Origin of the sequence: Sphingopyxis sp., from assembly GCF_050725615.1 — a bacterium.
In the GTDB taxonomy this organism is placed as follows: Bacteria; Pseudomonadota; Alphaproteobacteria; order Sphingomonadales; family Sphingomonadaceae; genus Sphingopyxis.
Window position 1 is genome coordinate 1 of sequence record NZ_JBOHHU010000018.1, and the last position, 55,837, is coordinate 55,837.

Genomic DNA, 55,837 nt, shown 5'->3' on the forward strand with positions numbered 1-55,837 from the left:
CCCCAAGGTCGCGCTGTTATCGCGGACCGAGGTGACGAGGCGGTCGAGCGCGTCGCGGACCTTGGCGCCATTGGCATGGACCATCGCCGAGCTCTGCGCGATGCGGTCGCTTTGGTCGTCGAGCAACGCCACCAGATGCGTCGCATCGTGCAGCGCGTCGGTGATCGTCTCGAACTGCGCCTCGGCGCGGCTCGATTGCTCGACGCCCGACTGGATTTCGGTGACCAGCCCGCCGGCCTCGGCAGCAAGGCTGCCGATCGAACGGCGGATCTCGTCGGTCGCGCTGCGCGTGTTCTGCGCCAGCTTCTTCACCTCGGCGGCGACGACGGCAAAGGTGCGTCCGGCGTCGCCGGCGCGTTCGGCCTCGATGGCCGCGTTTAATGCCAGCATGTTGGTGGTCTTGGCGATCTGTTCGATCGACTGGCTGACCTGCTGCACCTGCGCCATCACGGCGGCGAAATTGGTGACATGCGTGCCGAGCCGCGCGACGAGATCGATCACCGAGCGGAATTCGCTGACCGCCGCATTGACCCGCTCGGCGCCGGTATCGAGCTGCTCGCAGGCGCGCGCCGACAGCAATTTGGCCTCGTCGGTCGAATCGGCGATCTGGCGCTGGTCGGCCTCCAGGCTGACGACAAACTCCTCGAGCCGTCCCAGTTCGGCGATCTGCCGGTCCATCTGGTCGGTCGAGCGCTTGATCCGCCCCGCCGCCTCGCTGCACCCGACGGCAAGCTCGCCGCAGTCGCCCGCGACCGACTGGTCGAGGATCGGAGCCGCCGGATTTATGGACTCGAATTTCATTGCGCCACCCACTTTGGATTAATCCGCAGGTGATGACCGATAATGGTTAACGGGGGGTCAATGGGTGGCCTCGGCACACCGCTTTCCGTTTACGTAAAGTGATTGCGCCGCACGCCGCGACCGTTTACGCTTTGCCCATGCTGTTCGGCTTCCTCGAAGAACTCCGCACCGCGGGCATTCCCGTGAGCATGAAGGAGCATCTGCTGCTGCTGGAGGCGCTCGACCGCGAGGCGATCGACCGCAGCCCCGAGCAATTCTATTATCTCAGCCGCGCGATCTATGTGAAGGACGAGGGCCTGCTCGACCGCTTCGACCAGGTGTTCAACAAGGTCTTCAAAGGCCTGCTCACCGATTATGGCCAGAATCCCGTCGACGTCCCCGCCGACTGGCTGCGCGCGGTCGCCGAGAAATTCCTGACGCCCGAGGAAATGGCCGCGATCGAATCGCTCGGCGACTGGGACAAGATCATGGAGACGCTGAAGGAGCGGCTCGAGGAACAGCAGAAGCGCCACGAGGGCGGCAACAAGTGGATCGGCACCGGCGGCACCTCGCCCTTCGGCAATTCGGGTTATAATCCCGAGGGCGTGCGCATCGGCGGCGAGAGCAAGCACAAGCGCGCGCTGAAAGTCTGGGAAAAGCGCGAGTTCGCCAATCTCGACAACACCAAGGAACTCGGCACCCGCAACATCAAGATCGCGCTCCGCCGCCTGCGCAAATTCGCGCGCGAGGGCGCCGCCGACGAACTCGACATTCCGGGCACGATCGACGGCACCGCGCGGCAAGGCTGGCTCGATATCCAGATGCGCCCCGAGCGCCGCAATGCGGTCAAGCTGCTGCTGTTCCTCGATGTCGGCGGGTCGATGGATCCGTTCATCAAGCTGTGCGAGGAATTGTTCAGCGCCGCGACGACCGAGTTCAAGAATCTCGAATTCTTCTATTTCCACAATTGCCCGTATGAAGGCGTGTGGAAGGACAATAAGCGCCGCTGGTCCGAACGCCATCAGATGTGGGATATCCTGCACAAATATGGCCATGATTACAAAGTGATATTTGTCGGCGACGCGTCGATGAGCGCCTATGAAATTACCCATCCGGGCGGCAGCGTCGAACATTTCAACGAGGAATCGGGCGCGGTCTGGCTCCAGCGCATCACCCATGTCTATCCCGCTGCCGTATGGCTGAACCCGGTGCCCGAACAGCATTGGGGCTACACCCAGTCGGTCAAGCTGATCAAACAGCTGATGAACGACCGCATGTACCCGCTGACGCTCGAAGGCCTCGACAAGGCGACGCGCGAGTTGACGCGAAAGCATTGACGGCGGCGCAGCGCACGCTAGCAACCTCGATCAGACTTTTCGCCTTTCCCTAACCCCGTTCGTGCTGAGCTTGTCGAAGCGCCGTCCTTCTTCTCAACGCCAGAAGAAAGAACGGTCCTTCGACAAGCTCAGGTCGAACGACACCAGGGTTGGCTCACTAGAAAGATTCGGTCGATGTTCGACCTTCCCCTGCTCACCATCCTGCTGCTCACCGGCTTCATCAACCTGATCGGCGCGCTGGCCTATGCCGCGCGCATCGCCGGCGTCCGCACCCGCCGGATCGCGATGTCCTTCGCGCTGTTCAACATCCTCGTGCTTTTCTCGCGCACCTCGAACAGCTTCCTCGGCCCCTTCCTCGCCAAGCGGATCGAGACGCGCATCCACGACGGCAGCGGCGTCTCGCTCTTCATCGACATGCAGTTCGTGCTCGCCGCCGCCAGTGTCGCGACGCTGATCGGCATATTGCTCGTTCCCACCGGCCAGCGCATGTTCGCCGCGGCGATCGGTTGGTACCAGAACAACCGTTCGACCACGAAGCTCGCGATCAAAGCCGTCAGCCCGACCGGGCTGCGCACGCTCCGCCAGTCGCTGACCATGCCCAGCCTGTCGCACCTCAAGAGCTGGAAAATGCCCAAAGGCATCGGCTGGGGCGTGCTGATCGCCAACTGCCTCGCCCAATCCCTGCTCGCCGTTGGCGTCGTCGCGTCGCTCTACGCCGGCTATCTCGCCCCCGAATTCCGCGTCACCGCCTCGCAGCTCTCGGCGCTCATCAACGGTTTCGCGACGATCCTGCTATTCGCCTTCATCGACCCTCAGCTCTCGGTGATGACCGACGACGCGGTCGAAGGGAAGGTCGACGAGGCCGATTTCCGCCGCGCGATCACCTTCATCTCGCTGAGCCGGCTTGCCGGCACGGTGTTGGCACAAGCGCTACTGCTCCCCGCCGCGATGCTGATCGCCTGGGTCGCGGTGCATGTCTGAGCCCGCGTGGGGCCAAGTGGGGGCGCACAGCCGCTTCCACGCGGTCCGCGCCCGGCTCGAGGCGATGGCGGTCGAGCCGGGGCCGCGCGGCTGGTTCCTCGAATTCTTCGTCTTCGGTTTCAAGCAGGGCTGGGCGTGCCTGTTCGGCGGGCTGATGCTCGCCCTCTTGCTCGGTACCCATTTCTTCTGGCCCGAGGGCGCCGCGATCCATCGCTATGACGCGATCACCATCGGCGCGGTGCTGATCCAGCTCGCCATGCTCGCCTTCCGGCTCGAAACGCCAAGGGAGGCGCTCGTCATCCTGATCTTCCACATCGTCGGCACGGTGATGGAATTGTTCAAGACCGCCGCGGGCTCCTGGCAATATCCCGAGGCGAGCCTACTCCACATCGGCGCCGTGCCGCTCTTCTCGGGCTTCATGTATGCCGCGGTCGGCAGCTATATCGCCCGCGTCTGGCGCATCTTCGACTTCCGCTACACCGGCTATCCGCCGATCTGGGCGACCTATGCGCTGGCAGCGGCGATCTATGTCAATTTCTTCGCGCACCACTGGCTCTACGACATCCGCTGGTTCCTGTTCGCGGCGACCGCCCTGCTCTTCTGGCGTTGCCAGGTCTGGTTCCGTCCGCTGCACGTCCATCGCCGCATGCCCCTGCTCGTCGGCTGGGGCATGGTCGCGCTGTTCATCTGGTTCGCCGAGAATATCGGCACCTTCGCCCGCGCGTGGAGCTATCCCAATCAGGACGATGTGTGGGAAATGGTCGGCATCGAAAAGCTCGGCAGCTGGTACCTGCTGATGATCATTTCATTTGTGCTGGTCAGCCTGGTGCAGCGGCCGAAGGCGCCGGACGTCGGCGAAGACGAAGCCGCGTCCCGCCTCTATCCCGAATCGCTATGGGCGGTGGCGATCGAAGACGATGTGCTGACCGTCACCGACGACAAGGGTGTGAGGCGAGCAATTGCCTTGTCCGCCCTATCGAGCATCGTCATCGCAACCGATGACAGTGGCCCTTGGGGCGCCGACGTCTGGTGGCTATTCTATGACCCGGACGGCCAACTGGGTCCGGCCTATCCCCAAGGCGCGACGGGCGAGCGCTTCCTTCTGGATCGTCTCACCCAACTGCCCGGCTTCGATCATGCCGCTATGATCGCCGCCATGGGGTCGACCGACGTTGCGACTTTCACCGTCTGGCGAGAATAGAGCAGCTCAATCGAACGGGCGATCGATCGACGGCGGCGGGTTGCTGAACCATTGTGGCCCGCTGTCGGTCATATGGAAACAATCCTCGAGCCGGATCCCGAACTCGCCCGGAATATAGATGCCCGGCTCGTTCGAGAAGCACATGCCGGGCGCCAGCGGGGTCGTTTCGCCGTGCACCAGATTGACCGGCTCGTGCCCGTCGAGCCCGATGCCATGGCCGGTGCGATGCGAGGTCCCGGGCAGCTTGTAGCCGGGGCCCCAGCCGAGCCCCTGATAATAGGCGCGCACCGCGTCATCGACCTGGCCCGCCGGCGTGCCGAGCTTCGCGGCGGCGAAGGCGACGTCCTGCCCCTTGCGCATCTGGTCCCACACCTGTCGTTGCCGCGCACTCGCCTTGCCGTAGACGAAGCTGCGCGAGATGTCGGACTGATAGCCGTGGACCGTGGTGCCGCAGTCCATCAGCACGACTTCGCCGTCGCGCACCGCCTGCGGCTTGCCCGAGCCATGCGGATAGGCGCTCGCCTCGCCGAGCAGGATCAGCTCGAATCCGTTCTGTCCGCCGAGCGCCTGTGTAGCCGCCGCCATGATCGCGCCGATGTCCGCCGGCGTCATTCCCGCCTCGATCCGCGGCGCGGTGTGGCGATAGGCAGCGATGGTGATGTCGGCGGCAATCTGCATCAGCGCGATTTCGGCGGCCGACTTGTGCATCCGGCACCCGCGCACGACCGGCGCGCCATTGACGACGGTCGCCTCTGGCATCGCCTTTTCCAGCCCGTCGACCGCGAAATAGCGCACCGTTTCCTCGACGCCGATCCGGCCCTTGGCCAGCCCGCGCTTGCCGAGCCAGGCGGCGACGGCGGCGAGCGGGTTCTCGTCTTCGTTCCAGGTCAGCACCTCGGCCTCGATCCCGAGCGACTCGCGTACCGACGGTTCCTCGAAGAAGGGGGTGACGATCGCGACCTCGCCCTCGCGGGTCAGCACCGCAGCGGTCAGCCGCTCGCTGCGCCACCATTGGACCCCGGTGAAATAGATGAGGCTCGACCCCGGCTCGATCAGCAGCGCGCCGATGTCGTTGGCGACCATCAGCTCCTTGGCCTTGGCGATCCGCGCGAGGCGTTCGTCCTTGCCGATCGGCACCGCCTTGGCCGCGAGGTTGGGCAGGCCCGCCGTATCGGCGGCGAAGGTCGGGACGGGCAACGCCGTCGCCAGTCCCGTCAGCGCCGCCGTTCCCAGAAAATGCCGCCGATGCATCGTCATCCCCCCTTATTGATAGATCAGCAGGTCCGCGATCTCCGCACGCCACGCCGCCTCGTCGGGCAACGCCAGCGCATCGAGGTCGCCCGCCTCGGCTCCCGCATCGTCGACCCATTCGCGCAGGCCCGGCCCGCCGTTGATCACGTCGATCGCGAGCACATCGTCGGTATATTCATATTTGAAGTCGGTGCCGCGCCAGAGCGGATAGTCCGGATAGAGCGAGCGGATCGCCTTGAACCCCAGCGCCTGCACGCGCCAGGGCCGGAACGCCGCATGGTCGTACCACGCGCCCTCCGCATGGATGAACACCCCGCTGTTCAGCGTCCCCCTATGCTTGTGAAAGGTCGGCTCAAACCAGATATCGCGGAGCCGGCACCCCGCGAGCCATTGGGGCGCCAGCCGTTGCATCTCGGCGATCACCGCCTTGGCGTCGATATCGGGCGCGCCGAACAGCTCGAGCGGACGCGTCGTGCCCCTGCCCTCGCTCAAGGTCGCACCCTCGACCATCACCGTGCCGGCGTAGGCGCGCGCCATGTTGAGGTTCGCGGCATTGGGGCTGGGGTTGATCCAGACGCGCGTCGTCGGCCATCCAAAGCCCGGGCCCTCGGGCTGCCACCCGTCCATTTCGATCACCCGATAATCGACGTCGAGCCCGAAGTGACGGATGAACCAGCGCCCCATCTCGCCCATCGTCAGCCCGTGCCGCATCGCCATCGGCCCGGCGCCGACGAAGCTTTCCCAGCCTGCTTGCAGCAAGGTCCCTTCGACCGGACGCCCAGCGGGATTGGGCCGGTCGAGCACCCACACCGCCTTGCCATGCGCCGCAGCCGCTTCGAGGATATAGAGCAGGGTCGTCACATAGGTGTAGATGCGGCACCCCAGATCCTGCAGGTCGACCAGCATCACGTCGAAGGTGTGCATCGACTGTCCCGACGGCCGCCGCACCTCGCCATACAGGCTGAACACCGGCATGCCGTAGACCGGGTCGGTGAAGTCGGGCGACTCCATCATGTTGTCCTGCAGATCGCCGCGCACCCCGTGCTGCGGCCCGAACACCGCAGTGACATTGATCCCGGCGGCGACCAGCGCGTCGAGGCTGTGGACGAGGTCGGCGGTGACCGAAGCGGGATGCGCGAGCAACGCGACGCGCTGGCCTTCGAGCGGTTTGCGAAGCGCGGGGTCGGCGAGCAGGCGGTCGATACCGAAAAGGACTGTCATGGGCTTTCGGGTGCCCCAAGCGTCAGCGCAAAGCAATCGGGATGATGGAAGTCGGGCTTGCCGGGCGGATGCCGCAGCGCCCAGTAGGATTTGGTGCCGTCACTTTCTTCGATGACAGCGGAAAGAGCGGCGATAAACGACGCACTGGCCCACTCTGTCGAAAGCTCAACGGTCGTCTCCAACGCGAAATGCGAAGCGCTGCAATCGAGCAAGATATCCGGCGCCAAGACATCGAAATCCCCCGCACCATCACGATAGCCTGAAAATCGATACGCCGCCCATTGGCTCGACGGACAAAAATTGAACTCCAGATATCCCGGCTCGCCAGGTCGCCTGAGAAAGAGTTCGCAGCAAGTTGTTTCCCAGAGCCCGTCGGCTCGCTCGGGGCCCGCCGGGTCGGGAAGCGCCAGATCATTCTCGGGCACTTCGATATGATAGCGCAGCCACAGAGATCCATCCGGCGACATCTCGAATTGAACCTCGACACTCTCGACCGCGCGCGCAGGCGTGTCAGGGTGCGCAATCAGCATCAGACCGGCAGCGGGCTCTGGCCAATCGGGAACAGGGTCGAGCGGCATCACATTCTCCTCTTTGCCGCGAATTAGAACCAAGGACGACGCGCGCACAAGCTTCGGACCAGCCGATTGATCGGGAACGAACCGAGTTGGGTTTACCCGTTTCCCATGCTAAGCGCCCGCCCGCTATGACCAGTTACAAATCCGATCTGCTCCGCGTGCTCGATGCCCGTGGCTATATCCACCAGACCACCGATGCGGAAGGGCTCGACGCCCTCGCCGCGCAGCAGATCATTCCCGCCTATATCGGCTTCGACGCCACGGCGCCGTCGCTGCATGTCGGCAGCCTCGTCCAGATTATGATGCTGCGCCGCCTGCAACAGGCGGGGCACAAGCCGATCGTGCTGATGGGCGGCGGGACGACGCGCATCGGCGACCCCACCGGGCGCGACGAGAGCCGCAAGATGCTGTCGGACGAGACGATCGCCGCGAACATCGCCTCGATCTTCAGCATCTTCCAGCAGTTTCTGACCTTCGGCGACGGCCCGACCGACGCGGTGATGGTCGACAACCAGGACTGGCTCGGCAAGCTCGGCTACATCGAACTGCTGCAGGAAGTCGGCACCCACTTCACGATCAACCGCATGATGACCTTCGATTCGGTCAAGCTGCGGCTCGAGCGCGAACAGCCGATGACCTTCCTCGAATTCAACTACATGATCCTGCAGGGTTACGACTTCCGCCACTTGTCGAAGGCGATGGGCGTGCGGTTGCAGATGGGCGGGTCCGACCAGTGGGGCAATATCGTCAACGGCATGGAGCTTGGCCGCCGCATGGACGGCGCCGACCTGTTCGGGCTGACGACTCCGCTGCTGACCACCGCCGCGGGCACCAAGATGGGCAAGACCGCCGCCGGCGCGGTGTGGCTCAATCCCGCACAACTGTCCCATTTTGACTATTGGCAGTTCTGGCGCAACACCGACGACCGCGACGTGGGCAAGTTCCTGCGGCTGTTCACCGACCTGCCGATCGACGAGATCGCGCGCCTCGAACAGCTCGAGGGCGCCGAGATCAACGACGCAAAGAAAATCCTCGCCGATGCCGCGACCGCGATGTGCCGCGGCGCAGAGGCGGCGCGGACCGCATCCGAAACTGCCGCGCAAACCTTTGAAAAGGGGCAGATTGGCGGCGACTTGCCGCAGGTTTCGGCGCCCGCCGAAGGCATTCGTATCCTCGACGCGCTGCGCGAGCTCGGCTTCGCGGCGTCGAACAAGGAAGCGCGGCGCAAGCTCGAAGAGGGCGCGGTGAAGGTCGATGGCGCGGTGATCCGCGACCCCAATCATGTCATCCTGCCCGCCGCCGAGCCGGTTCCGGTCAGCCTCGGCGCGAAGAAACACGGCCTCGTCACGGGCTGACACCTTGCCGCCGCGTTTACCTCTTCTTAGCGGAATCTGTCCGATGCTCCCGGCCTGACCAGCAAAGGCATCATCATGCGGAAGATCGACACCAGCAAGGCCCATTATGTCGGGCTCGACCAGCGCCTCGCGGCGCGCAGCGACGTCTATTGTCGCCTGCCGATCATCCTGCCCGACGGTGGTCAGGAAATGTGTACCTGCGTCAATATCAGCGCCGACGGCCTGCTGATGCGCTATGAGCGCGGGCTGGAAATCGGCGACCTGGTGGTGTTCCGCATGCCGATCATCGGCCGCATCGCGGCGCGGGTGATCTGGTCGCTTGCCGGAAAAACCGGGCTGCAGTTTGAAAAGATGATCGCAGTCGAGGATTATCTCCCGATGATCCGCGCCATGGGCGCACGCGGCGACGCCGCCTAAGCGAGACTATCAGAGCGACATCTTCTCCCCTCCCGCAAGCGGGAGGGGTCGGGGGAGGGCATGTCAATCGAGCGCGGGGAGGGGTTGAAACACGCCCTCCCCTAGCCCCTCCCGCAAGCGGGAGGGGGACCTTACCCGCTGCGCAGCAGCGGCACCGCCGCGTCGCGCTCGAACAGATAGAGACAGAGCCGCACCGCATCGCCGCGGACGCCTTCGATCCCGCCGTCGCGCTCGACGAACATCCGCGCGTCATCATGCGCCACCGGTAGCAGGCGCACCAGCTGCTCGGGGCTGGCTATGCGATAATCGGCGTCGCCCGACTGCTTGAGCCCGAGCAGTTCGCCGCCACCGCGCAGTTCCAGATCCTTTTCGGCGATGACGAAGCCATCGTTGGTGTCGCGCATCAGCGCCAGTCGCTCGCGCGCGGTCTCCGACAGATTTTGCGAGCGCAGCAGCAGGCACACCGATTTTGCGGCGCCGCGCCCGACGCGACCGCGTAGCTGGTGGAGCTGCGCCAGCCCGAAATTCTCGGCATGTTCGACGACCATCAGGCTGGCGGCGGGAACATCGACCCCGACCTCGATCACCGTCGTCGCGACGAGCACGCCGATCTCGCCCGCCTGGAAGCGCGCCATCACCGCATCCTTGTCGGGTCCCTTCATCCGGCCATGCACCAGCCCGACGCGATCGTCGCCAAGCCGCAGGCGCAGCAGCGCGGCACGCTCCTCGGCCGCCGCCAATTCGCTCGTCTCGCTTTCGGCGACAAGCGGGCACACCCAATAAGCCTGCGCCCCGCCCGCCAGATGCCGTTCAAGTCCGCCCACCACCTCGTCGAGCCGGTCGATCGAGACGACGCGCGTGTCGACCGGCGTGCGACCCGGCGGCATTTCGTCGATCCGCGACACGTCCATCTCGCCGTGATTGGCGAGCAGCAAGGTGCGCGGGATCGGGGTCGCGGTCATCACCAGCAGATGCGGCGGCCGCGCCGCCTTACCGGTCAGCATCAATCGCTGCGCGACGCCGAAGCGATGCTGTTCATCGACGACGACGAGCGCGAGGTCGCGATAGGTCACCGCCTCCTGGAATATCGCATGGGTGCCGACGAGAATGTCGATGCTGCCGTCGGCGAGCCCCATCAAGGTCGATTCGCGCACCCGCCCCTTGTCGCGCCCGGTCAGGATCGCGAGGTTCACCGGCAGCCCCGCGAGCATCGCCTGCAACGTCGCGAAATGCTGGCGCGCCAATATCTCGGTCGGCGCGAGCAGCGCCGTCTGCGTCCCCGCCTCGACCGCCGCCAGCATCGCGCGCAGCGCCACCAGCGTCTTGCCCGACCCGACATCGCCCTGCAGCATCCGCAGCATCGGCGTGTCGCGGCCCATGTCGGCGGCGATCTCGCGCCCCACCCTCTCCTGTGCGCCGGTCAGGCCGAAGGGCAGGCGCAGCGCCCCGGTCAGCCGCCCGTCGCCGACGATCGCCCGCCCCTTGCGGTTGCGCAGCCCCTGCCGGATCAGCATCAGCGCGACCTGGCTCGCGAAAATCTCGTCATAGGCGAGCCTGTCGCGCGCCGGGGCGTCATGCGGGCTGGCGTGCGCACGGGTCAGCGCCTCGCGCCAGTCGGGCCATTGGCGCAGCGCCAGCAACGGCCCGTCGATCCATTCGGCAAGGTCGGGACGCCGTTCGAGCGCGATCTCGACCAACTGGCTGAGCCGGGCGTTGGTCAGCCCCTCGCTCAGCGGATAGACCGCCTCGCTCGTCGCGATCGCCTCGGCACTGTCGGGCTCCGCGACATGGTCGGGATGGACGATCTGGCGCATGTCGCCATAGGCATCGAGCCGCCCCGACACCTGCCGCGCCTCGCCCAGCGGGAAGAGCTTTTTGGCGAGCCCTGCGGTGCGCCCGAAATAGACGAGCCGGACATGGTCGCCCGCGCTGTCGAACGCCTCGACCCCGAACGGCGCGCGCGGGCTGCGGCCCGAGCGATACTCCTGCGCGGTCAGCGTGACGATGATCTGCTGCCCGACCTGCGCCTGATCGAGCCGGTCGACCGGATAGCGCTGGACCAGCCCGGTCGGCAGGTGGAACAGGACATCGACGACGCGTTCGAGCCCCAGCCGCGTCAGCGGCTTGGCAAGCTGCGGCCCGACGCCCTTGAGGTCGGTCAGCGCGGCAAAGAGCGGATTGAGTATCTCGGGTCGCATGGCTAGTGCATCCCGTCTATCGCTTGCTTGCCCCGTGCGCCACTCCCGGTGTCATGGGCTATCGGGATTCGCGCCATGTCCGCCACCGACCGTCTCAAACGCCTGAAATTCCGCGCCTGGCATCGCGGCACGCGCGAGGCCGACTATATGATCGGTGGTTTTTTCGACCGCTATGCCGCCGAATGGGGCGACGACGACATCGCCTGGTACGAACTGGTGGTCGAAGAGGATGATGTCGACATCATGGCCTGGGCGCTCGGCACCGGCCATCCCCCCGCGCATCTTGACCGTCCCGACATGATCGCCGCAATGCGCCGGCTGGACTATATCCCCCTGCCATGACGCGAAGCGCCGCCGACATTTTCGCCGCCATCGCGTCGGCATCGGCACCGCTGACGCTGGCACGCGCCGCGGACGGTTTCCTGCCGCTGCTGCTCGCCGACCTCGCGCGAGCGAGCGACAAGAGGCTGGTCTATGTCGCGACCGACGATGCGGCGATGCAGGCGATCGCCGACGCCGCGCCCTTCTTCGCGCCCGACCTTGTGGTCCATCGTTTTCCGGCGTGGGACTGCCTGCCCTATGATCGCGCCGGCCCGTCGATGCGGGTCAGCGCCGACCGGCTCGCGACGCTCTCGGCGTTGCAACAGCCCGCCCGGCGCGGCGAACTGATCCTGACCACCGTCGCCGCGATCACCCAGCGCACGCTGACCCCCTTCCGCATCCGCCAGCTCGCGACAACGCTGGCCGCCGGACAAAGGATCGACCGCGATGCGCTCGCCGAGCTGCTCGTCGCCAATGGTTTCAGCCGCGTCGATACCGTCGCCGACCAGGGCGAATTCGCGGTGCGCGGCGGCATCCTCGACCTGTTTCCCGCCGGCGAGGACAACGGGTTGCGCGTCGATTTCTTCGGCGACGAGATCGAAAGCATCCGCCGCTTCGATCCCGCCGACCAGCGCAGCCTCGGTCCCGCCAAGGCGCTGCAACTGCTCCCCGCGTCCGAAACCCTGCTCGACGAGGCCACGATCAAGCGCTTCCGCTCCGCCTATCGCGACCTGTTCGGCGCGCAGGCGACCGGCGACCCGCTCTATCAGGCGGTGAGCGACGGCCGGCGGCAGGCGGGCATGGACCATTGGTTGCCGCTGTTCGAGGAACGGCTGGCGACCCTGTTCGACCATATCGACCCCGCGACCCCCGTGCTGCGCGGTCACCGCACCGAAGCCACCGCCGAAACGCGCTTCGCCGCCATCACCGATTATCATGCCAACCGTGTCGCCGCCGAGCAGGAATCGCCCGGCAGCTATCGTCCGCTGGCGGCTGAAACGCTCTATCTGACCGAGGCGGATTGGGCCGGGGCCGCCGTCAGCCGCCCGATCCATATCGTCACGCCCTTCGATGTCCCGCCGTCGGCGACGATCATCGACCTCGAAACTTTCGCCGCGCGCGACTTCACGCCCGAGCGCGCCGCCGATCTCAACGTCTATCACAAGGTCGCCGATCATCTGTCCGACGAGCGCCGCAAGGGGCGCCGGACGATCATCGCCAGCTATTCGGTCGGCGCGCGTGACCGCCTGTCGGGGCTGCTCCGCGATCATGGCGTGACCTCGCTCGCCCCCGCCGACGGCTGGCAGGAGGCGCTCGGCACCGCCTCGGCCGAGACCGGCGGGGCCACCGCTATGGTCGTGCTGCCGCTCGACCATGGCTTCGCCAGCGACGCGATCAGCCTGCTCACCGAACAGGACATCCTCGGCGAGCGGCTCGTCCGGCGGCAGAAGCGCCGCAAGAGCGCCGATGCCTTCCTCGCCGAACTCGCGACGCTCAGCGTCGGCGACCTCGTCGTCCATCTCGACCATGGCATCGGGCGCTACGAGGGGCTGACCTCGATCCCGGTCGGCAACAGCCCGCACGATTGCGTCGCGCTCACTTACTCGGGCGGCGACAAGCTTTACGTGCCGGTCGAAAATCTCGACGTCCTGTCGCGCTACGGCGGCGAGAGCGACGGCGTCGGCCTCGACAAGCTCGGCGGCGAGGCCTGGCAGCGCCGCAAGGCGCGGATGAAGGAGCGCATCCGCGAGATCGCGGGCGAATTGCTGGCCACGGCGGCGCAGCGTGCGCTGCGCTCGGCCGAGCTGCTCGCACAGGACGCCGCCTACCCCGCCTTCGCCGACCGCTTTCCCTATCAGGAAACCGACGACCAGGATCGCGCGATCGGCGACGTGCTCGCCGACATGGCGTCGGGGCGCCCGATGGACCGCCTCGTCTGCGGCGACGTCGGTTTCGGCAAGACCGAGGTCGCGCTGCGCGCCGCCTTCGTCGCGGCGATGGCCGGGGTCCAGGTCGCGCTCGTCTGTCCGACCACACTTCTGGCGCGCCAGCATTTCACCAACTTTGTCGAGCGTTTCAAAGGCTTTCCGATCGAGATCGGCCGCCTGTCGCGCCTCGTCCCTGCAGGCGAGGCGCAGAGGACGCGCGACGGCCTGTCGAACGGGCAGATCGACATCGTCGTCGGCACCCACGCCGTCATCGCCAAGGCGGTCGAATTCAAGAACCTCGGGCTCGTCATCGTCGACGAGGAACAGCGCTTCGGCGTGGTCCACAAGGAGCGGCTGAAGCAGCTCAAGACCGACGTCCATGTGCTGACGCTGACCGCGACTCCGATTCCGCGCACGCTGCAGATGGCGATGTCGGGGCTGCGCGAACTCAGCGTGATCCAGACCCCGCCGGTCGATCGCCTCGCCGTGCGCACCTATTTCGCGCCCTGGGATCCGGTCGTCATTCGCGAGGCGCTGCTGCGCGAACATGACCGCGGCGGGCAAAGCTTCTTCGTCACCCCGCGCATCAAAGACCTGCCCGACATCGAGGAATTCCTACGCACACGCGTGCCCGAGATCAAATATGTCGTCGCGCACGGCCAGATGGCGCCGGGCGAGGTCGAGGAGCGCATGAGCGCCTTTTACGACCGCAAATATGACGTGCTGGTATCGACCACGATCGTCGAGAGCGGTCTCGACATTCCGAGTGCCAATACCCTGATCGTCCACCGCGCCGACCGCTTCGGCCTCGCCCAGCTATACCAGCTGCGCGGGCGCGTCGGACGGTCGAAGACGCGGGCCTATGCCTATCTCACCACGCCCGACACCGGCGGGATCACCGACACCGCCGAAAAGCGGCTCAAGCTGCTCGGCGACCTCGATACGCTGGGCGCGGGCTTCCAGCTCGCGAGCCACGACCTCGACATCCGCGGCGCGGGCAACCTCGTCGGCGACGAGCAGTCGGGGCATATCCGCGAAGTCGGCTTCGAACTGTACCAGTCGATGCTGGAGGAGGCGATTTTGGTCGCCAAGGCCGAGGGCGCCGGAAAGCTGCCACCGCGCGAAGCCTTGTCGCCGACGATCACCGTCGATGCGCCGATCCTGATTCCCGAGGATTATGTCCCCGACCTGCCGCTGCGCATGGCGCTGTACCGCCGCCTTAACGACGCGCAGGATCGCCCCGCGCTCGACGCCTTCGCGGCCGAGATGATCGACCGGTTCGGGCCGTTGCCGCCCGAGACCGCGAACCTCGTCCAGCTGATGGAGATCAAGGCGAACGCAAAGCTTGCCGGCATCGCCAAGCTCGACGTCGGCACCAAGGGCGCGCTGGTCAGCTTCCATGGCGACCAGTTCGCCAATGTCCCCGGGCTGATCGCCTATGTCGAACGGCTGAAGGGCCGTGCGCGCATCCGCCCCGACAACAAATTGTCGATCAGCGGCGATTGGGTGAGCACCGGCGCGCGCCTCAACGGCGCGCTGCAATTGTCGAAGGGATTGGGGAAGCTGGCGAGGCAGGCGGGCTAAGCCTCCAGCAGCGCCAACAACTCCTCCCCAGGCACCGGCCCCGACTTCAAAAATCCCTGCCAGGTCGCGACCCCGAGTTCGCCGAGCCGCGCGAGTTGCTCTTCCTTCTCGATGCCCTCGGCCACGACCAGCAGGCCCAGCGCGCGCGCCAGATCGACGATCGCGCGCACCACGATGCGGTCGCGGTCGCTGCCGTCGATGGTGCGGGTAAAGCCGCTGTCAATCTTCAGATAGTCGATCGGCAGCCGCGCCAGCAGCGACAGGCTGGAATAGCCGGTCCCGAAATCGTCAATCGCGATCGCACAGCCCAGAGCGCGGATCTGCGCCAGCTGCTCGGCGGCGCTCGCGGGATCGCTGAGCATCGCCTGTTCGGTGAGTTCGAGCGTCAGCCGGTCGGGATCGACGCCGGCCTTTTTTGCCATCGCCGCGAAGCGATCGGCAAAATCGGGATCGCCGAGGTCGGCGGCGGTGATGTTGAGCGACACGCGCAGCTTCGCCAGCGCCTTTGGCCAGGCCGCCATTTCGGCAAGCGCGATCCGGTGCGCCTGTTCGGTCAGCTCGCATTCCATCCGCGCCGCGCGCGCGGCGGTGACCAGCGCGCCCGCGCCGAGCAGGCCGAGTTCGGGGTGCTGCCAGCGCAGCAACGCCTCGACCCCGGTCATTTCGCCGGTCGCGACATCATATTGCGGCTGATAGAAGATGACGACCTCGTCGTGCGACAGCGCCGCTTTGACCATGACGCCGTCGCGCGCCGACGCCGGGCGCGCGAGCTGGTCGCTGGCGGTGCGCAATTGCTCGGCCACCGATTCCGCGCGCAGGATCTGCGCGGCGGCGATGCGGATCGCGAGCCGCCCGTTAGGATCGCCGACCATCGGTTCGGCGAGCGCGACGTGCAGCGCGCGCTCCTGCGCCCGGAGCGCGCCGAGCGACAGCGCGGCGGCGGGAACGATCAGGAAGCGCGGACCGTCGAGCCGGTCGACGTGCGAGCCCTGACCAAATTCGTCGCCGGCGAAATTTTCGAGCCGCCGCCCGATCTCTTCGAGCACCGCATCGCCCGCCGCTGTGCCCGCCGCATTATTGATCCGCGCCAGCTGGTCGACCTGGACGAGGATGACGCCGACATCAGCATCGTGCCGCAAATGCAGCGATTCGAGGTGCCCGACGGCGGCGGCGAAGGTGTCAACTGCGCGATTCATCGGCGTTCCCATAGCAGGCATTGCTTGCCAATCCCCTGCCTTTTGCAGCAATATCGACCGCGATGGCCGATCCGCCGCCCTCGACCCTTGCCCCCCTCACCGATGGTCACGGCCGCCGGATCGATTATCTGCGCCTGTCGGTGACTGACCGCTGTGATCTGCGCTGCCGCTATTGCATGGCCGAGGATATGATTTTCCTGCCCAAATCGGCGGTGCTCAGCATCGAGGAAATGGCCGAACTCGCCGAGCGCTTCGTCGCGCGCGGCATCCGCCGCATCCGCCTGACCGGCGGCGAGCCGCTGGTGCGACGCGGGATCGATACGCTCGCGATGCGGCTCGGCGCGCTGATCGGGCGCGGGCTCGACGAGTTGACGCTCACGACCAACGCGATGCGGCTCGCCGATCATGCGCCGATGCTCGCCGACGCGGGGGTGCGGCGGATCAACGTCAGCCTCGACACGCTCGATCCCGCCGCGTTCCGCCACATCACCCGCGTCGGCGACCTTGGCGTCGCGCTCGACGGCATCGCCGCCGCGCGCGCCGCCGGGCTGGCGGTCAAGATCAACATGGTCGCGCTCGCCGGGCTCAACGAAGACCAGTTGCTGCCGATGCTCGATTATTGCGCGGCGAACGGCTGCGACCTGACGCTCATCGAAACCATGCCGCTCGGCGAGGTCGCGGAAGATCGCAGCGACCACTATATTCCGCTCCATGCCTTTGTCGCACCGCTGCGCAGCGCGCGCGCCATCTACCCCATCGACAAAAGAACCGGGGGGCCGGCGCGCTATTTCGCGGTCGAAGACAGCCCGGTGACGCTCGGGCTGATCACCCCGCTCAGCGACAATTTCTGCACGACCTGCAACCGCATCCGCCTGACGGTCGAGGGGCGCATCTATATGTGCCTGGGACAGGAGGATCATGTCGATCTGCGCACCGCCCTGCGCGACGGCGGCCGCGATGCAGTCGATGGCTTGATTGACAGCGCATTGGCTGGCAAACCCCGCGCCCATGACTTTCATATCGAACGAAAGTCCAAACCGGCGGTCGCGCGTCATATGAGTGCAACGGGCGGCTGAAACGTCGCCCACCAGGGGGACCAACATGCATCGCAAGATCGCGCTCGTCGCGTCGAACGCGCCCGCCGGGCTGGAAGCCGAGGCCGAACTCCGGCCGCTCTACGATTTTGTCGATCTGAACGACGCCGACCTGCTGATCGTGCTCGGTGGCGACGGTTTCCTGCTCCACATGCTGCACCAATTGCTCGACCAGCGCCGGTCGATGCCGGTGTTCGGCATGAACCGCGGCACCATCGGCTTCCTGATGAACGAATTTCGCGTCGAAGGGCTGCTCGACCGGCTCGCCGCCGCGCGCCCCTATCTGATCCACCCGCTGTCGGGCGACATCACGACGATCAGCGGCGAGCGGCACATCTTGCCCGCGATCAACGAAATCTCGCTGCTCCGCGAAACGCGCCAGGCGGCGAAGCTCGAGGTGATGATCAACGAAAAGACGATGCTCGAGGAACTGGCGTGCGACGGGGTGCTGGTATCGACCCCGGCGGGATCGACCGCGTATAACCTCAGCGCCAACGGCCCGATCCTGCCGCTCGAATCGCAAATGCTGGCGCTGACCCCCATCAGCCCCTTCCGCCCGCGCCGCTGGCGCGGCGCGCTCGTCCCCGAATCGACGAGCATCCGCTTCAACGTCCGCGAGGCCGCCAAACGCCCCGTCAGCGCGGTCGCCGACCAGCGCGAAATCCGCGACGTAAAGACGGTTTTGGTGACCACCGACCGCAGCCGTCCGCTGACTTTGCTGTTCGATCCCGACCAGGGCCTCGACGAACGCATCGCGATGGAACAATTTATCGTTTGAGGTCTTGCCAAATGCCGCGCGCGGCGGCAAAGGGGCCGCCTTGTCCGGCTCGCCGGCGTGTTCCTCGGTAGCTCAGCGGTAGAGCAGTCGACTGTTAATCGACCGGTCGTAGGTTCGAATCCTACCCGGGGAGCCACATCTTTAAATCTGCAGTTTTCTCTGATATTTCAGAGCCTCAATGGCGAAGTTCGAACTTCCTCCACGGAGGGAGCGGTCGGGTAATATGCCCGTAAACGTCTAAAACCACTTTGCGATTTTTTCGAAAATGGTTCGAATCCGAACAGGACGCTTCGACATTCTTCGAAAGAATATTGCTTCCGGCCGCCATTTGAAATGCGGAAGCGCGTAAAATGATTGCGAACGGAGCCCATTATCAACCGTGGATACGAGGTGGCCGGTAGCACAGGTTGATCCGCATCCCTGTCCGAACGTTTGTTTGCGGCAATGATCAAGAGACAAATGTTGCACGCATTTGCGAGCAGATCGCGTGCCTCGCAATCGGACAGCAACCGACCATAATGGGGGGTTCCCGGAACGCCTTGGTCTCTTCGACCAAGTTTGCTGAGAACATCCACGGCTCGAACCCTCGAAACGCATCTACGTCCCGGAGTCGCTTGACGCCTTTCCGCTTTCTCTCGCGCTTGGCCACACAGCCCACTCCGACCGCCGGCGCCATAGGATGGAACGGTGACGTTTTGGTCTCGCGCGTGACGAAGGCGGTCAGTAGCCTCCTCTGGCCGATTGCGGACCGTCTGCTTCGGCTCGACAACCGGAGCAACCGGAGCAACCGGACATTTGATCAGCCTGGCGCGACCAGATCGAGCGCGACATCGACGATCATGTCTTCCTGCCCGCCGACCATCTTGCGACGGCCGAGTTCGACGAGAATGGCGCGCGTGTCGAGGCCGTGGTCGGCCGCTGCCTTTTCGGCATGCCGCAGGAAGCTGGAGTAGACCCCGGCATAGCCGAGCGTCAGCGTCTCGCGGTCGACGCGTACCGGGCGGTCCTGCAGCGGCCGCACCAACTCCTCGGCGGCGTCCATCAGCGCGAACAGATCGCAACCATGGTTCCAGCCGTGGACGTCCGCCGCGGCGATAAAGACTTCGAGCGGGGCATTGCCCGCGCCCGCCCCCATTCCCGCGAGACTCGCGTCAACGCGGACCGCGCCGTTCTGCACCGCGACGATGCTGTTCGCGACGCCGAGGCTGAGATTGTGATGCGCATGGACGCCGCGCTGCGTCTCGGGCTTCAGCACCCGGTCATAGGCCTGCAGCCGCGCGGCATATTGATCCATCGTCAGCGCGCCGCCGCTGTCGGTGACATAGACGCAGTGCGCGCCATATTCCTCCATCAGCTTCGCCTGACCTGCGAGCGCGTCGGGCTCGGACATATGGCTCATCATCAGGAAGCCTGAGACATCCATGCCGATACCCCGCGCGAACTCGATATGCTGTTTGGAGACATCGGCCTCGGTGCAATGCGTGGCGATGCGCACCGAACGCACCCCCATCTCATAGGCGTGGCGGAGATCATGGATGGTGCCGATGCCGGGGAGCAGCAGCGTCGTCAGCACGCTATGCTCGAGCACCTCGGCGACCGCACCGATCCAGTCCCAGTCGGTATGAGCGCCGAACCCATAGTTGAAGCTCGATCCCTGGAGGCCGTCGCCGTGCGCGACCTCGATCGCGTCGACCTTCGCCTTGTCGAGCGCGCGCGCGATCGCCTTCACATGGTCGAGGCCATATTGGTGACGGATCGCGTGCATGCCGTCGCGCAGCGTGACGTCCTGGATATAGAGCTTGCTCGTGGCAGGGTCGAAGCTCATGCGGCCATCTCCTGTTTCATGCGCAGCGCGATCTTCTCGGCGGTCTTGAGCGCCGCCGAGGTCATGATGTCGAGATTGCCGGCATAGGCTGGCAGATAATGCGCCGCCCCCTCGACCTCGAGGAAGACGCTGACCTTGAGCCCAGTGAAGCTACCGCCCATTTCGGGGATATGCAGCGGGGCGTTGCCGCCGATGCTCTCGAACTGCACCGCCTGCTTGAGCCGGTAGCCGGGGACATAGCTCTGCACCTCGGCGACCATATCCTCGACGCTCTGCGCGATCGCGGCGCGGTCGCCGTCGTCGCAGAGGCAATAGACGGTGTCGCGCATGATCAGCGGCGGTTCGGCGGGGTTGAGAATGATGATCGCCTTGCCGCGCGTTGCGCCGCCGACATCAACGATCGCCTGGCTCGTCGTCTCGGTAAACTCGTCGATGTTCGCCCGCGTGCCGGGGCCGGCGCTCTTCGAGGCGATCGAGGCGACGATCTCGCCATAATGCACCTTGGCGACGCGGTTCACCGCAGCGACGATCGGGATCGTCGCCTGCCCGCCGCAGGTCACCATATTGACGTTACCGGCATCGAGATGCGCGTCGCCGTTGACCGGCGGGATCGTGTAGGGGCCGATCGCCGCCGGGGTCAGGTCGACGACGCGCTTGCCATAACCGATCAGCACTTCGCTATGCCGCTGGTGCGCGCCCGCCGAGGTCGCGTCGAAGACGATCGCGATATCCGCAAAGCCCGGCATAGCGATCAGGCCATCGAGCCCATCGGCAGTGATCGGCACGCCGAGCCGTTCGGCGCGCTTCAGCCCGTCGCTGTCGGGATCGATCCCGACGAAGGCGCCCATCTCCAGCACGTCCGACAGGCGTATGATCTTGATCATCAGGTCGGTGCCGATGTTGCCCGACCCGATAATCGCCACCTTGGTTTTTGCCATCGTCTTAGTCCTGACAGGTGAAGCTGCAGGCGCCGATGCCGGCAATGCGCGCCTCGACATGATCGCCGGGCGTCAGCGCGACCATCGGTCCGAGCGCCCCTGCAAGCAGGATATCGCCCGCCTTCAGCGGCTCGCCGCGCTCGGCAAGCGTCCGTGCGAGCCACGCCGCGGCGTTGAGCGGATTGCCGAGCGCCGCCGCGCCGACGCCCGTCGAGGCGACCGCGCCGTTCACATGCATCTCCATCGCCGCGCCTTCGAGGTCGAGCCCCGCGAGCGGCAGCCCTCCATCGGCCAGCACGAAGAAGGCCGACGAGCCATTATCGGCCACCGTATCGGCGAAGCTGATCTTCCAGTCCGCAATGCGGCTGTCGACGATTTCGATCGCGGCATGGACGCTGGCAACCGCCGTCGCGACCTGTTCGGCGGTCGTGTCGGCATCGGGAAGGTCGCTGCCTAGGATGAAGGCGATCTCCGCCTCCGCCTTCGGCTGGATCGCCCGCGCCGGATCGAGCCGCCCGCCGTCGGCCACCCGCATATCGTCAAACAGCACGCCGAAATCGGGCTGGTCGACGCCGAGCTGCTGCTGCACCGCCTTCGCGGTCAGCCCCGCCTTGCGGCCGACGATGCAGCGGCCCTGGGCTTCCCAGAAACGCGTGTTGATCGTCTGAACCGCATAGGCGCCTTCGGCGTCGGTCGGGTCGAGCGCATCGCGGAGCGGCGCGACCGCGCCCCCCGCATACGCATCGCGCAGACGGCGCGCGACGGCTTCGTGGGTCACGGTCATCATGCTTTGCCCGGATGGACGGTGCCGCAATGGCCGCAAGTGCGCAGATCCTCTCTGGCGTAAAAGGCCTCGAACAACGGCGGCAGGTCGCGCACGATGCTCTGGAGCTGGACCTCGACGCGGTGGACGATATGGCCGCAATCGTCGCAATACCATTGGAAGGCGTCGATCACGCCGTCGGGCCGCTTGCGTTCAATGACAAGGCCGACGCTGCCCGCGACCGGGCGCTGTGGCGAATGCGGCACGCGCGGCGGCAACAGGAAGATGTCGCCCTCGCGGATCGGCATGTCCTTCGGCCCCTCGTCGGTCCACAGCCGCAGGTTCATGTCGCCCTCGATCTGGTAGAAAAACTCCTCGAGCGGATCGACATGATAGTCGGTGCGCTGGTTGGGGCCGCCGACGACGGTGACGATAAAATCCGCATCCTCCCAGATTTGCGTGTTGCCGACCGGGGGTTTCAGGACGTCGCGGTGCGCCTCGATCCATTCGCGGAAATTGAAGGGCAGTCCATAGGTCAGCATGGTTTCATCCTTTCGAGCCACGCGGGATGAAGGCGGTCGCCTTGATCTCGATCAGCAGATGCGGGTGCGGAAGCTGGTGGACCGCGACGGTCGTCCGCGCGGGGCCCGCTTCGTCGAAATATTCGGCGTAGACAGCGTTATAACCGCCGAAGTCGTTCATGTTGACGAGGAAGCTCGTCACGTCGACGACATCGGCAAGCGAGCCGCCCGCGTCAGCAAGGATCGCACCGATATTCTCGATCACCGCGCGCGTCTGCTCGGTGATGTCGAGGCTGACGGTGCCATATTCGTCGGCCGTGGCGCCCGCGAAGCTGTTGTCGGCGCGTCGCGAGCTGGTGCCCGAGACGAAAACGAAATCACCCGCGCAGCGATAGTGCGGAAAGCGGCCGCGCGGGCGTGCCTTACCCGGGATCACCCTGCCCTCGCCCTTGCTCATGCCACGCCTCCTGCAATCGTGAAGCCGACGCGGCCGAGATGCCCCGCGTCGAGCGACACGGTGCGCGCATCGCCGATCGCTGCCGCAGCGGTCGCACCGCCGAGCATCACCGTCCAGCCCGGCTGAAGCACCAGCCCCGCCGCGCCCGCGAGCCGCGCCGCGGCGACAAGCGAACGGATCGGATCGCCGAGGATCGCCGCGCTGCTCCCCGTCTCGGCGACCGCATCGTCGACGCGCATCGTCATCGACACATCCGATACATCGGTTTCGGCGGCAAGCCAGGGACCAACGACAAAGGCCGAAGAAGACGCATTGTCGGCGATCACGTCGCCGAGCGCGAAGCGGAAATTTTCGTAGCGGCTGTCGATGATCTCGAGTGCCGCGGCGACCGCATCGACCGCGGCAAGCGCTTCCTCGCGCGTCACCTCGCCCGCCAGCGGCGCCTTCAGCCGCACCGCCACCTCGGGCTCGACGCGCGGATGGATGAAGCGCGCGCGGTCGATCGCACCGCCGTTGGTGACGACCATGTCGGAGGTCAGCCGGCCCCAGATCTGGTCCTTGAGCCCCATCTGAACCATCTTGGCCTCGCTGGTGAAGCCCATCTTGACGCCGACGAGCGCCGCACCGCGCGCGAGCCGGTGATCGATCGCGGCGCGCTGGATTTCATAGGCGTCGGCAAGCGGCAAATCGCCCGCCTCGCCGGTGATTTGTGGGATCGCTTTTGCCTCGCTGGCGGCAGTGTCGAGCCTTGCGGCGATGGCGGCAATGTCGGCCATATGATCCTCTTACAGCTTCACGCAGATATTGGTCGGTTCGGAATAGAAGCCCAGCGAATGTTCGCCGCCCTCGCGCCCGATGCCCGACAGCTTCATGCCGCCAAAGGGTGTGCGCAGGTCGCGCAGGAACCATTCGTTGACCCAGACGATGCCGGTTTCCATCTGCGCCGCGACGCGGTGCGCGCGACCGACGTCGCGCGTCCATATCGCGGCGGCGAGACCATAGTCGGTGTCGTTGGCAAGCTCGACCGCTTCCTCGTCGCTGTCGAAGGGCGCGATGTGGCAGACGGGGCCGAAAATCTCCTCGCGCACGCAGCGCGCATCCTGCCCGAGCCCGGTGAGGATCGTCGGCTGAACGAACGCCCCGCCTGCGAGCGCGCCGTCGAGGTCAGGCACCCCGCCGCCGGTGACGACCGTCGCGCCCTCGTCGCGTGCGAGCGCATAATAGGAGAGCACCTTCTCGCGGTGCCCGTGCGAGATCAGCGGCCCTATGTCGGCGCCCGACCAGGGATCACCGACAGTGAGCGCCTTCGCCCGTTCTGCGAGCGCGGCAACGAAACGGTCGAAGATCGGCCGCTCGACATAAATGCGCTCGGTGCACAGGCACACCTGCCCGCAGTTCGAAAAGACCGAGCGCACGGTCCCCGCAATCGCCTCGTCGAAATCACAGTCGGCAAAGACGAGCGCGGCATTCTTGCCGCCGAGTTCGAACGACACGGGTTTCACCCCCGCCGCCGCGACGCGCATGATCGCACCGCCGGTCGCGGACTCGCCGGTGAAGGTGATCGCGTCGATGTCGGGGTTAGCGGTCAGCCATTCACCGGTGGAATCGGCGCCGAAACCATGGACGAGGTTGAAAACCCCCGGCGGTACGCCCGCCGCGTCCATGACCTCGGCGAGCAAAGTCGCGGTCGAGGGGGTTTCCTCACTCGGCTTCACCACTACGACATTGCCGCACGCAAGCGCGGGTGCGACCTTCCACGTCATCAAGAGCAGCGGCAGGTTCCATGGCGAGACAATCGCGACGACGCCCAAGGGCCGCGCGATCGCATAGTTGATCGCGCTACGCCCATCGGGAAGGTCGGTGCGAAAACTCGGCATCGCGCGCGCTTCGGCGATCGCGGCGAAGGCACGGAAATTGGCGGCACCGCGCGGAATGTCGATCGTCCGCGCCTGATGCAGCGACTTGCCGGTATCGGCGATCTCGGCGGCGGCGAATTCGTCGAAGCGCGCCTCGATCCCCTCGGCGATACGGACGAGCAGCTTGCAACGCTCGGCCTGCGACATCTTGCCCCACGGCCCCTTGAGCGCAGCACGCCCCGCGACGACGGCACGATCGACAAGGTCGCGGCTCGCCTGCGACACACGCCCCGCGACGCTCCCATCGACGGGGTTCACATTGTCGAACCAGCGCTCGCCTTCGACGAAAGCGCCGTCCACATAATTCAGGACCGGACGGTCGGCGAACGGATAGGCAGTGCCGGTCATGCCGCACCCCCGACACGGACATAGCCGGCGGCATTACTGTGCGCCGCACCCGCCTTGCCGACATGCCCCGCCATCTGGAGCAGCGACAGGATGGTGTCGTTGAACTGCACCGGCGCTTCGAGGAAGGCCGAATGGCCCGCGTCATTGATCTCGACGAGGAAGGAGCCCGGCACCTCGGCCTGCACCAACCGCACCGCCTCGATCGGGAAGATGATGTCCTCGACTCCGCTGAGAAAGAGGATCGGGAAACCCTTGCCGCCAAGATCGGCGGCGGCGCGCGCCTCGAAGCTGCCGGTCAGGCTGTGACGGTCGGCGGCGTTGAAGCTTGCGATCTGGCGATAGAGCGCGCCGAGTTCGGACGGTGCGCCGGCGCCGAGGACGCGTTCGATCTGACCGAGCGTCGCCGTCTTCGCACGCGCCGCGTCCATGATCGCTTTCACTTCCGCACTTTCGATGATCCCGTGCAGGCTGTCGCAGATCGCGAGCGCGGCAACGCGGTCGGGCGCGCGGTGCGCGAAACCGATGCAGGTGCCCGCCCCCATCGATTGGCCGACGAGCGCGACCTTCGTTTCGCCGAGATGGTCCAGCAACGCGGTCAGATCGTCGACGAAGGCATCGCGTCCGCGCCCGTCGAGGTCACGCGACAGGCCGAAGCCGCGATGGTCGAAGCTGATCACGCGGTTCGAACGCGACAGCGCATCAATTTGCCGATACCATATCGCATGGTTGCCGCCGATGCCATGCGCGAGCACGACGGCGGGCCCTTCTCCATGCGCCTGCCAATAGATTTCGGCACCTGCGGTCGCCAGCACTCCGCTTTCCATCACGATACTCCCATCAATTTGCTCAGCCGCACGACATAATCGCCGAACGCCGGATCCTCGCGCGTCGTGCTGGGATCGCGCGGGCGCGGCAGGTCGATGCGGACATCCTCGATAATCGTCCCCGGCCGCTCGGACATCACGAGCACGCGGTCGGACAGCAGCACCGCCTCCGATATGCTGTGCGTGACGAGCAGCACGGTCTTGCGGTCGCGCTGCCAGATGCGCAGCAATTCCATGTTGAGCCGGTCGCGGGTCAGCGCGTCGAGCGCCCCGAAGGGTTCGTCCATCAACAGCACCTGCGGCCCACGCGCCAGCGCCTGCCCGATCGCGACACGGTGGCGCATCCCGCCTGAAAGCTGGCTGGGATAGCTCGCCTCGAAACCCGTCAGGCCGAGCGTTTCGACGAGCGCGGCAATCGCCGCTTCGTCGGGCCGCTGCGTCTGCGGGTCAAGGTCGACCCCGAGCAGCAGATTGTCGCGCACATTGAGCCACGGCAGCAGGTTCGACGTCTGGAAGACAAAGCCCATCTCCGGCGAAGGTGCGGTCACATCGGCACCGCCAAAGCGGACATGTCCCTGTTCGAAGGGAACGAGCCCCGCGATCAGGCGCAGGAGCGTGCTTTTCCCGCAACCCGAGGGGCCGAGGATCGAAACGAACTCCGCCGCGCCGACTTCGGCACTGATATCTTGCAAGACCTGGCGGCCGTCGAACCGCTTGCCCGCGCCGGAAAGAGAGATCACCGATTTCATGCCGCGCGCCACCAGATGAAGCGCTCCCAATAGGCCACGCCGTAAAAGAGAAGGAGTGACAGCAAAGTCACCGCGATCAGCGCCGCGAAGGTCAGCGTCGTGTGTCCCGATCCCGATGCGGTCAGGATCAGGTTGCCAAGCCCGTCGTTCGACCCGACGAACTCGCCGACCACCGCGCCGATCACCGCGAGCGGCATCGCGACTTTGCAGCCGTCGAGGAAGCTCGGCAGCGCGGCGGGGACGCGGAGGCGCCAGAAGCTCTGCATCGGCGTCGCCCGCAGCGCGCGAAAATGCTCCTCGAGATGCGCGGGTGTGCTCGCGAGCCCGCCGAGCGTCGCGATGATGATCGGGAAGAAGGCGAAGAGGAACGCCATGATCAGCTTCGACGCCAGCCCATAGCCGCACCAGACGACGATCAACGGCGCAAGCCCGATCTTCGGAATGCTCTGCAGCGCGACGAAGAGCGGATAGACGGTGCGCTTCGCGGTGCGCGAGAAATAGATCAGCGCGGCAATCGGCACGCCGAGCGCCACGGCAATGATGAAGCCCCAGAAAACCTCGGTCAACGTGACGAGGCTCTGCGACAGGATCGGTCCGCGCGATTGCCACAGTTCGTCGAGGATCGCGCTCGGTGGCGGCAGCAAATAGGACTGCACCCCCGACCAGCGGACGCCATATTCCCATGCAAGTCCCAGAGCCAGAAAGAAGCCCGCGCTGATCGCGGTGTCGCGATTGAACAAGCTGCTCATGCATCACCGTCCTTTTCCAGCAGCGCCTGAATGCGCGCCGGTGGCGGCACGAGGAAGCGGTCGAGATGCCAGCGATCGAAGGTGTCGAGGTCCTTCCCGTCCCACACCGAGGGCTCATAGGGATGCTCGGCGGTGATCTGCGTCATGTCGGTGTAGAATTCGACATTATTGCCGTCGGGGTCGCGAAAGACGAGAAAGCTGTTCGCCCCCGGCCCGTGCTTGCCGATGCCGCGGTCGATGGGGATACCGCGCGCGACGAGCATCGCCGCGACCTTCTCCATCTCGCCGATCGTTTCGAGGCGGTAGGAGAAATGCTCGACCGCGGGATAATGACCCTCGGGGATCGCGCTGTGTCCCGGCGGAAGCTGGAGCAGCGCGAGGTCGTGATGGTCCTCACCCGCGCGCAGGAAGACCATATGATGGTCGATCCAGTCGGACACCGTGAGCCCGACCACCTCGGTGTAGAAGGCAAGGCTGCGGTCGATGTCGCGCACCTTGAGCACGAGGTGGCCGAGCCGCGTCGGGCGTGGACGGTAGGCAGCGGGATCGGTCATGGCTGATTCCCCATCGGAACAAAGGCGTTGGTAAAGAGCTGCGGGGCCTGGTCGAAACCCTGGAGCTGACCGCTCGCCTGCAGATAGGTGACGGTGCGCTCGACCTTTTCGGGTTTCAGGCGATGCGATCCGCCCTCGGCCACCATCAGTGCCGCGGTCTCGCGGATCTGGCGCTCGGTCACCGCTTCGTCGAGCAAGGGATAGGCCTTGCGGATGATCGCGAGCGCCGCCTTCGGGTCGCGCGCGGCGTCGGCATAGCCGCGATAGGCGGCTTTCAGAAAACCGCGCACCAGTTCGGGGTCCTTCTCGATCAGCGCGTCCTGCGTCGCGAAACCGCTGCCGTAAACGTCGAGCCCGAAATCGGCGTAGCCGATGCGCCCGATCGTCACGCCCTTTGCCTTTGCTGCCTTGTCGAACAGAGCGAGCGAATTGCCGAGCCAGCATTCGGCGGCGTCGATCCGTCCCTCGACGAGCGACGAGACGACGATCGCGGGGTCGAGCTGGATCTGCTCGACGCGCGCGGGGTCGACGCCATTGGCCTTGAGCCAGGCCGGGAGCAAAGCCTGGATCATCGAGCTTTGCCCGGCGCCGAAACGCAGCCCTGCTAGATCGGCGGGCTTTTCGACCCGGTGGCGCTCTTTGACGAAGCAAGCACCGGCGGGAAGCCGCATGTTGATGCCGCCGATCATCCGCACCTTGCCGCCCTTCGAGCGGTTGAGCGCGACCGACAGCGGGTCGATATAGGCAAATTCGAACATGCCTTGATCGAGTTCGTTCGCGGTACGCATCCCGCCGAAACCGCGCACCGGTTCGACATCGATACCGGCATCGGCAAAATAGCCCTTGTCGATCGCGACGAAGATGCCGGCCATGCTGCCCTGCGGCAGCCACGCCATGTTGAACCGCACGGTGCGGGCATTCTCGGCCTGCACAGCGCGCGGTGCATTGCCACCAAACGCGCTCCACAAGGTGAGCGCGGCGATCGCCGCCACCACCAGCAACGGGACGGCAAGCGAGCGGCGATGAAAGGCGACCATCGCTCAGCCCCTCGGCAGGTGCGGCGCAGAGACGGGGTTCACAAGGTTGCCGACTCCCTCGACCCAGGCCGACATAACGTCGCCGTCCTTCAGGAATATGCCGCGGCCCATGCCGACCCCGGCGGGAGTGCCCGACGCGATCAGGTCGCCCGCCTTGAGTTCGAGGATCGTCGAGAGATAGGCGATCTGTTCGTAGATGTTGAAGATCATCTCGGACGTGTTGCCGTCCTGCATCGCCTCGCCATTGACCTTCAGCCCCAGGCGGATGTCGTGCGGATCGCCAAGGCAGTCGCGCGGCACAAAGACCGGACCCAACGGCGTGAAGCTGTCGAAGCTCTTGCCGCGGAACCAGTCGTGCGAGAAGGGAAAGTCGGTTCGCCGCGTGCGGTCGCGCGCCGACACGTCGTTGACGACGGTATAGCCCGCGATCAGGTCCTGCGCCGTATCCACCGCGACATTCTTGCCCGGCTTGCCGAGGACCACGCCCAACTCGACTTCCCAGTCGGGACGCGACACCTGCGGCGGCACGACAACGGCGTCACCGGGGCCGACGACGCTTTCGATGGTCTTGAGGAAGATATAGGGTTCGCTGTCGGCCTTTGCCGCGAGCTTGGTCTGCATTTCCTCGGCATGTTCGATGAAGTTCGAGGCGGCGCCGAAGATGCGGCGCGGCTCGAACGGCGCCATGAGCTTTGGCGCGACGATCGCGCCCGATGCGTTCCCCAGTCCGCGCGCAAGGGAGAACAGCCCTTCGCGCCGTGCATCCCAGTCGCGGATGATCGCGCTGACGTCACCGACAACAGCCGCATGGCCGAGCGCCGCAGCGGCGTCGTATAGGTCGTGGAAGGCATCGCCCACCTGGATCGTCGGGCGCGGGCCTTCGGGGGTGGCGCGGGTGGCAAGTGCAAACCAGGTCATGCGTCGATCTTTCTTTCCGGTGGAACGGGCGAGCGCCGGCGCGGCACAGCCGAGCGCCAAGGCGCCTCCGATCTGCGTAAGCGCGGCGCGGCGATCCAATATGCGTTGCGCATAAGGCGGGCCGATTTTCTTATAGGAGCGGGTCGTGCGGGCACCGGGCATGATCTCACCCGAACGCCCGGATCAGCATCCGAACCGCGACGACGGTCAGGAACAGGCCGAACATCAGGCTGAGCTTGCGCTTCGACAGCGCATGCGCGATCCGTGCGCCCCACGGCGCGGTGAGGTAAGACACGGGCGCGATGATGGTGAAGCCGATCAGATTGACATAGCCAAGGCTGCCCGGCGGCAGGTCTTCGACATTCCAGCCGGCGACGATGAAGGCGACGGTCGCAGGCGCGCTGATCAAAAGCCCGAACAGCGCCGCAGTGCCAACCGCACGATGGATCGGAAAGTTGAAGAGCGTCATCACCGGGACGCTGAGCGTGCCGCCGCCGATCCCCATCATGCTGGAAATGCCGCCGATCGAAAAGGGGATCACTTGCCCCGCCGCGCCGCCAGGGATGGCCTCGGCAATATGCTTGCCTTCGAGCGGCAGCAGCATCTTGATCGCGACGAGCAGCGCGACGCCCCCGAACACCGCCGACAGCACGTCGCCCGATACCCGGCTCGCCAGGATCACCCCGGCGATCGCGCCCAGGAAAATCGCGACGCCCCAGCGGCGGAGCTGCGCATGATCGACCGCCCCCTTCGCTTCATGCGCACGCGACGAGGAGATGGCGGTGGGGATGATCGTCGCCAGCGAGGTGGCGACGGTCACGTGCATCCGCACGTCGGCCTCGACGCCGAGCGCCGACAGAACAAGGTCGAGCACCGGCACGATCACAATGCCGCCGCCGACGCCGAGCATGCCGGCGATCACGCCGCCCGCAGCGCCGGTCAACAGCATCATCGCCGCAAGCGTCAGCATATCTCCGTTCAGCACGTCCGGCATCGGCCTCTCCCCAAGGTTCTCCCTTCCTTGTGGAACGCGCGACATATGTCGTCAAAGATAGAAACATAGGACTTATATAATCAAAAATATATATCTGGTTCAACCTGGCTTCTATATCGATTTCTAGATACAAAACCCGGTAAACGATATTATCCTATATATGACGAACGCCGTAGCGCGGTCGGCATGACACAAGTAGGCATCGCCGGTTTCGGCACCATCGGCCGCGTCGTCGCGCGCCATATCGAAGCAAGCGGATTGCCGCTCACGCTGGCCGCCGTGTCCGCGGGCGACCGCGGGCGCGCCACAGCCGCAATGACGGCCTTGCGACGACCGGTGCCGATCGTCGACACCGCCGAACTCGTCGCCCTGTCCGACGTCGTCGTCGACAGCGCGCCAACTGCGGCGTTCCGCGACATCGCCACCGCGACGCTCGGTGCGGGCAAGGCGCTCATCACGGTCAGCGGCGCAGCATTGATGCAATGGCCCGAGGCGACCGAAATCGCGCGCGCGCATGGCGGGCGCATCGTCCTCGCCACCGGCGCGCTGCTCGGGCTCGATGCCGTGCGCGCCGCCGCGGTCGGCACGATCCATTCGGTGACGATGACGACCCGCAAGCCGGTGAAGTCGCTGGTCAAGGCCGAGCATGTCGTGCGCAACAACATCGACCTCACCGGCCTGACCGAACCGCTCAAGATCTTCGAGGGCAGCGCCCTCGAAGGCGCGATCGCCTTTCCTGCCAACGTCAATGTCGCCGCCGCGCTCGGCATGGCGGGTATCGGCCCGGCGCGGACGCAGCTCGAAATCTGGGCCGACCCGGCGCTCGAACGCAATACCCACCGCATCGTCGTCGATTCCGACAGCGCGCGCTTCGAGCTCGCGATCGAGAACATCCCAACGGTCGAGAATCCCGGCACCGGCCGGATCACCGCGCAGAGCATCATCGCGGCGCTGAACGACCTCGTCAGCCCGATCCGCATCGGCACCTGATTTTCCCGCAACCAGAAAGGCCCGACTTATGACCACCCGCCTGCGCCATGTGGCGATCGCTTCCGCCGACCCCGACAATTCGGTCGGCTTTTTCACCGACGTCCTCGGCTGGACCGTCGCCGGCAAGATCGATAGCCGCAACGCGCGCGGTTATTATGTGACCGACGGCCACATCAATATCGCGCTGCTCTGTTTCAAGAACCGTCCCGCCGCAGGGATGGAATTCCCCGAGGGCTATACCGGGCTGCACCACATCGGCTTTCAGTGCGACGACATCAACGCGGTCGTCGAGCGCTTCGAAAACTCGGGCTATGCACCGCGCCACGACGTCAACCTGGCGCAGGGGCTGGGCAAGAATCCCGCAAAGGATAACGCCGAATACAAGATGGCGGGACCCGAGAATGTGATGATCGACGTGTCCGAACGTGGCTGGGCCGGCACCGACAGCTTCAAAGGCATGCCGCCGGCGGCCTGATCTGGCATCAACGGACCAGAAAAGACCGCCGGAGCATCGCTCCGGCGGTCTTTTCTTGATTATCCCTGATACGTGATCAGAGGTTGAGGAAGGTCCGCGAATTTCCGCTGAGAATCTTCGCCTTTTGCGCCCTCGACAGGCCATCATGCTCACGCACGAGCGCGCCGATGTCCTGCTCCCCGAGCGGAAAGGGGTGGTCCGAGCCGAGCAGGATGCGATCCTCGCCCATCACGTCGATCAGCAGGCTGAGCGCGCGTGGATCGAACACCGCCGAATCGACGAAGAAACGGTCGACATAGGTCGAGGGCGGATTGGGGCAGTCGACCCTTACGATATCGCGATATTTCCACGCATTTTCGACGCGGCCGAGCAGGAAGGCGAAGCTGCCGCCGCCGTGGCCGAAACAGATGCGCAGGTTCCTGGGTAGGCGGTCGAACGCCCCCGACAGGATCAGCGAGAGGATCGAGAGTTGCGTCTCGGCCGGCATCGCGACGAGCCAGGGGAGCATATATTTGGGCATGCGTTCGCGCGCCATCATGTCCCACGGGTGGACGAGTACCGCCGCGCCGACTTCGGCGCAGTGGGTGAGAAAGGTCAAGATCCCTTCGTCGTCGAGATTGCGCAGCCCCATATGGTTGCCGATCTGGACGCCGAGATGACCAGCCTCCATCGCGCGGCTGACCTCGCGGCACGACAGGTCGATATCCTGCAACGGCACCTGTGCAAGCGCCTTCATCCGCTCGGGCGCATGGCCGCAAAATTCGAGCGCCGCATCGTTGAAGCGCTGCGCGCATTCGAGCGCCTGCTCCGCCGGACGGCTGTAACCGAACATGATCGGCGTTGCGCAGATGATCTGCAGATCGATCCCCTGCTCGTCGAGCGCCTCGACGCGCCGCGCGGGATCCCAGAGAATATCGTCGACCGGGCGAAACTCCTTCGCGCCCTGCATGATGAAGCCCCGGCCACATCCGGCATCGCGCAACCAGGGAAGCCCCTCGGCCTCTGCGCGCGTACGATAGGCGTCGTCCATCGCGGGGAAGAAATGGCTGTGCATGTCGATCACGGCCACCTGTTTCGTGCCATTGTCAGTCATGATTGTCGCCGAACCCCTGTCTCGTCACTCGCCCGCCGGTCGCCGATGCGCGCGGGCCATGAGGTTGAGTAACGAGGGTCAGCTATCAACAATAATCCCGAGACTTGCCATCGCTATTACAAAATGGCTATAACCGTTCGAAACGGGGCGGGAGATGCATCATGCCAAAATTTCACGAGAATTTCCTGCTCAGCCGGTTGAAGCTGCGCCAGCTTCGCCTGCTCACCGCGATCGCCGACGAAGGCACGGTGCTCAAGGGATCGCAGGCGCTGAACATCGCCCAGCCGGCGGCAACAAAGAGCATCAAGGAACTCGAGGATGCGCTGGGCGTCCAACTGTTCGACCGCTCGTCACGCGGGGTGACGCCGACCGATTTCGGCCGGGTGATGATCAAACATGCCAAGCTGATCCTGACCCAGCTCCGTCATGCCGGCGAAGAATTGCAATCGCTGGAGGAAGGGCTGTCCGGACGCGTCCATGTCGGCACCCTGCTCGCCGCGTCGACATCGCTGTTGCCGCGCGCGCTCGCGCGGCTGCGCGAACGCCGCCCGGGGATCGCAGTGACCGTGGACGAAGGCACGATCGACCGGTTGATGCCGGGGCTGCGCACGGGCGATATCGACGTGGTGCTCGGCCGCCTGCCCGAATATCGCGAGCGGGAGGGGCTGAGGCAGGAGGTACTCTACCTCGACACGGTGTCGATCATGGTGCGCGACGGGCATCCGCTGACCGATCGGTCGTCGCTGACGCTCGCCGACCTCGTCGAGCAAGCGTGGGTGATGCCGCCGACGCAGACGTCGCTCCGCCGGCAGATCGATCAGGCCTTTCGCCACGAGGATCTGGAACCGCCGCTCGACGTGATCGAATCGGTGTCGATCCTGACCAACCATGCGCTGCTGATGAGCACCGACATGCTCGCCGCGATGCCGCATCAGGTCGGGCTCAGCCAGGCGGGCCTCGTCGCGCTCCCGGTGACGCTCGAGGGCGCAGGGTCGCGGATCGGCGCGACGACGCATGCGAATGTCGAGCTGTCGGCCGCCGCCGCCTATTTCATGAGCGTCGTCCACGAGGTCGCCGCGGAGATCCGCAGCGAATTGGAGCAGGATTAAGCTCTCGCCGAACCCGGCGACACGCGGCGCCAGACGAAATAGGCGATCACGATCGCAACCAGCCAGGGGCCGCCGGCGAACACCGCGACCTGCCAGTCGGCGTGGATCGCCATCGTCACCGTGATCGCCGCGAGCAGCACGAGTCCCAGGATTTGGGCATAGGGGAAGAACGGCATGCGCACCGGCAGGTCGACCGCGCGATGCTTGCGGCGGAAACGCAGGTGGCTGACGAGGATCGCGCTCCACACGAGCAGCCCGCCGAACAGCACGATACCGAAGAGATAATTATAGGCGTAGGGGGTCAGGATCGACAGCGAGGCGGCGGCGAGGATGCCGATGCCGGTAACGAGGGTCGCGCGCATCGGCACATGTTGCGCATTGAGTTCACCGAACCGGCGCGGCGCATAGCCGCCGCGCGCGAGCGAGAAGAGCATGCGCGAGCCCAAGTAGATGCTGGTGTTCATCGCCGACAGCGCCGCCGAGGCGACAACGAAGTTCATAATCCCCGCCGCATAGGGAATGCCCGCACTCGCAAACATCTTCACGAACGGGCTTTCGGTGACGACTTTCGCACCCGACTCGGTCCAGGGAAGGAAGGCAATGATGATGAAGAGCGCGAGGATGTAGAACAGGAACAGGCGCCCCGCCATCGTGCGCAGCGCTGCGGGGATCGCGGTTTTCGGATCCTTCGCCTCGCTGGCCGTGCCGACCACGAATTCGAGCCCCATGAACGAGAAGAGCGCCATCAGCACCGCGAGCCATACGCCCGAAAAACCGTTGGGCAGGAAGCCGCCTGGCAATCCGGTGACGTTGTGGAGGCCGACCGGATCGCCGACGATACCGAAAATACGGCTTAAACCGACAATGATGAACCCAACGATCGCCGACACTTTGATCACGGTCAGCCAATATTCGACCGATCCGAAATTATGCACCGCGCGCGTGTTGACCCAGACGACGGTCACCGCGCTGCCGAGCGCCCACATCCACACAGGCATGCCGGGGAACCACCAGCTCATATAGATGCCGACCGCGACCGCCTCGCTGCCGATCAGCAGCATCTGCTGGATCCAGTAAGTGTAGCGGACGACGAATCCCATCAGCGGGCCGAGATAGATTTCGGCATAGGTGCCGAACGAACCCGCAGTCGGGTGGACAACCGCCATTTCGGACAGGCTGAACACCATGATCACCGCGATCAGCGCGGCGATCAGATAGCTGACGAGCACGCCGGGCCCGGCATAGCCGATCGCGATGCCCGACCCCATGAACAGGCCGGTGCCGATCGCGCCGCCGAGGCCGATCATGATGATCTGCGCCTTGGTCAGCCCGCGTTCGAGCCCCGCCTCACGGTCGAGATAGGCCTGTTCGTCCATTGGTCCCCCTTGCGGCCGTCAGGTGACGGCGTCGCGCGCCTGATATTCGGGCTGTTTCCAGATGTCACCGTCCATGATCGCCACGAGCCGATCGACCGCATCCCACACATCGACAGAGCCGACATAGAGCGGGGTGAAGCCGAAGCGCACCGTGTCAGGCGCGCGGAAATCGCCGATCACGCCGGCAGCGATCAACGCGCGCATGATCGGATAGCCGTCAGCATGCGCGAACGACACCTGGCTGCCGCGCGCCGCCGCATCGCGCGGCGAGGCGAGCGTGAAGCCATGCCCCGCGCAGCGCGCCTCGACGAGACGGATGAAGAGATCGGTGAGCGCCATCGATTTTGCACGGATCGCATCGATGTCGACGGCGAGATGGATGTCGAGCCCGACCTCGACGAGCGCCATCGACACGATCGGCTGGGTGCCGATGAGGAACTGGCGGATGTCGTGCTGCGGCCGGTATACGGGCTCAAAGGCGAAGGGCGCGGCATGCCCCCACCAGCCGGTGACCGGCTGGAGCACCTGCCCCTGATGCCGCTTCGCCGCGAACAGAAAGGCGGGCGAGCCGGGCCCGCCGTTCAGATATTTATAGGTGCAGCCAACCGCAAAATCGGCGCCCGCGCCATTCAGGTCGACGGGCATCGCCCCCGCGCTGTGGCAAAGGTCCCAGATGGCGAGCGCCCCGGCTGCCTGCGCGCGCGCGGTGATCGCCGCCATATCGTGGATATGGCCGGTCTTGTAATGGACGTGGGTGATGGCGAGCGCGATCGTGTCTTCGTCGATCGCATCCGCGATCTCGTCCTTTTCGCAAAGCCGGACCTTGACGCGTCCGCCGGTCGCCGCCGCGACACCCTGTGCGATATAGTTGTTCGTCGGGAAATTGCTGCCTTCGAGGATCAGCACGCTGCGGTCGGGACGTAGCGCGACCGCCGCCGAGAGAACCTTGAACAGATTCTGGCTCGTCGAATCGCAGATCACGGCCTCGCCCGGTGCGGCGCCGATCAGCGGCGCGAGCTTGTCGCCGAGCCGCACCGGCAGATCGAACCAGCCCGCGCTGTTCCAGCTCTTGATGAGGTCGGTGCCCCATTCGCGCGTCACGACCTGATGCGCGCGGGCGGCGGCATCCTTTGGCATCGCGCCGAGCGAATTGCCGTCGAGATAGATCATCCCGTCCGGCAGATCGAAATGCGCGCGCAGAGGCGCGAGCGGGTCGGCGGCATCCATCGCCTCGCAGGCGACCCGGTTCAGGTTGGCGGCATCAAGCGTCATGGAAACATATTACCTTCGTCTGCGACATTTCGCGCGCGGCATAGCGCGCACCCTCGCGCCCCATATTCCCCCGCCCCGCGCCGCCGAACGGCATGGCGTCGAGGCGGTAGTCGGTCGAATCATTGACCATCACCCCGGCGGCGCGCAGCCGGCCCGCCGCGTAGCGTACCGTGCGAAGCGATTCGGAAAACAGCGCGGCGTGGATCGCGTAGTCGGCGCGATTGGCGGCGTCGATCGCCGCATCGAGGTCGGTGAAACGGAACAGGCTCACGACTGGCCCGAACGCCTCGTGGCAGGCAATGCTTGCATCGTCCGGAACATTCGCGAGCAAGGTCGGCCGCACGAGCGTCCCAGCGCGCTCGCCGCCGGCGAGCAGCGTTGCACCGCGCGATACCGCCTCGACGGTCCAGGCGATCATGCGCTCCGCCTCAGCGCCGCCGATCATCGGGCCGATGTCGGTTTCGCTGTCCATCGGGTCACCGACGCGCAGCGCGGCGAGTGCCGCAAGGAGCGCGCCCTGAAACGCCTCAAAAACCGCGTCGTGGACATAAATGCGCTGGACCCCGATGCAATTCTGCCCGGCCGCGCCAAAGGCGCCCGCAGCGCATGCCAAGGCCGCCTTTTCGATATTGGCATCATCCATCACGATGACCGGGCCGTTGCCGCCAAGCTCCATCGCCAGCCGCTTGATCCCCGCCGCGCGGCAGATCGCTTCGCCAACGCGCGCGCCGCCGGTAAAGCTGACCATCGCGACGCCGGCATGCCCCGTCAGCGCATCGCCGAAATGGCTGCCGCGCCCCGTCAGAAGACAAAGCGCCTCCTCCGGCAATCCCGCCGATAGCAGCAAACGTGCGAGCATGATCGCGACGAGCGGCGCCTGCTCGGCGGGCTTCAGCACCACCGCATTGCCCGCGGCGAAAGCGGGACCGAGCTTGTGACAGACGAGGTTGAGCGGGTCGTTGAACGGCGTGATCGCCGCGATCACGCCGACGGGCTCATAGACATAATATCCCGAGCGCGCCTCGCCACCCGGAAAGCTGTCGAAGGCGATCGTCTCGCCCGCGAGCCGCACCGCTTCTTCGGCCGAGAGGCGCAGCGTGTTGACCGCGCGTGCAACCTCGCGCCGTGCCGCACGGATCGGCTTGCCAATCTCCGCAGTGATCGTGGCGGCAAAGCGCTCGCCATCGGTTTCAAGTGCCGTCGCCGTCTTGTGAAGGATGCGCGATCGTTCGCCGGTGGGCAGCGCGCGCATCGCCTCGGCTCCGCGCTTTGCACTCGCCACCGCGCGCTCGACGTGACCCGCATCGGCACAAGCGACCGCGCCGAGCGCCTCACCCGACCAGGGGTTGATCACCGGCATCGTCGCCTCCGCCGCTTCCCAGCGGCCGCCGATCAGCAGCGACCGGCCGGCGTCGAATGCGACGTGCATCATGGCTTGTCCTTGCGCAGCACCAGTTCGTCATATTCGCGGCTATCGAGCAGCGCCTCGACGATCACCGGACCGTCCGCAGCGAATCCCGCCTCAAGCGCGGTGCGGAATTCGGCCGGATCGCGCGCGACCGTCACCGGCACGCCGAACAGTGACGGGCCGCCGATCGTCCCTTCGGCACGCACCGGCGTGCCATAGATCGGATTCTGCTTCCTTTCCTGCTTGATGCGGATCAGCGCGAGGTCGTTGTCGGTGAAGACGACGATCACCAGCGGCAGCTTTTCGCGCACCGCAGTCGCAAGCTCGCCGACGGTCATCAGGAAACCGCCGTCGCCGAGCACGCAGCACACGGGCGTGTCGGGGCGGCAGAGTTTGGCGGCGATCGCGGCGGGAAGCCCGAACCCCATCGCCGACCAGCCGTTGGTCATGATCTGCGTGCCGGGCTCCGGCGTCCGCCAATGCTGGCCGATCAGATGCGTATGCGCCCCCACGTCACAGGCCATGATGCCGTTGTCGGGCAGAACGTCGCGGAGCACGTCGAGCGCCGCACAGGGTCCGAACGCTCCGTCACGCCCGGCCAGCTTCCCGAACATCACCGCCTTGCGCCCGGCGAGCGCGGCGAGGTCCCAGCCCTTCGTCGCCGCGGGCAGCGCGAGCAGGGCATCGAGCGAGGGAGGGATCGCCCCGACGACGTCGGCGGCGACCGGATGCTTGGCGCGGTCGATATCCGCGGGCGCGATGTCGATGCTGGCGAGCGCGAGCCCGTCCTTCATCCAGCTTTCGTAATTGAACTCGATCGGGTCATAGCCGACCGCGACGACCAGATCGGCCTCGGCATGCGTCTTCCCGACCATGTCGGACAACGCGTGAAAGAGCACGCCGGCATAATTGGGGTGATCTTCAGCGACCATGCCCTTGGCCATCGGGGTGAGCAGCACCGGCAGGCCGAAGCGCTCGGCGAGTGCAACGACGCGATCCTGTACTCCGGCACGGACCGCGCCGAGGCCGATTGCGAGCACGGGCTTTTCGGCCGCCACGAAGGCCTGGGCGAGCGCATCGATGTCGGCGGGCGCCGGAGCGGGCACGGGATCGGCTGCGATCGCGCCGATCGTCGCGACCTCGACCGCCTCCGCGCTCATGCCCTGCGGCAGCCCGACATGCACCGCGCCGGGACGCCCCGACAGCGCGATACGCGCCGCGTCGGCGAGCGTCGCAACCACACTGTCAGCCTCGATCCGCGTCGTCGCCTTGGTCAGCGGCGCGAACAGCGCCTGATGGTCGATCGCCATCTGCACCGTGCGGCCGCGCAGCGCCGCGGGCATTTCGTCAGTCAGCGCGATCATCGGCGAGCGGTCGAGCGTCGCGCCGCCGACGCCCGTTGCGAGGTTGGTCGCACCGGGTCCGAAGGTACCGAAGCAGACACCGGGAACCCCGGTCAGCCGCCCGCAAATGTCGGCCATGAATGCCGCGCCGCCCTCGTGGCTCGCGAGCACGAAGTCGATGCCATCGGTGGTGCGGATCGCCTCCATATAATCGACCCAGCCGCCGCTCGGCACGCCGAAGACGTGGCGCACGCCCATGTCGCGGAGCGCCCCCACGACGTTGCGGGCAACATTGGTCGATTTCATGCGCGATCCTTCATGCGAGAGCCGTCCTCTGCCCACCGGCCTAGGCGTCTCCGTCATAAACAAATAATACCGAAAGACCGTCCCGTTATACTTGATACGTTATAGAGAGCGGTCAGACGAAGCAGTTGGCGATCGTGCCGATGCCTTCGATGCCGCCTTCGACGAGATCGCCCGCCGCGATCCGGCCGACGCCGGCGGGCGTGCCGGTGTAGATGAGGTCGCCGGCCTTCAGCTCGACATAGGTCGACAGTTCGGCGACGATGTCGGCGACCGGCCAGATCATGTCGGCGATATCGCCCTCCTGCCGCAATTCGCCGTTGACCGAGAGCCAGATGCGCGCGTTCGCCGGATGACCGATATCCAACGCGGGACGGATCGCCGAGATCGCCGCGCTGTAATCGAAGCCCTTCGCCATGTCCCACGGCCGCCCGGCACCCTTTGCCTCCGCCTGCAGGTCGCGGCGCGTCAGGTCGTTGCCGACCGCATAGCCGAACACCGTCCCGATCGCCGCATCCTGCGCGATGTCGCGGCCGCCGCTGCCGAGCGCAACGACGAGTTCGACCTCGTGATGCAGGTTCGCGGTGCGCGGCGGCATCGCGATATCCGCCGTCCCGCCGACGACCGCATCGGCCGGCTTGGCGAAGAAAAAGGGCGGCTCGCGCTCAGGCGAACCGCCCATCTCGCGCGCATGCTCGGCATAGTTCCGGCCGACGCAGAATATCCGGCGGACCGGGAAGCGCTCGTCGCTTCCAGCAATTTCCACACTCGGCACGGCAACGGAAAATTTCGGGCTCGTCATAGGCATCCTCGGTATCAGGCCGGCGGATAGAGCGCCGCGCGGCACTTGCCGAGGTCGGCGCCATCGAGGCCGCTCTCCCTCACCGCGTTCCACGGGCTGCCCATCCTGTCTTCGGGGCGATACCAGAAGCCATAGAGCTTGCCGTTCGCCGCGACCAGCGTCGCCGAACCGATGCTGCCTTCCTCCTTCGAGAACCAGGCGAGGCGCATGATGCGACCGAAGACCGTACCGCGCAAAGAACCGAGGCCGTCATTGTAGCAGCCGAAGACCTCGTGGCCCTTTTGCCGCAGCAGGATCGGGCCATATTCATGGCTGTAAATGCCGCTCGCCTCGGCATCGGCGACCGCCGCCGCGCCGCGCTGTTCGAGTGTGCCGATGACCGCAAGGTCCGACAGCCGCGTCTGCCCCTTCCCCGCCCAATTGCTGTCGATGCGCAGCCGCAGCCAGCGCGCCGAAGCTTCCTTGGGCAGCTTCACGACCGTCTGCGCGTCGGCCTTGGCCTCACCCTCGACGAGCGTCTGATACGGCCCCTCGGGTCCCTTGGCCGAGCCGAGCAGCGCGAAACGCCGCACCGGCGATCCCTCCGCGGTCTGGGACATTGATCCATCCTCGCGCACCACCGGCTCGAAACGGTTGTCGAGCGCAACCGCCGCGATCTTGCCATTGCCCGCGAGCTCGAAATTCAGCGCGTGCGGCAGGGGCACCCCCTTGTCCGACAGCCAGCCATAGGCCGCCCCGCCATCGACGAGGTTGATCGCCCAGGTCGACCAGTGCCGCTTCGCCTCGCCCGCATCGGCCTCGGCAATCCCGCCCCAGCTGATGTGCAGGATGTTGTCGCCTGCGGGTTCCGCAGGTTTCTCTGCGGTCTTTTCGGCGGGTGCGTTCGAGCATCCGGCGAGGAGCAAGGCTCCCGCCAGCGCGATATGACATGCGCGCATAATCATTCTCCAGTCAGGGGTTCAGCGGCGTGGGGGCCATATCGTCTTTGGAGCGCCAAGGCTCGGCTTGCCGAGCAGCGGGCTCGACAGCGCATAGACGCCGTTCACCGAAAAGGCCCAGATGATGTTGCGGTCATATTCGGTGTAGACCGCGAAGGTCGAATTGCCGAACGTATAGCTTGGCAGTTCCTTTTCGGTCGGGAAGCGTGGGACGAAATAGCCCGCAATCGTCGGCTTCGCCGGATCCTTGACGTCGAAGATCTGGATGCCGGCGTTGTAGAAGGCGTAGATGGCGAGCCCCTGCCGTCCGCGTTCGGGCTGGCCGAGGCCGCCCGACCGTTTCGGCCCGAAACTGCCGCGCCGCTGGCAGAAATCGGTGAAGGATGCGCCCGCCGGCGGTTTCGGACGGGGGAATTTCGCCGCGACCTTCGGATGCGCGGGATCGCGCACGTCGATCGAGAAAATATCCTTATAGGGCTCGAAACAGCTCTCGTTCATCGGATAGCCGTTCGAGAAGACGAAGCCGGTGCGATCATATTGGCTGACGTCGACATTGTCGAACTCGGTCCCGGCGTAGCTCGGCGGGACGCTCAAATGACCTAGCGTCTTCGGCGCGGCCGGGTCGCTGAGGTCGAAGGTGTAGAAGCCCAGCCCGCCCATGCCGCCGAAGCCGACCTTGCCGCCCTGCTCGACCGGCTTCGTCAGCACGATCGGATTGCGCGATCCCATCCAGCTCGTCCGGTTGCCCGCGCGCGGATTGGCCAGATAAGCCGCTTCGCTGTCCTTGTCGCCGAGTTGCTGCCCCGGCACGGTGATCTGCGAGACGAACTTCGGGTTCGCCGGATCGTCCATGTCCCAGACCTGATAACCGGGCGAATAGAGATAGTCGGGATATTCGGTCAGGCTGTAGCTGTCGTCGGGCGCCGCCGAGAGCAGCATATATTTGCCGCCCCACCAGGTCACAGCGTCGAGCGCGCCCGATCCCTGTTGTTCGCCGATAGGGGCGTCGGGATGTTTGGCGTCGGTGGTCCGCGTCGCGATCAGCTTCCATTTGTCGGGGGTCGGGCCTTCCATCACGAAGACCTTGAAGCCCTTCAACGAATTATAGCGGCGTTGCGCCGCGACCTTGTCGGGCTGACGCCTTTTGTCCTCCATCAGCCCGAAGCGCCCGATCTCGTAGGAGGCGACAAGGACATTGCGCTGCAGCTTCTTGTTCCACGCGATCGTGACGCCGCCGAAATAATCGGTGACCGCCGCCGCGTCCCAATCCTCGCTCGACCCTTCCGCGCTCCACACCCCGCCTTTCGACCAGACGGTCTTCGCGTGCTTGGGGTCGGTGACGTCGAGGATGCGGAGGTAATCGCGGTCGTGCGTGTAGAGGTAACGCCGACCATCGAAATCGACGACATTCGCCCAAGCATGCCAGGGCGAGGTCACCGCCGGATAGAAAGCGACGACCTCGACATTCTTCGTGTAACTATTCTGATCCCAATGATCGAGCTGGCCGGGAAAACCCGGAACCTCGGTGGTGAGCCGCGTAGAGGCGGGGTGGCGGAAGCTGCCGTCGGGATTCATACCGTAATCGACCCCGGGCACGGGGTCGGCGGGCGGGTTTTCGGGCGTCGCCTCCTGCCATGCCTTCAGCCAGGGGTCGCGCACGTCGATCGGGTCGGCGCCATGGCCACCAGACCAATCGGCGGCAGCGAGGACTGCGGGACAAAACAGTGCCGCCAACATCGCCGCGCCGCAGGCCCAATGTTTGCTGCCGCCTTTCATCGTCGTCTCCCTGCTTCTCAGAACCGGAACCGCGCCGTCACGCCATAGGTGCGCGGCGGAATATAGGTGCCGTATATTGTGCCGAACAGTTCGAGCTTGCTCGTGTAATTGAGCTCGTTCGTCAGGTTCTTCGCCCACGCCGTCAATTCCCATTTGTCATCGGCATCACGGATGCCGATGCGGGCATTCAGCAGGATTTCGCTGTCGAATTTCAGGATCGGCGTGTTCGGATTGTCGAAGAAATTGGCGCCGGTGTACTGGAAGTCGCTCCCCGCGACGAGCACGAGACTCTCGCTGATCGGCTGGTCGAGATTGGCGGCGACGCCGAACGCATGCTTCGGGGTCCGGCGGCAGCTGTTACCGTCGAGGTCGGTGCCGTCATCGTCGATGATCAGCTCGCCGGTGAAGTTGCAGCGTGAATAGGCATAATTGCCCGAGATGCTGAACGTATCGGTGAGCCGCGCCTGCACATCGAGTTCGAGGCCATAGGCGCGCGTGCCGTTCTTCGCGTTGAACACGAAATTGTCGGGCGGCAGGCCGGGCCCCGGCGACAGGAACTGGTTGGTCTGCAGGTTGTCATAGAGCGTGTAATAGGCTGCGGCGTTGATGAAGAACCGCCGGTCGGCGAGCGCGAGCTTCGCGCCGAGTTCGAAGCTGTCGGCGGTTTCGGGATCGAACGATACCAATGCTTCGGCGGGCGTATTGGCATCCTCGCCGGTCCAGCCGCCGGGCTTGTAGCCCTTCGCATAGCGCGCATAAAGCGTCGCGTTGTCGCTCGGTTCATAGCGCAGCGTCACACTCGGCAACCAGGCGTCCCAGCTCTGCTTGTCCGCAACGGTGAAATTGACCGGCGCGCCCTCGAATGACACGCCCGAGCGGTCGTTCGAATAATTCTTGCGATCATAGGCATAGCGCAGCCCCGCTTCGAGCGTGAGCTGGTCGGTGATGCTGTAGCCGAGTTCGCCGAACACGCCGATATTATCATTCTTCGACGTCGTGACGGTGTGGTTACTGCCCGGGAATGGCGACGCCGGGGTGCCGCCGAACGCCTGGGCAAAGGCGAATTCGGTGATCGCCTGGAAATCGGGGAACAGGAAGTTCACATCCTCGGCGCGGCGGATGTTCTCGCGCATGTAGAAGACGCCGCCTTCGATCTGGAGCGGGCCGCCATTGTTCCAGCGCAGGCGCAACTCCTGAGAGAATTGCCGCACATCTTCCGCCTTGCCACTGTCGAAATAGCTGTCGGGAACGGTCCCGAGATAGGTGTCAAGCCCGGCGAGCATCGCCGGCGTGACGTCGGGCGCGTTCGTCGCGGGATCGATCGCGAAGTTGAAGAACATGCCTGAGCCGTCCTCGCGCGCTGCGAGCGAGGAAACGCGCCATGCGGTCTGCGACACGATGCTGATCGCGTCGCTCGGCTGCCATTCGATTGAGGCGCTGAGGCCGTACATGTCCGAATTCTGGAAACCGGTGAAATTATGCGCACCGCGGCGATGTTCGACGCTCTGGAACGGCGCATTGCGGTTCGGTAGCACAAAGCCCGGCAGACTGGCGATCGGCGGCGCGAAGAAGCTGTTATAGGTCACTTCCTCGCTGTCGCCGGGAACGATAATGTCGACCCAGCGCGCGCCATCGCGGTGGCGTGTATAATCGGCCGCCAGATTGATATCGAGCGTCGCGTCGGGCTGCCAGCGGAGCTGACCGCGAACCGACTGGACATTCTGGTCCTCTTCGTCGCCGCCGCGCGTGTTGACGGCATAGCCGTCATGCTTGCGCGAACTGACGGTGAGGCCGAGCCCGAGCGTGTCGGACACCGGCCCGCGCACCGAGGCGGCGGCATCGAGCTTGTCGTAATTGCCATAGCTCGCCTCGAAGCGACCTTCGAATTCCTTGCCAGGCTTTTTGGTCACATAGTTGATGAGGCCGCCGACCACGCTCTTGCCGAAGCGCAGCGACTGCGGGCCCTTCAGCACCTCGACGCGCTCGAGATCGTACAGATCGAGCAGCGATCCGGTGCCACGCGACAGATAGGCGCCATCGAGGAAGATACCGACCGCGCCGTCGGCGCCCGCCCCCTGGATGTCAGAGCCGATGCCGCGGATGAAAAGTTCGGTATCGACCGCGCGTTCGGCGCTGAGTTTGAGGCCGGGAACGCGATAGGCGATTTCGGAGAAATCCTTGATACCCGATCGTTCGAGCGCGGCGCTGCTGAACGCCTGCACCGAAATCGGCACATCCTGCAGGCTTTCCTCGCGCTTGCGCGCGGTGACGACGATTTCGTCGCCATAGCCCTCGGTGGCGGCGGGCGCCTTGGCGTCGGCCGGCGCCGACTGGGCCGCAGCGATGCCGGGCAGCGCCCCGGCGGCGGCGGTCGCGAGCAGGACGCAGCGCCAGTTTCGGTTCATTCGCATCTTTAACCCTCCCCAGCGGCCGGCGTACCCTGTCCTCTTGCGGGGAGGTTTCGTATCGGCCTGAATGATCGGACAAGCGACACCTAGCCATGTTCATATATCTATATAATAGATAATATGTCGCTCTATATTCTATTTTGATTATATCCAGGCGCAAAGTGCGCGGCAGCGGCCGATGGCCAGCGCTATCCATGAAAGATTATAGCACCCCGGCCATCGAATATTGGATCACCATGGCGTGCGGGCCGACAAACAGGACCGATTTTCATTCTGGGAGGATTGAATGCGGCACCATCTCGTCACGCGCGCGGCAACCGGGGGCGTCCTTGCCCTTCTTCTGGCCGGGCTCGCGGCCCCGTCGCTCGCCGATGAGCCGGCAGAGAATGTGACAAAGCCCGTCCCGCCGCTGACGGCGCACGAAAGCGACATTCCCGATCCCGATATCCGCGCCTGGTGGAACCTCACCTATGACCGCAAACCCGAACCACCGGTGCCGGGCAAGGATTATGGCATGGACGCCGCGACCGGGCGCTTCGTTCATCCCAAGGCGACGCCGCTCGTCCGCTCGGCGCCGAACTTTCCGGGTCAGCTCGATCATTGGGACCAGCAAAGCTATAAAAAGAATGTCGAAGTCCTCGGCTTCACCAACTTCATTCCGTCGACCGGGCACACCTGGCAGTCGATCGCCGACTTCGGCGGCAAACGCTATATGTATACCTATTACCGCGCGGGGGTGGGTGTGTTCGACATCACCGACCCGCGCAAAGCAAAGCTCGTCTATCGACGCGGCCAGCGCATCGGTGCCTATGGCAAGCCCGACATCGTCAATCCCTATGGCAAGGGCGAAGGCTTCGGCGCCGCGAACATCTCGTGGCACAGGGGGCTCGGCAAATATGTGATGGTGCAGGCGTTTGAAGTGCCGCGCTATGGCATCATGGACGAGAAATATCGCGAGCCCCAAGGGGTTGAAACGCTCAAGCACTGGAAGGGCCTGAAAGGTTTTCGCGTCTATGCGATGGACGGGCCGCTGCCCGACCAATGGCGCCTCATCGCCGAACGCACGAGCGACTATCGCCATCCCGACGCGCCGCTCGGCGCGCAGCAAGGGTCAGGTGTGCTCGACATTCCGGCGTGGAACGGAGGCAAATATATGTTCCTGTCGGCGGCTCCTGACGACCGTTTCATGCTGACCGAATTCGCCGACTATATCTATACGCCGGGCTATCAGGTTTGGGACATGAGCGACCCCGCGAACCCGACCTTCGTCAGCCAGTTCGCGGCGCCCGGCCAGATTCTTGGCGATCCCGAGCATGAGGCCGCCTATCTGATGAACCCGCGCGCGGGCAACCGCACCTCATGGTTCGGATCGCGGATGCCGCCCTTTATGACCAAAGCGCCCGACGAGGGCGGCCGGATCGCCTTCGGTGCGATGGCGGGGCTCGGCCTCTATTCGCTCGACATCAGCGATCCCGCGAACATCCGCATCGTCGGGCACGTCAATCAGGTTCCGAAATTCGCCGGCACCGAATTCGATAATGTCGACCTCAGCCAATATGAGCGCACCGGCTATATCTTCACCAACGGCTATCCGATGAACGACGAATGCTACGAACCGTACAAGGACATTCTCGTCGTCGACGCGCGCAATCCGGCGGACCTGAAGATCGCGGCGAAATTCCCGCGGCCGAGCCCGCCCGCCGATGCGGCTTTCACCGATTTCTGCCAGCGGCGCGGCAGCTTCGGGCCCAAACGTTCGGGCTACCTCACCCAGCCCGGTCGCTTCCGCGACGGGGTGGTCGCCTATGCCTTTTACAATGGCGGGGTGCAGATCTTCGACGTGAAGGACCCGACCAAGCCGACGATCGCCGGCTATTTCGTCCCCCGCTTCCCGACCGAAGCCGAAACCGGCGGCCAGTCGCAAGGCAACCTGACCTATGGCATCTTCGCCGAATATGACCGCAATATCCTGTGGGCCTTCACCAACCACGGCTTCTATGCGCTGTCGTCGCCGCTGATCGGCAAACCGTCGTTCAAGGCGCCAGCAAAGCCTTGGCCGCCGCGCGATTAACTCCGCGTCGGCAGGTGGCGGTCGACGAGCAGCATCGCGGCCGCCAGTACGAGAAGCGCCGCCGCGACCAGACCGAAAAACAGCAGCAGTCCGTTCGGCCGCGCGAGCAAAAGCCCCGCGCCGAACGCACTCGCGATCGCACCGAGCCGGCCGATGCTGATCGCATAGCCGATCCCCGCCGACCGGCATTCGACCGGAAAGACATGCGCCGACAGGGTCAGCAACAGCACCTGCAACGACAGCACGCCCGCCCCGGCGAGGGCGACCCCGAACAGGATCGCGCCGCGCGGCACGCCGGGCGTGTGGAGCAGCACGGCCCAGAAGGCCAGCGCCGCGAGCCCCGCGCCGATCGTCCCGATCATCGTGCGCCGCGATCCGATGCGCAGCATCAGCCAGGTCAGCGCGAACGAGGTCGCGACCCCCGACAGGTTGAGGATCATCGCGCCGCGTATCGCACTCGCCATGTCGAAGCCCGCGCCGGTCAGCAGCACGGGAACCCAGCTCAGCAACGCATAGACCGCCATCAACGCCGCGAAGAAGGCGAGGCTCATCCCGATCATCGATCGCCGCAGCGACGGGGCAAGGACATGGCCGCCCTGCGCCACGATCGATGGCGGCGCGAAGGGGCCCGTCGCGGTGCCGCCCGCCTTGGCGACCAGCGCCGCGATCCGTCCATCGGCACCTCCGCGCCGCGCGAGCAACATCGGGGATTCGGGGAGTGCGCCGATCATCACGGCGCCGAGCAACAGCGGCAGGCCGCCTCCGACCAGAAAGGCCGTCGGCCAGCCATAGGCCGGGATCAGCCACGACGCGAGCGCGGCGCCGACGATCCCGCCGCACGGCACGCCGACCGAAATCACGGAAAGCGCATAGCTGCGCGTTCTTGCGGGCATCCATTCGGCGACGAGCGCGGTCGCGTTCGGGACTGCAGCACCAAGCCCGAGACCGGTGATGAAGCGCAGCACCGAAAAGCTGGTCACGTCGCTGCACAGCGCAGTGAACAGTGCGGTCGCGCCAAACCAGAAAGCGGCGCCGATCAGCGCCGCACGCCGTCCGTAGCGATCACCGATCCGTCCGCCGATGGCGGTTCCCACGGCCATGCCGAGCAGTGATGCCGCCATGACCGGAGCGAGCGCGGCCGATCCGATCTGCCAATCGGCGATGATCGCAGGCGCCGCGAAGGCGGCAAGCTGGATATCGAAACCGTCGAGCAGAATCACCCCCGCGACGAGCGCGAGCACGCGGGCGTGAAAGACCGTAAAGGCCAAGCCGTCGACGACCTGCTGGACCGGAACGGGCGCGCCTTCCTTCATACGAATGCCATCGCGTCCGACAATCCGCCGACGCGGCGGATCGAGCTGTAGACCGCCGCCGCCATTTCGCTGCCCGACACGCCGCGCGCGGGCTGGCGGCGGCGGATCGATATCTGCGAGCCATCGCGCCCATGCGCCTCGACCGCGAGTTCGAGATGGTCGATCGCCGGATCGGCGACCAGCCGCGCGCGGCAGCGATCGAGCCCGACGGTCGCGAGCGCGCAGGCGACCATCGCGTTGACATTGTGCGGATAGTGCGCGGCGATGTCGCGCACGCTGCCGTCAAACAGCAGCTTTTCCCGCGTGGCTTCGACGCCCGATATTCCGAGGCTCGCGGGCGGCTTGCGGAAACTAATCACAACCTCGTCCCACATGCCCTGCCATTCGACGAGGCTGTCGAGGCCAACGAGCGCCCCATGCGCGACGAGCAACGAGCGGCGCGATCGCGCCGCCGCGAGAATAAGCCGGTCACACAGCGCCGCGTCGGCGAGCGCGGTCAGCGACAGCGGCATATAGTCGGCGAACGAGAGGAGCGTTTCGCCGTGCTGGTGACTGATCTCCGGCCCTGCGACTTCGACGACCAGGTCAGGCGCGAGGTCGGGCGCTTTCGACAGATCATCAAGGATCAGCTCGCCGGGCAAGCCCGCCAGTCGCTCACGCGAACGACCGTGGACGAAAATGATTTCGCCCGGACCGTCGCCTGCGGCGACGCGCCGGTAAAGCTCGGCCCCGATGAACCCGAAGCCGACCAGCCCGATACGCATCGCCGCTCGCCCCCACGCGGTCAATATTTCCAGCGGAGCGTCGCGCCATAGGTGCGCGGCGGATTGTAGGAGACGAGGACCGAGCCGATGACGTCGCTCTTCCCCGATTCATAAAGCTCGTTGGTCAGATTCTTGGCCCAGACACGCAATTCCCATTTGTCGTCCTCGGTCGCGATGCCGATCGATCCGTTGAGCACCCCGACCGATTTCTGCCGCGTGCGCGGGCTGTTCTCGTTGTCGAAGAAGAAATCGTCGGTCCAGTTGTAGTCGGCGCGCACAAAGCCGTTGAACCGGCTGCTGAGCGGAACCGTCAGATCGCCGCCGATGCTGAACGAATTTTCTGGCGAACGACGCAGCACATTGCCCTTCAAATTGGTCGGGACAGGGATGTTGCAGAAACAGCCGAAATCGAAACGCAGTTCGGTGCTGATCAGGTCGCCGGTGATCTTCGCGTCCATATAGGTGTAGTTGGCAAATAGCGTCAGCCCGTCGACGGGGACGACTGCGGTTTCGATCTCGACGCCCTTGACGCGTGCCTTGCCCGCATTGGCGATCACATTGTCGGCCGGCAGATTGGGATCGAAGATCACGAACTGCTGCGTCTGGAGATCCTTATACTCGGTCCAGAAGCCCGTCGCGTTGAACCGCAGCCGGTTGTCGAGCCACGTCGTCTTGGCGCCCACCTCATAGTTCCAGGCAAATTCGGGGTTGTACGACGCGCGCGCTTCGCCCGGGTTCGTCGCATTTTCGCCATTCCACCCGCCCGATTTATAGCCTTTGGAAACGAGCGCGTAGAGGTAGATATCCTCGGCCGGTTTCCAGTGCAGGTTGACGCTCGGTGTCCACGCATCCCAGCTCTGCTTGTCCGACGCGGTGAAGGCGCGGGTGAAATTGCCGTTTTCGTCCTCGAAATCGGCGCCGAGGAAATCGCCGATCGTCTCGCGATCGACCGAAAAGCGCTTGCTGTCCTTGGTATAGCGAATCCCGGCGGTCAGCCCGAGCGTGTCGGTGAAGTCATAGGTGCCCTCGAGGAACGCCGCCCAGGTGTCCGACTTCAGACGCGTCTCGGCGATCTCGCGGCCCTGCGCGAAGAAGCGCATGAAGATATAGTCCGAATCCTCGACACGGTCGACTTTCTCATGCTGGTAATAGACACCCGCGAGCAGGTTGAACGCGCCGTCCCAGTCAGAACGATAACGGAATTCCTGCGAGAAGCTTTCGACCTTCTCCATCTTGTTGTTGATGAAATAGTCGTCGTTGAATTGGGTGCGATCGATCGCGAAGAAATCGATTCGGCCATTGCCGTCATAAACGAGCCTGGTGAAATCGATGAAGCTGCCGGCATCGTTGTTGAGCGCGGCAAATTTGCCCTCGCGATACGCGCTGATCGAGGTCAGCGTGCCCGAGCCCGTGTCCCAATTGGCGCTCAAGTGTACGCCGCCCAGATCGGCATCCTGCTTGCCGTCGATATTGTTGGGGCCACGCCGCGGATCGGGGTTCACAAAGGGGATATTGTGCGTGGACGGCGTCTGGATATCGACCCATTTGCCGCCGCCGCGCCGCCGCGTGAGATCACCCGAAAGCAGGATGTCGAGGCTGTTACCCGCCTGGTAGCGGAGCTGGCCCATCACGCCGAACGCCGAAAGATCCTCGACGTCGTTGCCGGTGAAACTGTTGAAGGCGAAGCCGTCGCGCCGCCGCGCGGACGCTGCGAGGCTCCCCGACAGCCCCTCGCCGATGCCGCCGGCGACATTGGCCTTCACATCGAACGAACCATAGTTGCCGATCCCGGCTTCGACGCCGGCGCGAAATTCGTCGGTCGGCTTACGCGTGATAAAATTGATCGCACCGCCGACGACGTTCTTGCCGTAAAGCGTTCCCTGCGGGCCGCGCACGATCTCGACGCGCTCGAGGTCGAAAAGCTCGATCGCCGTACCCGATGCGCGCGGCAGATAAACGTCGTTGAGGAAGAAACCGATCGCTGCGCTCGACGCCGCGCTCTCGATATCGGTGCCGATGCCGCGCAGGAAAATATTGGGCTCGGACACGTTGTCGGGGTTGAGCGTGAAGCCCGGCACCCGGCTCGCAATCTCCGAAAAATCGTCGATCCCCGCCTTTTCCAGCGCGTCGCCGCTGAACGCGGCAATCGAAAGCGGCGCCGACTGGAGCTTCTCCTCGCGTTTGCGCGCGGTGACGACAATCTCCTCGAGCCCGTCTGCCGTGACGGCTCCATCCTGCGCAAACGCCACCTGGGGCGCCGTCAGCGCCGACATCGCGCCCAGCAACAAAAACGCCCGGCTTCCAACTGAAAATTTTCTCATCGCGTCACCCCTCCTCCAGCCCGGATCGCTGCACGGTGTTTCGCGCGCAATTGCGACCTGGTCCCAGCAGAAGGTGCGGACTCGGTGCTTCCGATAAAAATAATAATGCGGAGCCCCTCTATATCGAATCGATATATCGAGGTTGTAGAAACGAGCCGGTTAGCGGCCAAGTCTTTGGACGAAGTCGACTTTGCCCGGCGCGCGCCGCACACAGGGGCCCGAGTATGGACGCCCGAATGCGTTCCCAATTCTTCAAGGTGCCTGAACCGCGATGCCCACCCTGCCGTCAAGCTCTCACAGTCGCGTCGGACTTGCATGACGAAGTGGCACCGACGGCACATATCAGCCCAAGGCTTCAAGATCACCACGCCCTGGGGACCTATAACCCCGCTGGGCGATCGTGCGCCAACATGACGACCGCGAAAATGTCTACGAGCGCAAGGGGGACCTGAACACGCTGCGCGAGGCGGAGAAGGCTCGGATCGCGTGCGGCAAAGCGATCATGGCGGCTGCGGGGGCATCGAGCTTCCACCTTGGCCAGCCGATCCAGCGCTACTGGCGCGACCTCAACACCGTCTGCTCCCACGCCTTCTGGGATTGGGACATCACCCGCGAACTCGTCGGCCGGAAACAATTCGGTCTTGATCCGAACCACCCCCTCGTCTGACCTTGCCGCGACGGCGTGAGGGACCGGCGGCCGGCAGCGGCCCGTCGACGGCCCGATGCACGCTCAGCGGAGTCCGATCGGCAACGCCTTCATCGCCCCGACGAAGTTCGACAGGATATAGTCGGGCTCGCCGATGACCTGATAATCGGGGTAGCGGCGGAGGAACGCCTCGAGAATCAGCCCGAGTTGCATCGTCGCGAGGCGCGAGCCGAGGCAGTGGTGGACGCCATAGCCGAAGGTGACGTGGCGGTTGGCGTTCGGGCGGTCGAAATCGAGCCGGTGCGGATCGGCAAAGACCGCCGGATCGTGGTTGCCTGCGCCATAGAGCATCGCGACCCGTTCGCCGGCGCGCACCATCGTGCCGCCAACCATGACATCCTTTTTCGCGGTGCGCGCCATCTGGAACACCGGGCTGAACCAACGCAGCAATTCCTGCACTGCGGCGCCCGTCCGTTCCGGATTTTCGACCAGCAGGCGGCGCTGGTCGGGAAACAGCGACAAGGCCCAGAGCGCACCCGCGAGCGAACTGCGCGTCGTTTCATTGCCCGCCGCGATCATGTTCGAGAAAAAGCTCTTCTGCTCGGTCTCGTCGAGCGGCCGCCCGTCGACCGTCCCGTTCGCGATCACCGTCAGCATGTCGTCCTGCGGCGCGCGCCGCCGCTCGTCGAGCAGACTGAGGCCATAGTCGAAAATGGCCAGATAACGCGCGTTCGCGACGTCTACCGACGGCGCGAACGCGGGATCGTCGGTGCCGAAGACGGCATTGGTGAATTCGAACACCCGCCATTCGTCCTCGGGCGGGACCCCCATGATCGCGCAGATCGTCTGGATCGGCACGATCGCCCCGACCTCGGTGACGAATTCGACCGCGTCGCGGCCGTCGAGACTGTCGATCAGCCGGTCGACCGCCGCGCGGACCCGCGGCTCGACCTTTGCCAACGACGAGGGGAGGAAGGCCGAGCTGACCAGCGAGCGAAACCCCTGATGTTCGGGATTGTCCATCGCTAGCATGAATCGACTCAGCGTCCGGCCTATCTCGGAATCCATCGCGCCGCGATTGTCGGTGGGCACCCGAAAACCGGCGGCCGAGGTGAAATTCTCGCCATCGAGCGACACCGCGCGGATGTCGTCGTAGCGGGTCAACACCCAGAAGGGATCCTGCTTGTCCGAACCCGGGTGGCGATAGACGGGCGCGGTGGCGCGCAATTCATCATAAGCCGCGTGCGGATGCCCGTGCCGGAAGGTCTCGACGTCCAGAAGATTGAAACCGGTCATAAGCTCGGGACGACCTTTTCCTGCCTGCCGCGCGTATGACGGCGCGCTTACCCCATTGCACCGCGTTCAGAAATTCAGCGCCAGCTGCACCGCGATCGTGCGCGGCGGCTGGATGAATTTCGAGATGATCCCGGCCGCGAGCGGCGTGTTGAAGGCGTGGCTCGCGGTCAGTTCGTCGGTCAGATTCTTACCCACGATCGCGAGTTCCCATTTCTTGTTCGACGCACGAATGCCGAGCCGAAGGTCGAATTTGGCATAGCTGTCCTGCGCCGCCGCCGGATTATAGCTTTCTTCGAGGAACGCGCTGCTGCGATAGGTCATGCCGCCGTTGGCGACGAAGTCGACCGAATCGCTGAGCGGCATGACAATATCGGCGAACAGCGTCCCGCTCCATTTGGGCGAGCGGGGCAGCGGCCGTCCGGCGGCATTGTTGTTCGCCGGCACACACGTCGGGTTGGTGAAGGGGCACGGCGCGCCGGGGAAATCGATGAACTTGGCGTCGAGATAGGCGAGCGATCCGTTGAGCGATACGCCGTCGGCGATCTGCCAGCTGAAATCACTCTCGACACCCTGGCTGCGCGCCTCGCCGGCATTGGTCGTGATGAAGCTGTTGCTCACCGCGTCGAAGGACGACACCTGCAAATTGGTGAAATCGGTCCGGAACGCGGCGATGTTGAAGCGCAGGCGGCGATCGAAGAGCGCGAGCTTGGCCCCGACTTCGAAGGTCTCGGCCGCCTCGGGCTCGATCTCGAACTGCGCCTGCGTCGTCGTCGCCTGGGCGCCGATGAAGCCGCCTGCCTTTGAGCCTTGGCCATAGGAGGCGTAGAGCATCGCGTCGGAGGTCGCGTCCCACTGCACCGCGACCGACGGATCCCATTCGCGCTCGACGCGGTGCCCCGACAGCGGGGTCGCGAGCCAGGTCGGCTGAACCACCCCCATGTTGACGCGCGTCTGGTCGGCGGTCTTGCGGTCATAGGTGTAACGCAGGCTGCCGATCACGCGCACGCTATCGGTGACGTGCCAGGTCGCGCTGCCGAAACCCGAAAGCGCGACATTCTCCTGCCGGAAACTGCGGCTCGAGCGCCCGTTGAACGGTCCGAACCGGATCAGTGTCGTCTGGAACAGGTCATAGTCGTTCACATGGAAATAGCCGCCCAATATATATTCGATGCGACCCGTTGTCGGCGAGGCGAGGCGGACTTCCTGCGACATCTGGCTGAACTTCTCGGCAAAGCTCGACGCGAAGGACGGGTTCGGCCCGAAATCGGCATCGACCTTCTTTTCGAAATCATAGGAGGAAAAGCCGGTGACCGAGGTCAGCAC

General features: G+C 65.2%; 47 protein-coding genes, 1 tRNA gene and 1 pseudogene. 15 read left to right on the forward strand and 34 right to left on the reverse strand.

The window, feature by feature from the left end; translation table 11 throughout:
* Positions 1-801, reverse strand: an 801-nt coding sequence (locus tag ACREB7_RS06090; protein ID WP_431591399.1) for a methyl-accepting chemotaxis protein, incomplete at its 3' end; no start/stop codon positions are given.
* Between the two features lie 137 nt (positions 802-938).
* On the opposite strand from ACREB7_RS06090, the gene ACREB7_RS06095 reads away from it, so the two are divergent.
* The 3 genes and pseudogenes from ACREB7_RS06095 to ACREB7_RS06105 form a co-directional block, all read left to right on the forward strand.
* Positions 939-2,117 carry a vWA domain-containing protein gene (locus ACREB7_RS06095; protein WP_431591400.1) on the forward strand — a complete coding sequence of 393 codons (1,179 nt, stop codon included), beginning with the start codon at positions 939-941 and terminating at the stop codon, positions 2,115-2,117.
* A 174-nt stretch (positions 2,118-2,291) separates the two neighbouring features.
* Positions 2,292-3,098, forward strand: a complete 807-nt coding sequence (locus ACREB7_RS06100) for a lipid II flippase Amj family protein (RefSeq protein ID WP_431591401.1) — start codon at positions 2,292-2,294, stop codon at positions 3,096-3,098.
* A pseudogene (locus tag ACREB7_RS06105) lies at positions 3,091-3,927 on the forward strand (DUF817 domain-containing protein); the annotation flags it as partial. The gene ACREB7_RS06100 and the pseudogene ACREB7_RS06105, both read left to right, overlap by 8 nt.
* A gap of 378 nt (positions 3,928-4,305) precedes the next feature.
* On the opposite strand, the gene ACREB7_RS06110 reads toward ACREB7_RS06105, so the two are convergent.
* Genes ACREB7_RS06110 through ACREB7_RS06120 form a run of 3 tightly spaced genes read right to left on the reverse strand, consistent with a single transcriptional unit; the run spans position 4,306 to position 7,349 of the window.
* Positions 4,306-5,556, reverse strand: a complete 1,251-nt coding sequence (locus ACREB7_RS06110; RefSeq protein WP_431591402.1) for a M24 family metallopeptidase — start codon at positions 5,554-5,556, stop codon at positions 4,306-4,308.
* Positions 5,557-5,562: 6 nt separating this feature from the next.
* Positions 5,563-6,771, reverse strand: coding sequence for an exo-beta-N-acetylmuramidase NamZ family protein (locus ACREB7_RS06115; protein WP_431591403.1), 1,209 nt, complete (start codon positions 6,769-6,771; stop codon positions 5,563-5,565).
* Positions 6,768-7,349 (reverse strand): DOMON-like domain-containing protein, encoded by a 582-nt coding sequence (locus ACREB7_RS06120; protein WP_431591444.1) that lies wholly within the window; start codon positions 7,347-7,349, stop codon positions 6,768-6,770. The genes ACREB7_RS06115 and ACREB7_RS06120 overlap by 4 nt, the downstream gene beginning before the upstream one ends.
* 125 nt (positions 7,350-7,474) lie before the next feature.
* Between ACREB7_RS06120 and tyrS the strand changes: the two genes are divergently transcribed.
* Both tyrS and ACREB7_RS06130 read left to right on the forward strand, forming a co-directional pair.
* On the forward strand, positions 7,475-8,701 hold the full coding sequence (gene tyrS / locus ACREB7_RS06125) for a tyrosine--tRNA ligase (RefSeq protein WP_431591404.1): 1,227 nt from the start codon (positions 7,475-7,477) through the stop codon (positions 8,699-8,701).
* 75 nt (positions 8,702-8,776) lie between these two features.
* A complete protein-coding gene (locus ACREB7_RS06130) occupies positions 8,777-9,118 on the forward strand; it encodes a PilZ domain-containing protein (protein ID WP_431591405.1) in 342 nt (113 codons plus the stop codon).
* A gap of 131 nt (positions 9,119-9,249) precedes the next feature.
* Here ACREB7_RS06130 and recG read toward each other — a convergent pair whose 3' ends face one another.
* Positions 9,250-11,316: an ATP-dependent DNA helicase RecG gene (recG, locus tag ACREB7_RS06135; RefSeq protein ID WP_431591406.1), complete on the reverse strand. Its 2,067-nt coding sequence runs from the start codon at positions 11,314-11,316 to the stop codon at positions 9,250-9,252.
* Positions 11,317-11,391: 75 nt separating this feature from the next.
* Between recG and ACREB7_RS06140 the strand changes: the two genes are divergently transcribed.
* Together ACREB7_RS06140 and mfd are read left to right on the forward strand one after the other, a co-directional pair.
* Positions 11,392-11,658, forward strand: a complete 267-nt coding sequence (locus ACREB7_RS06140) for a succinate dehydrogenase assembly factor 2 (RefSeq protein WP_431591407.1) — start codon at positions 11,392-11,394, stop codon at positions 11,656-11,658.
* On the forward strand, positions 11,655-15,149 hold the full coding sequence (mfd, locus tag ACREB7_RS06145; protein WP_431591408.1) for a transcription-repair coupling factor: 3,495 nt from the start codon (positions 11,655-11,657) through the stop codon (positions 15,147-15,149). The genes ACREB7_RS06140 and mfd overlap by 4 nt, the downstream gene beginning before the upstream one ends.
* Here mfd and ACREB7_RS06150 read toward each other — a convergent pair.
* Positions 15,146-16,345 (reverse strand): GGDEF domain-containing phosphodiesterase, encoded by a 1,200-nt coding sequence (locus tag ACREB7_RS06150; RefSeq protein WP_431591409.1) that lies wholly within the window; start codon positions 16,343-16,345, stop codon positions 15,146-15,148. The genes mfd and ACREB7_RS06150 overlap by 4 nt on opposite strands.
* A gap of 62 nt (positions 16,346-16,407) precedes the next feature.
* Here ACREB7_RS06150 and moaA point away from each other — a divergent pair, with 62 nt between their 5' ends.
* The 3 genes from moaA (at position 16,408) to ACREB7_RS06165 (ending at position 18,353) form a co-directional block, all read left to right on the forward strand.
* Positions 16,408-17,421 (forward strand): GTP 3',8-cyclase MoaA, encoded by a 1,014-nt coding sequence (moaA, locus tag ACREB7_RS06155; RefSeq protein WP_431591410.1) that lies wholly within the window; start codon positions 16,408-16,410, stop codon positions 17,419-17,421.
* A gap of 25 nt (positions 17,422-17,446) precedes the next feature.
* Positions 17,447-18,217, forward strand: a complete 771-nt coding sequence (locus tag ACREB7_RS06160) for an NAD kinase (protein ID WP_077147537.1) — start codon at positions 17,447-17,449, stop codon at positions 18,215-18,217.
* Positions 18,218-18,278: 61 nt separating this feature from the next.
* Positions 18,279-18,353 (forward strand) — tRNA-Asn (locus ACREB7_RS06165).
* 663 nt (positions 18,354-19,016) lie between these two features.
* Here ACREB7_RS06165 and dmpG read toward each other — a convergent pair.
* The 14 genes from dmpG to ACREB7_RS06235 form a co-directional block, all read right to left on the reverse strand.
* Positions 19,017-20,042, reverse strand: coding sequence for a 4-hydroxy-2-oxovalerate aldolase (gene dmpG, locus ACREB7_RS06170; protein WP_431591411.1), 1,026 nt, complete (start codon positions 20,040-20,042; stop codon positions 19,017-19,019).
* Positions 20,039-20,980 carry an acetaldehyde dehydrogenase (acetylating) gene (locus ACREB7_RS06175; RefSeq protein ID WP_431591412.1) on the reverse strand — a complete coding sequence of 314 codons (942 nt, stop codon included), beginning with the start codon at positions 20,978-20,980 and terminating at the stop codon, positions 20,039-20,041. The genes dmpG and ACREB7_RS06175 overlap by 4 nt, the downstream gene beginning before the upstream one ends.
* A gap of 4 nt (positions 20,981-20,984) precedes the next feature.
* The gene (locus tag ACREB7_RS06180; protein WP_431591413.1) at positions 20,985-21,764 is read right to left on the reverse strand and encodes a 2-keto-4-pentenoate hydratase; all 780 of its coding nucleotides are present in this window, start codon (positions 21,762-21,764) and stop codon (positions 20,985-20,987) included.
* Positions 21,764-22,285 carry a 3-hydroxyanthranilate 3,4-dioxygenase gene (locus ACREB7_RS06185; protein WP_431591414.1) on the reverse strand — a complete coding sequence of 174 codons (522 nt, stop codon included), beginning with the start codon at positions 22,283-22,285 and terminating at the stop codon, positions 21,764-21,766. The genes ACREB7_RS06180 and ACREB7_RS06185 overlap by 1 nt, the downstream gene beginning before the upstream one ends.
* 4 nt (positions 22,286-22,289) lie before the next feature.
* On the reverse strand, positions 22,290-22,721 hold the full coding sequence (locus tag ACREB7_RS06190; protein ID WP_431591415.1) for a RidA family protein: 432 nt from the start codon (positions 22,719-22,721) through the stop codon (positions 22,290-22,292).
* Positions 22,718-23,497 carry a 2-keto-4-pentenoate hydratase gene (locus ACREB7_RS06195; protein WP_431591416.1) on the reverse strand — a complete coding sequence of 260 codons (780 nt, stop codon included), beginning with the start codon at positions 23,495-23,497 and terminating at the stop codon, positions 22,718-22,720. Before ACREB7_RS06195 ends, ACREB7_RS06190 begins: the two co-directional genes overlap by 4 nt.
* Before the next feature lie 9 nt (positions 23,498-23,506).
* Positions 23,507-24,985 (reverse strand): 2-hydroxymuconic semialdehyde dehydrogenase, encoded by a 1,479-nt coding sequence (locus ACREB7_RS06200; RefSeq protein WP_431591417.1) that lies wholly within the window; start codon positions 24,983-24,985, stop codon positions 23,507-23,509.
* The gene (locus ACREB7_RS06205; RefSeq protein ID WP_431591418.1) at positions 24,982-25,809 is read right to left on the reverse strand and encodes an alpha/beta fold hydrolase; all 828 of its coding nucleotides are present in this window, start codon (positions 25,807-25,809) and stop codon (positions 24,982-24,984) included. The genes ACREB7_RS06200 and ACREB7_RS06205 overlap by 4 nt, the downstream gene beginning before the upstream one ends.
* Positions 25,809-26,558 carry an ABC transporter ATP-binding protein gene (locus ACREB7_RS06210; protein WP_431591419.1) on the reverse strand — a complete coding sequence of 250 codons (750 nt, stop codon included), beginning with the start codon at positions 26,556-26,558 and terminating at the stop codon, positions 25,809-25,811. Before ACREB7_RS06210 ends, ACREB7_RS06205 begins: the two co-directional genes overlap by 1 nt.
* Positions 26,555-27,307 carry an ABC transporter permease gene (locus ACREB7_RS06215; protein WP_431591420.1) on the reverse strand — a complete coding sequence of 251 codons (753 nt, stop codon included), beginning with the start codon at positions 27,305-27,307 and terminating at the stop codon, positions 26,555-26,557. Before ACREB7_RS06215 ends, ACREB7_RS06210 begins: the two co-directional genes overlap by 4 nt.
* Complete coding sequence (locus tag ACREB7_RS06220; protein ID WP_431591421.1) at positions 27,304-27,861, reverse strand: VOC family protein; 558 nt, start codon at positions 27,859-27,861, stop codon at positions 27,304-27,306. Before ACREB7_RS06220 ends, ACREB7_RS06215 begins: the two co-directional genes overlap by 4 nt.
* Entirely contained in the window at positions 27,858-28,898 is a 1,041-nt protein-coding gene (locus ACREB7_RS06225) for an ABC transporter substrate-binding protein (RefSeq protein ID WP_431591422.1), read from the reverse strand. The genes ACREB7_RS06220 and ACREB7_RS06225 overlap by 4 nt, the downstream gene beginning before the upstream one ends.
* Before the next feature lie 3 nt (positions 28,899-28,901).
* Complete coding sequence (locus tag ACREB7_RS06230; protein WP_431591423.1) at positions 28,902-29,816, reverse strand: fumarylacetoacetate hydrolase family protein; 915 nt, start codon at positions 29,814-29,816, stop codon at positions 28,902-28,904.
* Positions 29,817-29,982: 166 nt separating this feature from the next.
* Positions 29,983-30,810: a sulfite exporter TauE/SafE family protein gene (locus ACREB7_RS06235; protein ID WP_431591424.1), complete on the reverse strand. Its 828-nt coding sequence runs from the start codon at positions 30,808-30,810 to the stop codon at positions 29,983-29,985.
* Positions 30,811-30,996: 186 nt separating this feature from the next.
* Here ACREB7_RS06235 and ACREB7_RS06240 point away from each other — a divergent pair, with 186 nt between their 5' ends.
* Both ACREB7_RS06240 and ACREB7_RS06245 read left to right on the forward strand, forming a co-directional pair.
* The gene (locus ACREB7_RS06240) at positions 30,997-31,800 is read left to right on the forward strand and encodes an aspartate dehydrogenase (protein ID WP_431591425.1); all 804 of its coding nucleotides are present in this window, start codon (positions 30,997-30,999) and stop codon (positions 31,798-31,800) included.
* A gap of 28 nt (positions 31,801-31,828) precedes the next feature.
* Entirely contained in the window at positions 31,829-32,275 is a 447-nt protein-coding gene (locus tag ACREB7_RS06245; RefSeq protein ID WP_431591426.1) for a VOC family protein, read from the forward strand.
* Between the two features lie 76 nt (positions 32,276-32,351).
* Here the strand turns inward: ACREB7_RS06245 and ACREB7_RS06250 are convergent, their stop codons facing one another.
* Entirely contained in the window at positions 32,352-33,368 is a 1,017-nt protein-coding gene (locus ACREB7_RS06250) for an amidohydrolase family protein (RefSeq protein ID WP_431591427.1), read from the reverse strand.
* 161 nt (positions 33,369-33,529) lie between these two features.
* On the opposite strand from ACREB7_RS06250, the gene ACREB7_RS06255 reads away from it, so the two are divergent.
* Positions 33,530-34,477, forward strand: coding sequence for a LysR family transcriptional regulator (locus tag ACREB7_RS06255; RefSeq protein ID WP_431591428.1), 948 nt, complete (start codon positions 33,530-33,532; stop codon positions 34,475-34,477).
* Here the strand turns inward: ACREB7_RS06255 and ACREB7_RS06260 are convergent.
* From ACREB7_RS06260 to ACREB7_RS06295, 8 genes are all read right to left on the reverse strand, one after another.
* Positions 34,474-35,853, reverse strand: coding sequence for an amino acid permease (locus ACREB7_RS06260; RefSeq protein ID WP_431591429.1), 1,380 nt, complete (start codon positions 35,851-35,853; stop codon positions 34,474-34,476). The two genes, ACREB7_RS06255 and ACREB7_RS06260, sit on opposite strands and share 4 nt — an antisense overlap.
* An 18-nt stretch (positions 35,854-35,871) precedes the next feature.
* The gene (gene kynU / locus ACREB7_RS06265; protein ID WP_431591430.1) at positions 35,872-37,125 is read right to left on the reverse strand and encodes a kynureninase; all 1,254 of its coding nucleotides are present in this window, start codon (positions 37,123-37,125) and stop codon (positions 35,872-35,874) included.
* On the reverse strand, positions 37,115-38,557 hold the full coding sequence (locus ACREB7_RS06270) for an aldehyde dehydrogenase family protein (protein ID WP_431591431.1): 1,443 nt from the start codon (positions 38,555-38,557) through the stop codon (positions 37,115-37,117). The genes kynU and ACREB7_RS06270 overlap by 11 nt, the downstream gene beginning before the upstream one ends.
* The gene (locus ACREB7_RS06275) at positions 38,554-40,182 is read right to left on the reverse strand and encodes a thiamine pyrophosphate-binding protein (RefSeq protein ID WP_431591432.1); all 1,629 of its coding nucleotides are present in this window, start codon (positions 40,180-40,182) and stop codon (positions 38,554-38,556) included. The genes ACREB7_RS06270 and ACREB7_RS06275 overlap by 4 nt, the downstream gene beginning before the upstream one ends.
* 112 nt (positions 40,183-40,294) lie before the next feature.
* Positions 40,295-40,981 (reverse strand): fumarylacetoacetate hydrolase family protein, encoded by a 687-nt coding sequence (locus ACREB7_RS06280; RefSeq protein WP_431591433.1) that lies wholly within the window; start codon positions 40,979-40,981, stop codon positions 40,295-40,297.
* Positions 40,982-40,995: 14 nt separating this feature from the next.
* A complete protein-coding gene (locus ACREB7_RS06285; protein ID WP_431591434.1) occupies positions 40,996-41,919 on the reverse strand; it encodes a hypothetical protein in 924 nt (307 codons plus the stop codon).
* A gap of 21 nt (positions 41,920-41,940) precedes the next feature.
* Positions 41,941-43,695 (reverse strand): hypothetical protein, encoded by a 1,755-nt coding sequence (locus ACREB7_RS06290; RefSeq protein ID WP_431591435.1) that lies wholly within the window; start codon positions 43,693-43,695, stop codon positions 41,941-41,943.
* A gap of 17 nt (positions 43,696-43,712) precedes the next feature.
* Positions 43,713-46,106: a TonB-dependent receptor gene (locus ACREB7_RS06295; protein WP_431591436.1), complete on the reverse strand. Its 2,394-nt coding sequence runs from the start codon at positions 46,104-46,106 to the stop codon at positions 43,713-43,715.
* A gap of 283 nt (positions 46,107-46,389) precedes the next feature.
* Here ACREB7_RS06295 and ACREB7_RS06300 point away from each other — a divergent pair, with 283 nt between their 5' ends.
* Complete coding sequence (locus tag ACREB7_RS06300; protein ID WP_431591437.1) at positions 46,390-48,174, forward strand: hypothetical protein; 1,785 nt, start codon at positions 46,390-46,392, stop codon at positions 48,172-48,174.
* Here ACREB7_RS06300 and ACREB7_RS06305 read toward each other — a convergent pair.
* The 3 genes from ACREB7_RS06305 to ACREB7_RS06315 are packed head-to-tail and all read right to left on the reverse strand — an operon-like array spanning position 48,171 to position 52,572.
* Positions 48,171-49,487 carry an MFS transporter gene (locus ACREB7_RS06305; RefSeq protein ID WP_431591438.1) on the reverse strand — a complete coding sequence of 439 codons (1,317 nt, stop codon included), beginning with the start codon at positions 49,485-49,487 and terminating at the stop codon, positions 48,171-48,173. The two genes, ACREB7_RS06300 and ACREB7_RS06305, sit on opposite strands and share 4 nt — an antisense overlap.
* A complete protein-coding gene (locus ACREB7_RS06310) occupies positions 49,484-50,251 on the reverse strand; it encodes an aspartate dehydrogenase domain-containing protein (protein WP_431591439.1) in 768 nt (255 codons plus the stop codon). Before ACREB7_RS06310 ends, ACREB7_RS06305 begins: the two co-directional genes overlap by 4 nt.
* 20 nt (positions 50,252-50,271) lie before the next feature.
* Complete coding sequence (locus tag ACREB7_RS06315; RefSeq protein WP_431591440.1) at positions 50,272-52,572, reverse strand: TonB-dependent receptor; 2,301 nt, start codon at positions 52,570-52,572, stop codon at positions 50,272-50,274.
* Between the two features lie 400 nt (positions 52,573-52,972).
* On the opposite strand from ACREB7_RS06315, the gene ACREB7_RS06320 reads away from it, so the two are divergent.
* Complete coding sequence (locus tag ACREB7_RS06320) at positions 52,973-53,239, forward strand: hypothetical protein (RefSeq protein ID WP_431591441.1); 267 nt, start codon at positions 52,973-52,975, stop codon at positions 53,237-53,239.
* Positions 53,240-53,302: 63 nt separating this feature from the next.
* On the opposite strand, the gene ACREB7_RS06325 is transcribed toward ACREB7_RS06320, so the two are convergent.
* A complete protein-coding gene (locus tag ACREB7_RS06325) occupies positions 53,303-54,514 on the reverse strand; it encodes a cytochrome P450 (protein ID WP_431591442.1) in 1,212 nt (403 codons plus the stop codon).
* Positions 54,515-54,580: 66 nt separating this feature from the next.
* Positions 54,581-55,837, reverse strand: a 1,257-nt coding sequence (locus ACREB7_RS06330) for a TonB-dependent receptor (protein WP_431591443.1), incomplete at its 5' end; no start/stop codon positions are given.

Coding starts and splice junctions, on each gene's coding strand:
- ACREB7_RS06300 (WP_431591437.1), top strand. CDS start 46,390: ATGCGGCACCATCTCGTCACGCGCGCGGCAACCGGGGGCGTCCTTGCC.
- ACREB7_RS06230 (WP_431591423.1), bottom strand. CDS start 29,816: ATGACCTGGTTTGCACTTGCCACCCGCGCCACCCCCGAAGGCCCGCGC.
- recG (WP_431591406.1), bottom strand. CDS start 11,316: ATGCGACCCGAGATACTCAATCCGCTCTTTGCCGCGCTGACCGACCTC.
- ACREB7_RS06195 (WP_431591416.1), bottom strand. CDS start 23,497: ATGGCCGACATTGCCGCCATCGCCGCAAGGCTCGACACTGCCGCCAGC.
- ACREB7_RS06185 (WP_431591414.1), bottom strand. CDS start 22,285: ATGCTGACCTATGGACTGCCCTTCAATTTCCGCGAATGGATCGAGGCG.
- kynU (WP_431591430.1), bottom strand. CDS start 37,125: ATGACGCTTGATGCCGCCAACCTGAACCGGGTCGCCTGCGAGGCGATG.
- tyrS (WP_431591404.1), top strand. CDS start 7,475: ATGACCAGTTACAAATCCGATCTGCTCCGCGTGCTCGATGCCCGTGGC.
- ACREB7_RS06115 (WP_431591403.1), bottom strand. CDS start 6,771: ATGACAGTCCTTTTCGGTATCGACCGCCTGCTCGCCGACCCCGCGCTT.
- ACREB7_RS06250 (WP_431591427.1), bottom strand. CDS start 33,368: ATGACTGACAATGGCACGAAACAGGTGGCCGTGATCGACATGCACAGC.
- ACREB7_RS06280 (WP_431591433.1), bottom strand. CDS start 40,981: ATGACGAGCCCGAAATTTTCCGTTGCCGTGCCGAGTGTGGAAATTGCT.
- ACREB7_RS06315 (WP_431591440.1), bottom strand. CDS start 52,572: ATGAGAAAATTTTCAGTTGGAAGCCGGGCGTTTTTGTTGCTGGGCGCG.
- ACREB7_RS06290 (WP_431591435.1), bottom strand. CDS start 43,695: ATGAAAGGCGGCAGCAAACATTGGGCCTGCGGCGCGGCGATGTTGGCG.
- ACREB7_RS06235 (WP_431591424.1), bottom strand. CDS start 30,810: ATGCCGGACGTGCTGAACGGAGATATGCTGACGCTTGCGGCGATGATG.
- ACREB7_RS06240 (WP_431591425.1), top strand. CDS start 30,997: ATGACACAAGTAGGCATCGCCGGTTTCGGCACCATCGGCCGCGTCGTC.
- ACREB7_RS06325 (WP_431591442.1), bottom strand. CDS start 54,514: ATGACCGGTTTCAATCTTCTGGACGTCGAGACCTTCCGGCACGGGCAT.
- ACREB7_RS06200 (WP_431591417.1), bottom strand. CDS start 24,985: ATGACCGGCACTGCCTATCCGTTCGCCGACCGTCCGGTCCTGAATTAT.
- ACREB7_RS06225 (WP_431591422.1), bottom strand. CDS start 28,898: ATGGTCGCCTTTCATCGCCGCTCGCTTGCCGTCCCGTTGCTGGTGGTG.
- ACREB7_RS06295 (WP_431591436.1), bottom strand. CDS start 46,106: ATGCGAATGAACCGAAACTGGCGCTGCGTCCTGCTCGCGACCGCCGCC.
- ACREB7_RS06140 (WP_431591407.1), top strand. CDS start 11,392: ATGTCCGCCACCGACCGTCTCAAACGCCTGAAATTCCGCGCCTGGCAT.
- ACREB7_RS06095 (WP_431591400.1), top strand. CDS start 939: ATGCTGTTCGGCTTCCTCGAAGAACTCCGCACCGCGGGCATTCCCGTG.
- ACREB7_RS06255 (WP_431591428.1), top strand. CDS start 33,530: ATGCCAAAATTTCACGAGAATTTCCTGCTCAGCCGGTTGAAGCTGCGC.
- ACREB7_RS06275 (WP_431591432.1), bottom strand. CDS start 40,182: ATGAAATCGACCAATGTTGCCCGCAACGTCGTGGGGGCGCTCCGCGAC.
- ACREB7_RS06210 (WP_431591419.1), bottom strand. CDS start 26,558: ATGAAATCGGTGATCTCTCTTTCCGGCGCGGGCAAGCGGTTCGACGGC.
- ACREB7_RS06245 (WP_431591426.1), top strand. CDS start 31,829: ATGACCACCCGCCTGCGCCATGTGGCGATCGCTTCCGCCGACCCCGAC.
- ACREB7_RS06285 (WP_431591434.1), bottom strand. CDS start 41,919: ATGCGCGCATGTCATATCGCGCTGGCGGGAGCCTTGCTCCTCGCCGGA.
- ACREB7_RS06305 (WP_431591438.1), bottom strand. CDS start 49,487: ATGAAGGAAGGCGCGCCCGTTCCGGTCCAGCAGGTCGTCGACGGCTTG.
- mfd (WP_431591408.1), top strand. CDS start 11,655: ATGACGCGAAGCGCCGCCGACATTTTCGCCGCCATCGCGTCGGCATCG.
- ACREB7_RS06130 (WP_431591405.1), top strand. CDS start 8,777: ATGCGGAAGATCGACACCAGCAAGGCCCATTATGTCGGGCTCGACCAG.
- ACREB7_RS06180 (WP_431591413.1), bottom strand. CDS start 21,764: ATGACCGTGACCCACGAAGCCGTCGCGCGCCGTCTGCGCGATGCGTAT.
- ACREB7_RS06175 (WP_431591412.1), bottom strand. CDS start 20,980: ATGGCAAAAACCAAGGTGGCGATTATCGGGTCGGGCAACATCGGCACC.
- ACREB7_RS06160 (WP_077147537.1), top strand. CDS start 17,447: ATGCATCGCAAGATCGCGCTCGTCGCGTCGAACGCGCCCGCCGGGCTG.
- moaA (WP_431591410.1), top strand. CDS start 16,408: ATGGCCGATCCGCCGCCCTCGACCCTTGCCCCCCTCACCGATGGTCAC.
- ACREB7_RS06190 (WP_431591415.1), bottom strand. CDS start 22,721: ATGAGCAAGGGCGAGGGCAGGGTGATCCCGGGTAAGGCACGCCCGCGC.
- dmpG (WP_431591411.1), bottom strand. CDS start 20,042: ATGAGCTTCGACCCTGCCACGAGCAAGCTCTATATCCAGGACGTCACG.
- ACREB7_RS06260 (WP_431591429.1), bottom strand. CDS start 35,853: ATGGACGAACAGGCCTATCTCGACCGTGAGGCGGGGCTCGAACGCGGG.
- ACREB7_RS06150 (WP_431591409.1), bottom strand. CDS start 16,345: ATGAATCGCGCAGTTGACACCTTCGCCGCCGCCGTCGGGCACCTCGAA.
- ACREB7_RS06120 (WP_431591444.1), bottom strand. CDS start 7,349: ATGCCGCTCGACCCTGTTCCCGATTGGCCAGAGCCCGCTGCCGGTCTG.
- ACREB7_RS06215 (WP_431591420.1), bottom strand. CDS start 27,307: ATGAGCAGCTTGTTCAATCGCGACACCGCGATCAGCGCGGGCTTCTTT.
- ACREB7_RS06205 (WP_431591418.1), bottom strand. CDS start 25,809: ATGGAAAGCGGAGTGCTGGCGACCGCAGGTGCCGAAATCTATTGGCAG.
- ACREB7_RS06220 (WP_431591421.1), bottom strand. CDS start 27,861: ATGACCGATCCCGCTGCCTACCGTCCACGCCCGACGCGGCTCGGCCAC.
- ACREB7_RS06100 (WP_431591401.1), top strand. CDS start 2,292: ATGTTCGACCTTCCCCTGCTCACCATCCTGCTGCTCACCGGCTTCATC.
- ACREB7_RS06310 (WP_431591439.1), bottom strand. CDS start 50,251: ATGCGTATCGGGCTGGTCGGCTTCGGGTTCATCGGGGCCGAGCTTTAC.
- ACREB7_RS06270 (WP_431591431.1), bottom strand. CDS start 38,557: ATGATGCACGTCGCATTCGACGCCGGCCGGTCGCTGCTGATCGGCGGC.
- ACREB7_RS06110 (WP_431591402.1), bottom strand. CDS start 5,556: ATGACGATGCATCGGCGGCATTTTCTGGGAACGGCGGCGCTGACGGGA.